This window comes from Pseudomonas sp. GD03944 (assembly GCF_029839275.1).
Lineage (GTDB): Bacteria > Pseudomonadota > Gammaproteobacteria > Pseudomonadales > Pseudomonadaceae > Aquipseudomonas.
Map to the genome: position 1 here is coordinate 1 of NZ_JAOCAH010000019.1, position 56,953 is coordinate 56,953.

Here is a 56,953-nt window from a genome sequence, read left to right on the forward strand (position 1 = left end):
TGGCTTCCTTGGCGAAGTGATCACGGGTGAGTTTGATCACCACCGGGCTGAGCAGCAGCAGCGACAGCAGGTTGGGGATCGCCATCAGGCCGTTGAGGGTGTCGGCCAGCAGCCAGGCGAAGTCCAGCTGGGCGACGGCACCGAACGGCACGGCCAGTACCCAGATGATGCGGAACGGCAGGATCGCCTTGGTACCGACCATGAACTCCCAGCAGCGCTCGCCGAAATAGCTCCAGCCCAGGATGGTGGTGAAGGCGAAGATCACCAGGGCGATACTCAGAATCGCGCCGCCGAAGCCTGGCATGGCCGATTCGAAGGCCGCCGCCGACAGGGCGGCACCGCTGGCGCCGCTGGTCCATACGCCGGAGCAGATGATCGCCAGGCCGGTCATGCTGCAGATGATGATGGTGTCGATGAAGGTCCCGAGCATGCCGATCATGCCCGAGCGCACCGGGCTGTTGGTGGTGCCGGCGGCCTGGGCGATGCCCGCGGTGCCGAGACCCGCTTCGTTGGAGAAGATACCGCGCGCCACACCGAAGCGGATCGCTGCCATCACGGCCGCACCGGCGAAGCCACCGGTGGCGGCGATCGGGGTGAAGGCGTAGGTGAAGATCAGCTCGAAGGCGCCCGGGATCGCCGAGGCGTTGACCACCAGCACGACCACCGAAGCGATGATGTAGGCCACGCACATGAACGGCACCAGGGCCGCCGCGACCTTGCCGATGCGCTTGATGCCGCCCAGGATGACCAGGCCGACGATGATCATGGTCACCAGGCCGGTCACCCAGAGCGGGACGGCGAAGGTGGTTTCCAGGGCGTGGGCCATGCTGTTGACCTGAACCATGTTGCCGATGCCGAAACCGGCGAGGCCGCCGAAGATGGCGAACGCGGTGCCCAGCCACAGCCATTTCTTGCCCAGGCCGTTCTTGATCGCGTACATCGGGCCGCCCACGTGCTCGCCGCGCTCGTCCTTCTCGCGGTAGTGCACGGCCAGTACCACTTCACAGTACTTGGTGGCCATGCCGACCAGCGCCGTGCACCACATCCAGAACAGGGCACCCGGGCCGCCGAGGAAGATCGCCGTTGCGACCCCGGCGATGTTGCCGGTACCCACGGTGGCTGCCAGGCAGGTCATCAGGGCCTGGAAGGGGCTGATCTCGCCACTTTCTTCGTCATCTTTTTTGCGACCCTGCCACATCAGCCTGAAACCGGCACCGATCTTGGCCAGTGGCATGAACTTCAGGCGCAGCATGAGGAAGAAACCGGTGCCGAGGATCAACACCAGCATGGGCGGTCCCCAGACGAGGCTGTTGACCTGATTGACGAGAGAAGAGAGGAATTCCATGTAACGCTCCTTTTTCTTGTTGTTGGACACCGGGGATTACCCGGGCCGAATAAGGACTTTCGTGCGGTTGTGCCGCAAAGCCTGTTGCCAGGTCGCCAAGCATCTTCCGCCGTCATTCGGCAGAAGGAGGGCAGTGGCTACCCGATGCGCTGTGTATTGCCGACACAGGGTCGCACATCGGGCAGCCACAAACACGATGCGATCACCGATTCGGTGATCGTGGAGCGTTCGTGGTGTACCGTCCCGGCCCGGGCAGCGTGACCGCTTCGGTTCCGGGGCGGTGCATCGACGAGGGGCGTCAGACCTCCTGGTAGGCCTCGATGGACGGGCAGGCACAGATCAGGTTGCGGTCGCCGAACACGTTGTCGACGCGACCGACCGGCGGCCAGTACTTGGCTTCCACCAGGGTGGCGGTCGGGTACACCGCCTGCTCGCGGCTGTAGGAGTGCGTCCACTCACCGACCAGTTCCAGGGCGGTGTGCGGGGCGTTCTTCAGCGGGTTGTCGTCCTTGTCCAGGTCGCCGCGCTCCACCGCGCGAATCTCCTCGCGGATGGCGATCATGGCGTCGCAGAAGCGGTCCAGCTCTTCCTTGGACTCGCTTTCGGTCGGTTCGATCATCAGGGTGCCGGCCACCGGGAACGACATGGTCGGGGCGTGGAAGCCGAAGTCGATCAGGCGCTTGGCCACGTCGTCGACGCTGATGCCCGAGCTGTCCTTGAGCGGACGGATGTCGAGGATGCACTCGTGCGCCACCAGGCCGTTGCTGCCGGTGTAGAGCACGGGGTAGTGCTCTTCCAGGCGGCGGGCGATGTAGTTGGCGTTGAGAATCGCCATCTGCGAGGCGCGCTTGAGGCCGTCGCCGCCCATCATGCTGATGTACATCCAGGTGATCGGCAGGATGCTGGCGCTGCCGAACGGCGCGGCACTGACCGCCCCTTCCTTGCGGGCCATGTGGCCGTGGCCGGGGAGAAACGGGATCAGGTGCGACTTGACGCCGATCGGGCCGACGCCCGGGCCGCCACCGCCGTGGGGGATGCAGAAGGTCTTGTGCAGGTTCAGGTGCGAGACGTCGCCACCGAACTGGCCCGGCGCGCAGAGGCCGACCATGGCGTTCATGTTGGCACCGTCGATGTACACCTGGCCGCCGTTGTCATGAATGATCTGGCAGATGTCGCGGATGCCTTCCTCGAACACCCCGTGGGTGGACGGGTAGGTGATCATCAGCGCGGCCAGGCGCTCCTTGTGTTCCTCGGCCTTGGCGCGCAGGTCGTCGATGTCGACGTTGCCGCGGGCGTCGCAGGCGGTCACCACCACGCGCATGCCCGCCATGCTGGCGGTGGCCGGGTTGGTGCCGTGGGCCGATTGCGGGATCAGGCAGATGTCGCGCTGATCGTCGCCACGGCTCTGGTGGTAGGCACGGATCGCCAGCAGGCCGGCGTACTCGCCCTGAGAGCCGGCGTTGGGCTGCAGGGAGATGCCGTCATAACCGGTGGCGGCGCAGAGCATGGCCTCCAGTTCGTCGGTCAGTTGCTGGTAGCCCTGGCTCTGCTCGGCCGGGGCGAAGGGGTGCAGGTTGCCGAACTCCGGCCAGGTGACCGGGATCATCTCGCTGGCGGCGTTGAGCTTCATGGTGCAGGAGCCCAGCGGGATCATGCTGCGGTCCAGGGCCAGGTCCTTGTCGGCCAGCTTGCGCAGGTAGCGCATCAGCTCGGTTTCGCTGTGGTAGCGGTTGAACACGGCGTGCTGGAGGATCGCCGACTGGCGCAGCAGGCCTTGCGGCAGGCGCGTGGCGACCTGGGCAGCCAGCTCGGCGAAGGCCGGTGCGGCCTGGGTGCCGGCGAACAGGGCCAGCAGGTTTTCCACGGCGGCCTGGTCAGTGGTTTCGTCCAGCGACAGGCCCAGGCGGGTGTCGTCGATCACCCGCAGGTTGATGCCGGCAGCGCGCGCCTTGGCATGCAGCGCGGCGGTCTGGGCGCCGGTGGCGATGCTCAGGGTGTCGAAGAAGTGCTGCTGCTCGATGCTGTGGCCCAGCTTGCTCAGGCCCTGGGCGACGATCGCGGTGAGTGCGTGCACGCGCTGGGCGATGGCGGTCAGGCCCTGGGGACCGTGGTACACGGCGTACATGCTGGCGATGTTGGCCAGCAGCACCTGAGCGGTGCAGATGTTGCTGGTGGCCTTCTCGCGGCGGATGTGCTGCTCGCGGGTCTGCATGGCCAGGCGCAGGGCCGGCTTGCCGAAACGGTCCACCGACATGCCGACCAGGCGGCCCGGCATGTCGCGCTTGAACGCGTCGCGGGTGGCGAAGTAGGCGGCGTGCGGGCCACCGAAGCCCAGCGGTACGCCAAAGCGCTGGGCGCTGCCCAGGGCGACGTCGGCACCGAACTCGCCCGGCGGGGTGAGCAGGGTCAGGGCCAGCAGGTCGGCGGCCACGGCGACCAGGGCGTTGGCCGCGTGGAAACGCTCGACCAGGGCGCTGTAGTCGAAGATGTCGCCGTTGCTGGCGGGGTACTGCAGCAGGGCGCCGAAGTAGGCGCTGGCGTCGCCGATGGTGGCCTCGTCACCGATTTCGATCTCGATGCCCAGGGGCTCGGCACGGGTGCGCAGCACGTCGAGGGTCTGCGGGTGGCAGTGCTGCGAGGCGAAGAAGGTGTTGCTGGCCTTGTTCTTCGACAGGCGTTTGCAGAAGGTCATGGCTTCGGCGGCGGCGGTGGCTTCGTCCAGCAGCGAGGCGTTGGCGATCTGCATGCCGGTGAGGTCGCTGACCAGGGTCTGGAAGTTCAGCAGCGACTCCAGGCGGCCCTGGGAGATTTCCGGCTGGTAGGGGGTGTAGGCGGTGTACCAGGCCGGGTTTTCCAGCAGGTTGCGCAGGATCGGGCTCGGGGTGTGGGTGCCGTAGTAACCCTGGCCGATGTAGGTCTTGAACTGCTGGTTCTTGCCGGCGATGGCCTTGATGCGGGCCAGGGCATCGGCTTCGCTGAGGCCCGGCTGGCTGCCGAGCACGCTGCTGCCCTTGATGCTTTCCGGGATGACGCTGGCGGTCAGCGCGTCGAGGCTGTCGTAGCCCAGGGTGTCGAGGATCGCCGCGGTGTCGGCGTCGCGCGGGCCGATGTGGCGGGCGATGAATTCGTTCTGGGTGGTCAGATCGGTCATGTCGGGGTCTCAGGCGTCAGCGTTGGCGTTCAGCAGGCGGTCGTAGGCGGCCTTGTCGAGCAGGGCGGCCACGGCGGAGGCGTCGACGGGGCGGAAGCGGAAGAACCAGCCCTGGCCCAGCGGGTCTTCGTTGACCAGCTCCGGGCTGGCTTCCAGGGCGGTGTTGATTTCCACCACTTCACCGTCGAGGGGCATGGCGATGTTGCTGGCGGCTTTCACCGATTCGAGCACGGCGACTTCGGCGCCCATGGCGTAGTCCTGCACCTCCGGCAATTGCACGAAGACCACGTCACCCAGTGCTTCCTGAGCATAGGCAGTGATACCTACGGTGACCAACCCATCGGCGTCCTGACGCAGCCATTCGTGATCGACGGTATAACGCAACTCGCTCATGTGAACTCCTCAAGTGGTCGGCTCGCCCGTTTCTGGCGCGGGCGATGAAAAAAGCGCCCGTGCGGTGGCGAGCAGATGAAGAGCTGTTAGCAAAGGCAGTGCCATTGCTGTTATTTGTATATAAATCAATTGGTTGGATATTTTTCCGGTTGAACTTGAGATTTGCTGTGTATCGAAATCGATACGGTCTTTTCAGGCAAGGTTGCTGACTGTCGTAACGAATGGGTCATGTCGCCCGCTGGCAGGTATGTGTCGCTTTCATTACGCCGTATTGAAATCGATACGATTGCGGCGCGTTCATCCCGGTGATCTCGGCCGTCGGACCTTCTGCTGCGGCGCGCGACGGGCCTGATCGAGCGAGGCGCCCGCACGCATGGAACAGCTGCATCATTCATTCCGTGAATCGCCGCCCCGAAGCCGGCCGTCCCTGGCCGTTCACTCTTTCGAGCGACAGCGCGAATCCTCCCTTCGGGCGCTTATCCACCCGACAGGCCATGCGTACGGTTCTCCCAGTTTCACCAACCAGGAGAGCCGCATGACAACAACAAAAAGGCCCGGAGCATTCCAGCCAACGATTCTGGCTATCGCCATCGCCATGGGCACTGCCGCCCAGGCCCAGGCCGTCACCTTCAACATCGGGGAAATCGAGGGGCAGCTCGACTCGTCTATGTCCATCGGTGCCAGCTGGTCCACCGCCAAGCCGGACCGGGATCTGGTCGGCAGTGCCAACGGCGGGACCGGTTTCACCCAGACCAACGATGACGGGCGGCTGAACTTCAAACGGGGTGAAACCTTCTCGAAGATCTTCAAGGGCATCCACGACCTGGAGCTGCGCTACGGCGACACCGGTGTGTTCGTGCGGGGCAAGTACTGGTACGACTTCGAACTGAAGGACGAGAGCCGCCTGTTCAAGGACATCAGCGACAACAACCGCAAGGAAGGCGCCCAGTCCGCCGGTGCCGAGCTGCTCGATGCCTTCGTCTACCACAACTACGCCATCGGCGACCTGCCGGGCAGCGTGCGCCTGGGCAAGCAGGTGGTGAGCTGGGGCGAAAGCACCTTCATCGGCAACTCGATCAACAGCATCAACCCGATCGACGTGTCCGCCTTCCGCCGGCCCGGTGCCGAGGTCAAGGAAGGGCTGATCCCGGTCAACATGTTCTACGTGTCGCAGAGCCTCACCGACAACCTGTCCGCCGAAGCCTTCTATCAGCTGGAGTGGGACCAGACCGTGGTGGACAACTGCGGCACCTTCTTCTCCACCACCGACGTGCTGCAGGACGGTTGCACCGACAACTACCGCATCCTCGACGCCACCACCCTGGCCGGCCTGGCGCCGTTCACCGGTGCCCTCGCGGGCCTGGGCGTGGACGTCAACGGCGAGGGCCTGAAGCTGCCCCGTGGCGGCGACCGCGATGCGCGCGATTCCGGCCAGTGGGGCGTGGCGCTGCGCTGGCAGGGCGACGAGACCGAGTACGGCGCGTACTTCATGAACTACCACAGCCGTACGCCGAACCTGACGGTGAAGAACGCCTCGGCTGCCGACATCCTCAATGCCCTGACTGTCGCCGGGGGCGCCCTGGCCCAGCCGATCCTGCTGGGGCGCGGCCAGTATTTCTTCGACTACCCGGAAGACATTCGCCTCTACGGCCTGAGCTTCTCCACCACGCTGCCCACCGGCACCGCCTGGTCGGGTGAGCTGAGCTACCGGCCGAACCTGCCGATCGGCCTCAACACCGCCGACCTGACGCCGCTGATCGCCACCAGCGTCGCGGCCGGTGCTGCCGCTGGCGGCCTGGCGGGTGCACAAGCCATGGCGGGCGTCGAGCACCGCGGCTACAACCGCAAGGAAGTCACCCAGGCGCAGACCACCTTCACCCACTTCTTCGATCAGGTCATGGGCGCGGACCGCCTGACCGTGGTCGGTGAGGTCGGCGTGACCCGCGTCGGCGGCCTGGAGAGCACCCGCGAGGTGCGTTACGGCCGCGATGCGATCTACGGCACGGCCTATGGCACCGGCGCGGCCAACCTGCAATCCGACGCGATGTACGGCCGCCACGGCTACGTCACCGCCACCTCCTGGGGCTACCGCGCCCGGGCGATCTGGGACTACAGCGACGTATTCGCCGGGGTCAACCTCAAGCCCAACCTGTCGTTCTCCCACGACGTGGACGGCTACGGCCCGGTCTTCAACGAGGGCACCAAGGCCGCGAGCATCGGCCTGGATGCCGAGTACCGCAATACCTACACCGCCAGCCTGTCGTACACCAATTTCTTCGGTGGCGATTACCACATCAACACCGATCGCGACTTCGTCGCCCTCAGTTTTGGCGTGAACTTCTAAGGCCGGACTCCGGGAATACAGAGGAAAAGAACCAGCATGAACACCACAAAAAATCTGTTCGGCGCATTGGTCCTGTCGTTGCTCGCCAGCAGCGTGATGGCCGCCGTACCTGCCGCCGAGGTCGAGAAGCTCGGTACCAGCCTGACGCCCCTGGGCGGTGAAAAGGCCGGCAACGCCGCCGGCACCATTCCGGCCTGGACCGGCGGCCTGCCCAAGGACGCCGCACCGGTCAGCGCCAACGGCTTCCTGGGCAACCCGTTCGCCGACGAGAAGCCGCTGTTCGTGATCACCGCGCAGAACGTCGACCAGTACAAGGACAAGCTGTCCGCCGGCCAGCTGGCGATGTTCGCCCGCTACCCGGACAGCTACAAGATGCCGGTCTACACCACCCACCGCACCACCAACGTGCCGGATGAAATCAACGCTGCCGCGCGCATCAGCGCCGAGAAAACCACCCTGATGCCGGGCGGCAACGGCCTGAAGGATTTCACCGACAGCCGTTACTACGCCTTCCCCATTCCGCAGAATGGTCTTGAGGTGATCTGGAACCACATCACCCGCTACCGCGGTGGCAACCTGCGCCGCAACATCGTGCAGGCCACGCCCCAGGCCAATGGCAGCTACACCCTGGTGCATTTCACCGACGAGGTGTCGTTCCCCAGCGGCATGGCGGGCCTGGACCCGGCCAAGGCGGAAAACGCCCTGCTGTTCTTCAAGCAGCAGGTCACCGCGCCGTCGCGCCTGGCGGGGAACGTGCTGCTGGTGCACGACTCCCTCGACCAGGTGGCGGAGCCGCGCATGGCCTGGCTCTACAACTCCGGCCAGCGCCGCGTACGGCGTGCGCCGCAGGTGGCGTACGACGGCCCGGGCACCGCGTCGGACGGCCTGCGCACCTCGGACAACTTCGACATGTTCAACGGGGCGCCGGACCGCTACGACTGGAAGCTGGTCGGCAAGCGCGAGATGTACATCCCCTACAACAACTACAAGATCAACTCGCCTGAAGTGAAGTACAGCGACATCCTCAAGGTCGGCCACACCAACTCCGACCTGGCGCGCTACGAGCTGCACCGCGTGTGGGAAGTGGAAGCGACTCTCAAGAGCGGCGAGCGCAACATCTACGCCAAGCGTCGCTTCTTCGTCGACGAGGATTCCTGGCAGATCGCCGCCTCGGAAATGTACGACGGCCGTGGCCAGCTGTGGCGCGTGGGCGAGGCGATGATCTACCAGCACTACGTGGCGCAGGCGTCGAGCTACGCCTTCGAGGCGCTCTACGACATCATCGGCGGCCGCTACCTGGCGATCGGTATGATGAACGAGGAGAAGCGCTCCATCGAGTTCGGCATCAAGACCTCGGCCAAGGATTACACCCCTGCGGCCCTGCGTAACGCCGGCGTGCGCTGAGCCTTATGACGTGACATTCAGGCGGCCCTTGGGGCCGCCTTTTTCGTTGCGATGGGGGTAGGCTCGAAGGCCCGCCTTGCGGTGCTTCCACAACGATAAAAAAGGGAGCCGATGCCATGTCCGTGAACCCTCAACGCCACGCGACCATCACCCCGCTCAACCCACCGGTGCGCCGTTCGTCGCGCCTGCCCGCGCAGCATGTCGCGCGCCGTCGCCTGAGCGAGCCGTTGCTGACCAGCGAGTGCCGCCTGCGGCTGCTGTGCGCACCCGCCGGGTTCGGCAAGACGGTGCTGCTGCGCGAATGCATGGAACACCTGCCCCACGACACCCGCCTGCTCTGGCTCGACCTGGGCGGCCGCGCGCTGAGCGCCGGGCAGTTGCTGGCGCGCCTGGCCGCCGCCCTGGACCGACCGGTGCCCGAAGGGCCGGTGGTCGATGCCCTGCTGGCACTGCTGGACGTGCCCGGCCAGCGCCTGTGGATCGTGCTCGACGACTACCCGAGAACGCCCTGCGCCGAACTCGACGACTGCCTGGAGCAATTGCTGGAGCAGGGGCCGACGGGCGTCGCCTGGTGGCTCAGCAGTCGCCGCAAGCCCTTGTGCAACCTGCCGCGCCTGCTGCTGCAAGGCGACCTGCTGGCGCTGGATGCCCAGGCCCTGGCGCTGACTGACGAGGAGCTGGAGCAGGTGGCGCAGGGCTACCCCGTGAGCCTGTCGCCGGCGCAGCGGGAGCAGTTGCAGCAGTATTGCTCCGGCTGGCTGGCCGGGGTCTGCCTGACCCTGTTGGAGGCCGATGAGCCGTCGCTGCCGACGCGCCTGCGCACCGGCACCGCCTACCTGCACGAGTACATGCAGCGCGAACTGCTGGCGCCGCTCGATGATGAACTGCGTTACGTGCTGATGACCCTGGCACACCTGCCGCGCTTCACCGCCGAGCTGTGCGAGCACGTGCTGGAAGCACCGCAATCGCCGATCTTCCAATTGCTGCTGGACCACCAGTTGCTGGTGCGGGCACAGGAGTGCGAAGGCGAGTGGTGGTGCCTGTGGACGCCGCTGGCCGCGGCCCTGCGCCGTCAACCGGAGCGCTTCGCCCTGTCGCCCATGCACCTGCGGGCCTGCCGCTGGTTCGCCGAGCGCGGTGAACTGCGCGAGGCGGTGGAGCACGCCTTGCTCGCCCACCAGCCGGAAGTGGCGGCCAACTACCTGCAGCGTTTCGGCCAGGAGCAACTGCTGACCGGGCGCAACGTCTCGCTGTTCCTGCAATGGCGCACCGAGCTGCCCCAGACCCTGTTCGCCAGTACGCCGCGGCTGATCGTGCTGCACGCCTGGGCCTTGCTCACCTGCGCCCGCCTGGACGAAGTGGACGATTGCATGGCGGACCTGGCGCACTTCCTGCCGCAGCCGGATGCCCGGCGCCAGCGGGTGCTGCTGGCGCACTGGCAGGCGCTCAATGGCACGCTGTCACGCCAGCGCGGCGAGCCCGAGGCGGCCCGGCATTGCCTGGAGGCCCTGGAGGTGCTGCCGGAGCAGGCCTGGTCGCAGCGGGTGCTGTGCCACCAGGCCCTGAGCCAGCAGGCGATGGCCGAAGGGCGCATGGATGTGGCCGAGCACTTCAACCTGGAAGGCATCCGCCTGGCGCGCCAGTGCGGCAGCGTGCTGTACGAAAGCCTGCTCACTGTCGACCGCATCCACTGGCTGGAAATGAGCGGTGAAAGCGTGCGTGCGCTGGAATTGGTGGACCACGCCCTGGAGCACCTGCGGGCCACGGTGCGCCATAGCCCGGTGCTCGGCCGGCTGTTGTTGCTGCGTGGGCGCCTGCTCGCCGCCCAGGGGTTGCTCGAAGACGCCTGTGCCACCTACCAGACGGGACTGGCCGAGGCCGAGAGCTGCGAGGATGCCTATACCTTCTACGGCTACCTGGGCCTGGCCGGTCTGGCGTCGCTGAAAGACCGCTTCCCACAGTCGTTCCAGTGCCTGCGCGAAGCCGAACGGCTGATGCAGTGGCGGCATGTGCCGGAGGTGCGTTATCGCGGCGTGCTGGAGCTGAGCAGCGGGCTGTGCTGGCTGCGCCAGAATGAACTGGACAAGGCCCGCGAGGCGTTCACCCGGGTGCTCGAACAGTACGGCGACGGTGACCTGCTGGCGCCGTCCGGCTCGTTCGACCTGCTGCCGCGCATTCGTCGCTACCTGGCGGTCTGCCAGATGCTGGAGGGGCACCATGAGGAGGCGATCGAGGCGTTCCGCGAGCAGATGGCGCAGACACAGATGAGGGGGCAGTTGACCCTGGCCTGCGAGTGCCGCTTCGGCCTGGCCGAGGCGTTGTACCTGGCGGGGCAGATCGACGAGGCCGACGGTCAGTTGAGCGGAGCCCTGGCCGAGGCGGCGCGCCAGGTGCTGGTGCGGCCGCTGCTGGAGCTGCAGCAGCGCCAGCCGGCATGGCTCGACCAGCACCTGCCTGGGCAGCCGGACGAAAGCCTGCATGCGCGCCTGCTGGGGCAGGGCCGCGACCTGGTGGTTGCGCCGGCCCCGACCGAGGCCTCGCCGCTCAGTACCCGTGAGCTGGCAGTGCTGCGCCTGATCGCCCAGGGCTGTTCCAACCAGGAAGTGGCTGAGCAGCTGTTCATCTCGTTGCACACGGTCAAGACCCATGCCCGGCGGATCAACGGCAAGCTCGGGGTGGCCAGGCGTACCCAGGCGGTGGCGCGGGCCAAGACCCTGGGGCTGCTGTAGGGCGTCAGTGCAGGGCGCAGGTGCCGCTCAGCTGGCGCAGGCGCTCGCCCAGCAGCAGGCGCTGCGCCGGGTCGTCACACAGCAGCAGGGCGCGCTCCAGGTCGAAGCGTTCGGCATGCGGGCACTCCAGGCGCTGGTACAACTCGGCCCGGGCCAGATGATCGGCCATGGTCGGCGCACCCAGTTGCAGCACCCGTTCGGCATCCTTCAGGGCAGGCAGGTAGTCATCGTCCAGCAGGTGCAGCTGGCGCAGGTTGCGTGACAGGCGCAGCAGCATGCCGCGGGCATCGCAAGTGGTCAGGTGGGTGGCGTCGAGCACGCTGCCCTTGCCCTGGTAGCGCTGCAGCAACTCGCGGCAGTCGCGGGTGTACAGACGGCGGCCGCCGCAAGGGTCGAGCAGGTGGTCGGCACCGGGGACGCGCAGCAGGAAATGCCCGGGGAAGTTCACCCCCTGCAGCGGAATCTCCAGGCGGCGCGCCAGCTCCAGGGCGATCAGCGACAGGGACAGCGGCTGCCCGCGCCGGCGCCGCAGCACCTTGTGCAGCAGGGCGACATGGGGCCGCAGCGGGCTCTCTTCGTCCTCGTGGAAATCCAGCTCGTTGAGGCGCCGCAGCAGCGGCTGGGCCATTTCCTGCGCAGGCAGGTCCGGCAGGCCGGCCCGCACCTGCACCAGCAGGCTGTTGAGCTCCTGCATGACGTCCGCCGGTTGCACGGTGGGGTCATGTTCGGCGGCAACCCACAGCGCCGCTTCGAAGCAGGCAGGGGGCTCACGATCAAGGCAGGCAAAGCAGTGTTCGCGCGGGCTCATGGTCACCTCCGGTGATAGGTCGTTTTTAACCGTCTCCCCGCGCTACGTCCAGTCTCTGAATCCTTATGCCTCGTTGGGACAGCTGGTTTCGTGACTTAGATCGGTTCGGCCGGTCGCGACGGGAGGCGGCACCTATACTGCTGGTAACCGAAAGCAGGGGAGCCACAGCATGTTCACCATGATGGAAGCCGCCCGACTTGAGGCATTGCACCTCGCGCAGGACCCGGAGTCGGGCCTCAAGGCCATCATCGCCATCCACAACACCCGGCTGGGGCCCGCCTTGGGAGGCTGCCGCTACCTGGCCTACCCGGATGAACAGAGCGCTATCCGCGATGCCATCCGCCTGGCCCAGGGCATGAGCTACAAGGCCGCGCTGGCGGGGCTGGAGCAGGGCGGCGGCAAGGCGGTGATCATCCGGCCAGCCCATGTGGATAACCGCGGCGCCCTGTTCGAAGCCTTCGGGCGCTTCATCGAACGCCTCAATGGCCACTACATCACCGCCATGGACAGCGGCACCTCCAGCGCCGACATGGATTGCATCGCCCAGCACACCCAGCATGTGACCAGCACCACCCGCGAAGGCGATCCGTCGCCCCACACCGCCATGGGTGTGTTCGCCGGCATTCGCGCCACCGCCCAGGCGCGTCTGGGCAGTGACAACCTGGAAGGCCTGCGGGTGGCCATCCAGGGGCTGGGGAACGTGGGTTATGCCCTGGCTGAGCAGTTGCATGCGGTGGGGGCGGACCTGCTGGTCAGCGACCTGGATGCGGGGCGGGTACAACTGGCGGTGGAGCAGTTCGGTGCACGCCCGGTGGCCAGCGATGCGCTGCTCACCACGCCGTGCGACATCCTTGCGCCCTGCGGCCTGGGCGGTGTGCTCAATGCCGAAACGGTGGGGCAACTGCGTTGTTCGGCGGTGGCCGGGGCGGCCAACAACCAGCTGGCCAGCGCGGAGATCGCCGACACCCTGCAGGCGCGGGGCATCCTCTATGCGCCGGACTATGTGATCAACTCGGGCGGCCTGATCTACGTCGCCTTGCAGCACCGGGGTGAAAGCCTGCCGGCGATCACCGCGCACCTGGCGCAGATCAGCCGTCGGCTCACGGAAGTCTATGCCCATGCCCAGGTCGACAAGCGCTCGCCGGCGCGTGTCGCCGACAGCCTGGCCGAACGCCTGCTCTACGGGCGTTGAACCCTGGGGCGGCGCATCGCCGCCCGGTTCGTGCGTGGGTTACTCGGCCGGCTGGGACAGCTCGGCCAGGGCACCCACGTTGTTCTTGAAGGCCGCCGCGAACACCATGCGGTTCTTGGCCATGTAGATGCTGGCGTCTTCCGCCTGCTTTTCCGTCAGACCTTCGACATTCTTCAGCAGGATCTCCGTGAGCGATTCAGCCAGCTCCAGCATTTGATCGTGCGCGTCGGCAAGTTTGCGGTCCACGAAAGTAGTCTCCAGGTCGCGGGTACTGCGATACAGGGTTTCAACAGCCATCTTCGGCCTCGTCATCAGGTGCAGTAGGTGGAGGGGGTAGCCCCACGTCGTCATGCAGTTGGGTTACCGGCCCGTCAGTGGGCGGGCCTATCGTACGACCCCGGTGCTGATCCATGCACACGCTTTGCTGCGATCACCTGCCCGCGCTGTTCGGCCGGCGGGAGATTCGCAAGAATTACTGTGTATCCATACAGGTGTGCGAGCTTAATGAAAGCAGGGTCATTTGGCCAGCACTCATTTGCTCGGGCGAGATCGGGGCGCGTTCAGTATGACGTAGGCTCTGGGGCGAGCCTTGCAGGCGGCCTGAAGCGAAGCGGTGTTAGCAGGGAAGTTCGGAGAAAAACGGAGATTTATTGTCAAATATTCGTATTCACTGTTTTAAGTAAGAATATTTATCAATATCATGTCGCCCTCCGAAAAACCGCCAACAGACTGAGAGCCGCATGCTTGTCTCCTGTGTTTTTGCTCGTCGATCCCTCGCCCGTTCCATCCGCCTCGCCGCCCTGGGTGTTCCCATGGTGGCCGTTTCCATGGCGATCAGCGCGGAAGAAGCCGCCCAGGACACCATCGAGCTGGATGCTCAGAGCGTCATCGCCACCCCCATGGTCGAGCGGGCCAGCGACCCGGTCCAGGGTTACGTGGCCACCCGCAGCGCCAGCGGTACCAAGACCGATGCGCCGATCACCGAAATCCCCCAGTCGATCAGCGTCGTGACCGCTGACCGGATTCGCGACCAGGGCTCGCTGACCGTGCAGGACGCCCTGCGCTACAGCGCCGGCGTGCGTGGCGAGGCCTTCGGCCTCGACAGCCGTGTCGACTCCATCATGGTCCGTGGCACCTCGCCGGCCATGTTCCTCGACGGCCTGCAGCAGGGCGTGGGTTACTACAACAACACCCGGGTCGATCCGTTCACTCTGGAACGCATCGAAGTGCTCAAGGGCCCGTCGTCCATGCTGTACGGCCAGAGCCCGGTGGGCGGCCTGGTGAACATGGTCAGCAAGCGTCCGCAGGCCGAACAGAAGACCCAGATTCAGGCGCAGTACGGCACCTTCGACCGCAAGCAGCTGGCCGTGGACACCACCGGCCCGCTGAACGAAGACGGCACCCTGCTGTACCGCGTGGTGGCGATCAAGCGCGATGCCGGCTCGCAAGTGGACCATGTGCACGACAACCGCTCGCTGTTCATGCCGTCGCTGACCTGGAAGCCCAACGACGACATCGAATGGACCGTGATGGCCAACGTGCAGAAGGACGATTCGGTGTCCTCCTCGCAGTTCCTGCCCCATGAAGGCACGCTGTACCGGGGCCGTGCCGGCCACCTGAGCAGCAGCACCTTCTCCGGCGAGCCAGGCTTTGATGAATACGATACCGAGCAGGTCGCGTTGACCTCGAATTTCTCCTGGCGCCTGAGTGACACCTGGACCGTGCGGCAGAACCTGCGCTGGCAGAAGAGCAAAGCCAGTTACCAGACGGTCTATGGCTGGCCTTGGGTATACGCGGCGGACGGCCGCACGATCGATCGCGTTTCCTCCATCTCCAAGCCGGAAGTAAAAATGTGGACGGCTGACCATCAGGGCGAAGCGCGTTTCGATACGGGCGCGTTGCAACACACCGTACTTGTCGGGGTCGACTATCAGCACTCGGTGGCCAACGAAAAAACTGGTGGCGGCAATCCAGGGGCGCTTGATCTATACAACCCTGTCTATACGGGGTACGACGGTTCGGATATCAGCCTGAGCGATACTCCGGAGCAACGCGTGGCTCAGAAGGGCATCTATATTCAGGACCAGATGCGCTACGAAAACTGGTTGCTGACGCTGGGTCTTCGCAGGGACTGGGCAGACAACAAGACCGAAGGCAGCCGCACGCAGAAGGATGACGCCACCACCGGCCGTGTTGGTCTGACCTACCTGTTCGACAACGGCGTCGCGCCCTACATCAGCTACAGCGAGTCGTTCCAGCCAGTGATCGGGTTGAATAACGGCTTGACGCCTTACAAGCCGCTCGAGGGCGAGCAATGGGAACTGGGCATCAAGTACCAGCCGGTGGGTAGCAACAGCCTGTACACCGCTGCGGTTTTCGATCTGCGTGAAAAAAACCGTCAGATGTCTGACCCTACGGACCCGACCAACACCCTGCAGAGTGGCGAGACCCGCGTGCGCGGCCTGGAGCTGGAAGCCCAGGTTGAAGTCACCTCCAACTGGGACCTGATCGGCACCTACACCAAGCTCGACACCGAGACGATGGAAGGCGAGGCGGTCAACAAGGGCAAGCGCATCGAAAGCGTGCCGGACGACATGGCCTCGCTCTGGAGCATGCACCGCTTCAGCATCGCCGGCATTCCAGGCTTCCGCGCCGGTGCAGGCGTGCGTTACGTGGGCGCGAGCTGGGATGGCCAGGACGACCTGAAAACCCCATCCACCACCCTGTATGACGCCATGGTCGGCTACCAGTACAAGAACTGGGACTTCACCGTGAACGCCACCAACCTGGAAGACGAAACCTACTACACCACCTGCCTGGCGCGTGGCGACTGCTTCACCGGCAACCGTCGCACCGTGACCGGCACCGTCGCCTACAGCTTCTGATCCAAAACCCCTCCCCGACCCGGTGCGTCACGATGGCGCACCGGGTGTCTTTTCCCCGCGCAATACCCTCTCCTTGAGGCTGGTCCCGTTTCTGCATAGTGAAATTGTCACTGTGCGGGTGGAGCATCGCCCTGTCTTTTTCGAGGAGTACCGATGGTGAGTCGTAACTGGGCTGAACGCAGCCGCGAGCGGATGCACAAGCAGGCTAATACGGTGGGCAACCTCTTCGTCGAGGGCTTTCATTACCTGGGGCTGTTCGCCATTGGCGCCGCCACGGCGTGGGCGTCTGTCATGGCGTTCTGGGAAATGGTGCAGGCCCGCCACGCCAGCGTGGATGACATTCTGCTGCTGTTCATCTACCTGGAATTGGGGGCGATGGTCGGCATCTACTTCAAGACCAACCACCTGCCGATCCGCTTCCTGCTCTACATCGCCATCACCGCGTTGACGCGCTACCTGATCGGCGATGTCTCGCACCACAAGGCACCCGATATCGGGTTGCTGTACCTGTGCGGCGGCATCTTCTTCCTGGCGCTGTCGGTGCTGGCGGTGCGCTTCGCCTCGTACCGCTTCCCGTCGAGCAAGGCGATCGACTCGACGGGCGAAGTGATCGGGGATACCTACAACGAGAAGTGAACGCGCGCTGCGGGGGGGTGGAAATGAAGAGCGATTTCCACCCTACGAGGGTGTGCATCGGGGCATGCCGTTCGTAGGGTGGATGTCGCTTTTTACATCCACCGTGCAGGTTCCCTGCCGATGTACGTGCGTCAGTCACTGAGTGGTGCGAACAGCGGCCGACCGCGGGGCGTCAGTTTGTACCAAGTGGTGGAAATAAAGAGCGATTTCCACCCTACGTGGGCCTGGTATCGGAGCATGCCTTTCGTAGGGTGGATGTCGCTTTTTACATCCACCATTCAGGTTCCCTGTCGACGTTCGTGCGTCAGTCACTGAGTGGCGCGAACAGCGCCGCCAGGTCGTCTTCGGTCAGTTGCCACTGGGCCTGGCTGCCGCCCTCCAGCACGCCTTTGGCCAGGTTGGCCTTGGCCTGCTGCAGGTGCTGGATCTTCTCTTCCACGCTGCCGCGGGTGATCAGCTTGTAGACGAACACTGGCTTGTCCTGGCCGATGCGGTAGGCGCGGTCGCTGGCCTGGGCTTCGCTGGCCGGGTTCCACCAGGGGTCGAAGTGAATCACCGTGTCGGCGGCGGTCAGGTTGAGGCCTGCGCCCCCCGCCTTGAGGCTGATCAGGAAGATCGGCAGGTCGCCGGCCTGGAACTGCTGCACCGGCGTGCGGCGGTCCTGGGTGCTGCCGGTGAGCTTGGCGTAGCGGATGTTGCGTGCCTTCAGCTCGTCCTCGATCAGGCCGAGCATCGAGGTGAATTGGGAAAACAGCAGGACCCGGCGGCCTTCGGCGAACAGCTCCTCGAGCATGTCCAGCAGGGCGCTGAGCTTGCCCGAATCCTGGCTGCGCAACGGGCTGTCGTCGCCGTCCAGCAGGCGCAGGTCGCAGCAGGCCTGGCGCAGGCGCAGCAGGGCTTCGAGGATGACGATCTGGCTGCGGGCCAGGCCCTGGCGGGCGATCTCGTCGCGCACTTTCTTGTCCATGGCCAGGCGCAGGGTTTCGTAGCGGTCGCGCTGCAACGCGCTGAGTTCGACCCAGTGGGTGATCTCGGTCTTGGGTGGCAGCTCGCGGGCCACCTGCTCCTTGTTGCGGCGCAGCACGAAGGGCTTGATGCGGCCGTTGAGGTGCGCCAGGCGCTGCTCGTTGCCCTGTTTCTCGATCGGGGTGCGGTAATCCTGGGTGAAGCTTTTGCTGTCGCCGAGCCAGCCGGGCATCAGGAAGTTGAACAGCGACCAGAGTTCGCCCAGGTGATTTTCAAGGGGCGTACCGGTCAGGCACAGGCGATGGCGCGCGTTGATCTGGGACGCTGCCAGGGCGGCCTTGCTGCGCGGGTTCTTGATGTTCTGCGCTTCGTCGAGAATCAGCAGGTGATAAGGCTGGGCGCCCAGCACCTTGAGGTCGCGCGGCAGCAGGGCGTAGGTGCTGAGCACGATGTCGTGCTCGGCGATGTGCTTGAACTGGCCGCGGCGCTTTATCCCGTGCAGGGCCAGGACCTTGAGTTGCGGTGTGAAGCGCGCCGCCTCGTCCTGCCAGTTGGGGATCAGGCTGGTGGGCATGATGATCAGCGCCGGATGTTGCAGGCGCCCGGCGAGCTTTTCCGTGAGGATGTGCGCCAGGGTCTGCAGGGTCTTGCCCAGGCCCATGTCATCGGCCAGCAGGCCGCCGACTTCCAGTTCCGCCAGGGCCTGCATCCAGGCCAGCCCTTGCACCTGATAGGGCCGCAGCTTGGCGCGCAGGCCCTTGGGCGCCTTGATCGTGCTGACATCCTGGGCCTGCAGGCGCTGGGCGAACCCGCGCAGGCGTTCGCCGCCCTGCCAGGCCAGGGCCGGCCCCTGTTCCAGGTTGCCCAGGCGCGCGGCGTCGGCACGGGGCAGGCGCAAGCGGTGCGGGGTGTCGCCCGGTTCGCGGAAGAACAGCTCGCCAAGGGTCACCAGCAGCGGCCGCAGGCGGGCGAAGGGCAGGGCGATGCGGCGGTTGCCCTGGGGCAGACTGACCAGCAGCACCTCTTCGTCCTGGCGCTGGGCCAGGGCGTCGCCGGTGAGCAGCCAGGGCGTGCGACGGATCGCCTGCAGCAGGATCGGCAACAGGCTGATGCGCTGGCCTTCGACCTCGATGCCGATTTCCAGATCGAACCAGTCGCGCTCCGGGGCCTCCTCGACCTCGGCGTACCACTCGTCCACCTGGGCCAGGTTGTACTGGAAGTCCGGCTGGATCAGCACGTCCCAGCCGTCCTCGCGCAGGCGCGGCAGGGCCTGCTGGATGAAGGCCAGCCAGGCGCTTTCGTTGGCCAGCTCGAAATGCTCACCGGGATGCTGGGCCAGGGCTTCGCTCTGGCGCAGCGCCACACGCATGCCGGCATCTTCCAGTTGCTGGCGCAGGCGTGCCTCGCCGGCGGCGTCACGCACGACCCGCAGCGGTGCGGCGTCAGGTTGGCGAATGATCAGGTCGCGGGCGGCTTTGCCATAGGCGATGTGGCCCTGGTAATCGAACGCCAGCGCCGCGCGGTGCTGGGTCTGTTCGTGCATGCGCCCCTTGCGCGCATCGAAATGCACGCGCACGTGGCTGCCCAGGGTCAGCACCGCTGACGGGGCTATGCCGCTGAGCACCTGTTCGGGCAGTTCGGCGGAAAAAGTGGGCGACGCATCCTGGGACATCGGGGCGACAACCTGGCTGAACGTTCATCGGGTGATTTACCCGGCCTGAGCGTGGGTAAAGCAGTCGATTCTGGCACAGCTGGGGGTGGTTGCGGCAGTCAGTCGACGACGCTTTGTCGGTAGTGCCCCGGCGTGGTGCCGAAGGCCTGGCGGAAGCGGTTGCTGAAATGGCTGGCGCTGGCGAAACCGCAGGCCAGGGCGATGTCACCGAGCGGCAGCGTGCCCTGGCGCAGCAGGTGCTGGGCGCAGGCGACGGCTGAGCAGGTAGCGGTGCGGCGGCACGCCGAAGCTCAGGCTGAACATGCGCGCGAAGTGGTACTCGGAGAGGTTGCAGAGGTCTGCCAGTTGGCCCAGGCTCAGCGGCTCGGCCAGGTGATCGTCGATGAAATCGCGTACCAGGCGCCGCTGCGCCGGGGCCAGGCCGCCCTTGAGGCGCAGGCCGTCACGCTTGCCGACCTGGGAGAGCAGGGCGTGATCGAGAATGGAGCGGGCCAGGCTGCTGGTCAGCAACCGCTCGCCGGGTTCCTGCCAATCGAGCTGGCTCAACTGGCGAAAGCGCTGGGCCTGCTGGGGATCGTCGAGAAAGGTGCCTTCGTGCAACTGCAGCTCGCGCGGCTCACGGTCGAGCAGGCGCACGGCGCCCAGGGCGAACTGGCTCTGGTTGACGTAGAGGTGGGCCAGGTGGATCTCGCCATTGATCACCCAGGCGGAGCGGTGCCCGGCGGGCAGGATGCACAGTTTGTCGGGCGCGCCCCGGTTGTCCGGGCGTTCGCGGCGGAAGGTGCCGGTGCCGCCCGCCAGGTAGCAGGACAGCGTATGGTGGGTGGGCGCTTCGTAATCGCGGGTGTCGTGGCGGTTGCTCCACAGCGCGGCCGCCAGTCCGTCGCCGAGTTCGGCGCTGTGGACCAGCATGGCATTGGGGGATTGGCCCATGGCTTGGAAAACCTGGCTTTGCTGCAATTGCGACATGACGCACCTCCGGCCTCGCCATGCTACGCCGCCCGGCAGGAAGCGCCAGCCCTTCGAGAAGAAAAGCGCAAGCGCGTGCAAGTTGTGACGCAAGGCACTTAGCCATCACGGTATAGCGAATGTCTTACACGCTCTAGCGGCATTAAGCGCTATTCCCCCTCGATCCAAATCCCTAATCTGTACCCATCCACTGAGCAGCAGGAAGCGTTCAGGATCATGGATGAACGGCCATTGCCAGGACGGCTACTGACAGGATGTCGGAATGGTCAGGAAAAAACCCGCTTAGGCGGGTTTTTTGTTGCCTGCAGAAAAGTCAGGCGCACCTGCAAGGCTCGTGGCACGGGCCTTCAATCGTCTGGCTGCAGCAGGCAGGCGGGCCACCAGCCGGGTTGGCCATCGCGGTAGGAATGGTCACGCGGCGCCAGTTCCGGCTGGTCCGGGTCGTCGAAGACCCCGACGGCGAGAGCCAGGGTCGGTGCATCGTCGATGGCGCCCAGGGTGCTGCCGCACACGGGGCAGAACGCCCGGCTCGTCGCCGCCGACGAGCGCCAAGTGGCGGGGTGGCCGCCGGGGCCGGTCCAGGTCACCTGGTCTCGGTCGAATTCGACCCAGCTCTGGGTCAGTGCGCCGGAGTGGCGCTGGCACTGGCGGCACGAACAGGTGTGGGGTGCGCGCGCCGGGCCGCTGGCGCGGAAGCGGATGTGTCCGCACAGGCAGCCGCCTTCGTATTGGCTCGTCATGGTCCGTTCCTTCCTGGTTACAGGCGCTGCGCCTGCCAGTCATCGAGCAGCAGCCCGTAGAGGGCTGAATCGGACACCACGCCGTCGATTTCCCAGCGTGCCCGCAGGAAACCCTCTTCGATAAAACCCAGGCGCTCCAGGGCCTTGGCCGAGGCGATGTTGCCGGGGTCGATTTCCGCCTCCAGGCGCCGCAGTCCGATCCGCGTGAACGCGTGTTCGATCAGCGCCTGGCCGGCTTCCTGGATGTAGCCCTTGCCCCAGAACGGCGCGCCGATGCCGAAACCGAGTTCGGCCCGGCGCGAGCTCTTCGAATAGCTGAACAGCATGCACTTGCCGATCAACTGGTAAGGGGCCTGGGTAAAGATGCCGAGCGTCAGGCCTTCGCCTTCCTGCATGCTGACCCGGTTGGCGGCGACGAAGTCGAGGGCATCGTCGATGGACGCCCAGGGCGGGGTGTTCCAGTACTTCATGACCTCAGGGTCGGAGAAGATGGCCAGCAGTTCGGTTGCGTCCTCCGCTTCCAGGGGGCGCAGGATGAGTCGCTGGGTTTCGATATGGGTGCCACTGAACGAAAGCAAGACGAAATCTCCTGTGAGGGGCGCACCTTCAACGTGCAAGCCCGGCCAGGTCATCATGACGAACCCGGCGCCCCAACTGGAAACAGAACTGTTGCGGCGCTTTACCTCCGCCGGCTGACGTCAGGCGCGGCGCAGCAGCGTGCGGATCCAGCCATGGCCGCTGACCAGCACGATACCGACCAGGGCCATGCCGGCACCGACCACGAAGCCCGGTTCGATGCGTTCGTCCAGCAGCCAGGCCCCGAGGACGACGCCGAACAACGGGGTGAGGAACGACAGCACGCCCAGGCGCGATGCCAGGTAACGGCGCAGCAGGGCGAACCAGATCAGGAAGCTGGCGAACGACACGATCACCGCCTGGAACGCCAGGCTGGCCCAGACCAACGGGGTCGGGTTGAAGGTGGTGTGGCCGATCAGCACGGCCATCGGCAGCAACAGCACGAAGCCCATCACCAGTTGGTAGAGCAGGGTTTGGGTCGCCGGCAGGCTGGACAGGGGCGTGACCCGGATGATGACCGTGGTGGCGGCCCAGGCGATCCCGCCGAGCAGCGCCAGGAAGTCGCCCCAGAGCATCCGCGGCAGGTCGCTGTCGCCGGTCTGCGCGCCTTGCAGGAAGGCCACCGCCACGCCGCCCAGGGCCAGGGCGATGCCCAGCCATTGCAGCAGGGCCAGGCGCTCGTTGGGCAGTTTCCAGTGCAGCCCCAGGGCGGCGAACACCGGGGCGGTGTAGAGAAACACCACCACATGCCCGGCCGTGGTGTGGTGCAGGGCCTCGCTGACCAGCAGGAACTCCAGAGCGAAGCAACTGCCCGCCAGGACCCCGGGCTGCCAGACGCCCGACGACAGGTTCATCCGCTCACGGCGCGCCACCATCAACAGGCCCACCAGCACGGCCCCGATGCCGGAGCGCAAGGCCAGTTGCAGCGTCGGCGAAAAATCGACGGCGGTGGCCTTGAGGGTGATCTGCTGCAGGCCCCAGATCAGGCACAGCACCAGCATCACGCCGATGGCCAGGCTGTCGAGCGGTTTGCGTGGGTCCATGGCGACGGTCCGGAAGGGGCGAGGGCACATTGTCAGGCCGGCAGGGATGCGATACATAACGCAAATACGACAACTCATCACGGCAGACCGACAACATGGCCAGCGGCGCGCGCGTCCAGCACCTGCACTTGCCTCCCTTCACCCACAGCCTGCCGGCGCCGCTGTATTTTCGTACGGCGCGCATGCCGGCCGAGGCCACCTACCCGACGCACCGGCATGTCTGGGGCGAGTTCGTCTATGCCTTCAGCGGGGTGATGGAAGTGGCGCTGCAGCACCAGCACTTTCTGGTGCCACGGCACTACGGTGTGTGGTTGCCGCCCGGCGTCGAGCACCGGGGCATGAACCGCGGCGAAGCCTGTCACTGTTCGTTGTACGTGTCCGCCGAGCTGACCGGCAAGCTGCCGGCGACCCCCTGCGCCCTGACGGTCACGCCGCTGTTGCGTGCCGTGCTCAATCACCTGCGCCAGCACCCGGATCGGGGAGCGGGCGATGATGCTCACCAGCGCCTGCTGCAGGTCGCGGTGGATCAGCTCGGCAGCGCTGAGTGCGCCGGCAGTTACCTGCCGGCGAGCCGCGATCCGGTACTGGAGCCGGTGCTGCAGGCCCTGCAGGACAACCCCGGCGATACCCGCACCATCGCCGAGCTGGCCCGGGCGGTGCACAGCACGGAGCGAACCCTGATGCGCCGCAGCCAGCGCGAGTTGGGCATGACCCTCAGTGAATGGCGGCAGCGCCTGTGCGTACTCGCTGCTATGCAGCAGCTGGAGGTCGGGCTGTCGGTGGAAAGCATCGCCCACGACCTCGGCTACAGCTCGGTGTCGGCATTCATCGCCATGTTCCGGCGGCTGATGGGCGTGACGCCGGATGAGTACCGCAAGGAGCGGGCCGGCGTCACGCCGGGGTAGAGGCGTTGCCCTGGCCAAGCTGCGCTCCCGTGGCGGGAGCGCAGCCAGGCGGGCTCAGTCGATCAGCGTCAGGGTGACGTCGATGTTGCCGCGGGTGGCGTTGGAGTACGGGCAGACGATGTGCGCCCGGTCGATCAGGATTTGCGCCCGCTCACGATCGAGACCCGGCAGGCTGATGCGCAACTCGACCTCGATGGCAAAACCGGTGGGCACCGCGCCGATCCCCACCACGCCCTCGATCGACGGGTTGGTGGCGATGGCCAGCTTGTCGCGGGCGGCGACGAATTTCATGGCGCCCAGGAAGCACGCGGAGTAGCCGGCAGCGAACAGCTGCTCCGGGTTGGTGCCTTCACCGCCGGTGCCGCCGAGCTCCTTCGGCGTGGTCAGGGCCACGTCGAGTACCCCGTCGGAGGAAATGGCACGACCGTCACGGCCGCCGGTGGCTTCTGCATAGGCACGGTAAGCGATGGTTTCAATCGACATGCGGGCAATCCTCTGGAAGGGCGTCGGGGGGAGGTTCTGAGGGTCGCGCCAGGCAGGCCCGAGATGCCGGTGAGCCGGCAGCCGGGGGCGACTCCGCCATGCAGTCTAGTGCAGCCCGGGAAATGTTCCCGGCAGTGATCGGCACCCCCGGTTGCCCCTGACGCTGCGTGACCTCGTGACCTCGTGACCTCGTGACCTCGTGACCTACTGGCCTATCCCGCGCCTCAGCCCGAGCCGGATGAACGCTTGGTGACGGTGCTCGAGCAGGTCGGCCTTGGTCGTCTGCGCGACCAGTTGGGGCGCCAGGCGGAGTGGAGCCGGGAGCTGTCCGGTGGCGAGCAACAGCGCATCGGCCTGGCCCGGGCGCTGCTGTATCGGCCGCAAACGCTGTACCTGGACGAAGCCACCAACCAGCTCGACGACCAGGCCGCGAGCGAGCTGCTGCGGCTGTTGCGCCGCGAGCTGCCGCGCTGCACGGTGATCGGCGTCAGCCATCAGGTGGCGGTGCAGGGCCTGTTCCAGCGTGCCCTGAACCTGCTGCCCACGCCGTCACCGCAGGCCGAGGCGGTGGTGTAGCCGCCGCCGGCGGACGACGAACGCCCTGGTCCGAAAGGGCCAGGATGCGTGTACTATCCGAGCTGGGTGTCTCCGCAATCGGGCGGACGGCAGGTTGAATTCAGTGCAGGTCGGGCCGCTTGCACGGAGTGACCGTTTTCGTGAGCCCTGACCAATCCCCCCGGCCAGCGTCGGCTGCCGCCACCCCCAATACCACCTTCCTCAAGCGTCTGTTCGCCGGAGAGTCTTCCGGGGGCATCGTGCTCATGCTGGCAGCCCTGTGCGCCCTGATCGTCGCCAACTCGCCAGTGGCCGGCACGTATTTCTCGACCCTGCACGTGAAAGCCCTCGGGCTGTCGATCGAGCACTGGATCAATGACGGCCTGATGGCCATCTTCTTTCTGCTGGTCGGGCTCGAGATCAAGCGTGAAATGCAGGTCGGCCAGCTTGCCACATGGGGCGCCCGAGCCCTGCCCGGGTTCGCGGCGCTGGGCGGCATGCTGGTGCCCGCGCTGGTCTATGTGGCCTTCAACTGGGGACACGGCGACACCATCGGCGGCTGGGCCATTCCGGCGGCCACCGACATCGCCTTCGCCCTGGGCGTGCTGTCGCTGCTGGGCAAGCGCGTGCCGGTGTCGCTGAAGGTGTTCCTCTCTGCCCTGGCCATCCTCGATGACCTGGGCGCGGTGCTGATCATCGCGCTGTTCTACGCCGGGGGCCTGTCGATGCCGATGCTGCTGGCCAGCCTGGGGGCGCTCGCCGTGCTGGTGGCGATGAACCGCCTGGGCGTACGTCGCCTGTCGCCGTACCTGGTGGTGGGCGCGGTGCTGTGGTTCTGCATGCTGCACTCGGGTATCCACGCGACCCTGGCCGGTGTGGTGTTGGCGCTGTGCATCCCCCTGGGCGATCCCACGGCGCACGAGCGTTCGCCGCTGCTGCGCCTGGAGGGCATGCTGTATCCGTGGGTGGCGTTTGCCGTGGTGCCGGTGTTCGGTTTTGCCAACGCCGGTGTGTCCCTGACCGGTATCACCCTGGACAACCTGCTCGACCCGGTGCCCCTGGGCATCACCCTGGGGTTGCTGCTGGGCAAGCAGCTGGGGGTCTTCACCCTGGCTGCGCTGACCATTCGCTCAGGGCTGGCGCGGATGCCCGAGGGCGCCACCTGGCCGCAGCTGTATGGCGTGGCGGTGCTGTGCGGTATCGGTTTCACCATGAGCCTGTTCATCGGCAACCTGGCGTTTCCAGGCAACCTGTTGCTGATCAGCGAGGTGAAGATCGGGGTGCTGGCCGGCTCCGTGCTATCGGCGCTGCTCGGTGCGATGATCCTCTGCTGCGTCGGGCACCTGCGGCAACGGGCCCGTTGAACGGCAGCCGCCCGCCTAGTGGGCGGGCGGCTCGATTACCCCAGAAAAGGACCGACCATGGCATTCGACTGGCACCGTGACCCGATCACCGAGACGACCCCGGTGGGTGAGGGTTACCGCAACACGCAGAACGTCCGCCGCTTCATGCTCGACCGCTGCGGCGCGGCCTTTCGTTTCGACCGCGAGTTCATGCACTGGATACGCAGCACCCCGTCGCTGACCATGGGCGACGTGGTGTGCGAATGGCGGCGCCGGCACGGTCTGGCCTGACGCTCGCCTAGGCACCCGTCAGCCGCGGGTGCCAATCTCTACGTCCTGGGCGGTCCAGCCCGCTACCCGTTCGCTCAGCGACAGCCCCAGGCCCGGGCGGGTCGGCACCAGCATGCGGCCGTCGCGGGTTTCCAGGCGTTCGTTGAACAGCGGTTCCAGCCACTCGAAATGCTCGACCCAGGGTTCGGTGGGGTAGGTGGCGGCCAGGTGCACGTGCAACTCCATGGCGAAGTGCGGGGCGATCATCAGGCCGGCCTGTTCGGCCATGGACGCCACCTTCAGGTAGGGCGTGATACCGCCGACCCGCGGCGCATCCGGCATCAGGTAGTCGGCACCACGGGCTTTGATGAACTCGGCATGTTCGGCGACGCTGGTGAGCATTTCACCGGTGGCGATCGGCGTGTCGAACGCCGCGGCCAGGGCGGCGTGGCCTTCGGCGTCGTAGCAGTCCAATGGTTCCTCGATCCACACCAGGTTGAAGTCTTCGAACTTGCGGCACATGCGCTGGGCGGTGGGGCGGTCCCATTGCTGATTGGCGTCCACCATCAGCGGGAAGCTGTCGCCCAGGTGCTGGCGCACGGTGCTGACGCGCTTCAGGTCGGTGGCCCAGTCCGGCTGGCCGACCTTGAGCTTGATCCCGCCGATGCCTTTTTCCCGCGACAGGTCGGTGTTCTTCATCAGTTGATCGAGCGGCGTGTGCAGGAAACCGCCGGAGGTGTTGTAGCAGCGCACGGAATCACGCTGGGCGCCGAGCAGGCGAGCCAGGGACAGGTTGGCGCGCTTGGCCTTGAGGTCCCACAGCGCCACGTCGAAGGCGCCGATGGCCTGGGTCGACAGGCCGCTGCGGCCCACCGAGGCGCCGGCCCAGCACAGCTTGGTCCAGAGCTTCTGGATGTCGCTGGGGTTTTCGCCGATCAGCGCCGGGGCGATTTCCCGGGCGTGGGCGAACTGGCCGGGGCCGCCGGCCCGTTTGGAGTAGCTGAAGCCGAGGCCGCGATGACCGTCCTTGCTTTCGATCTCCACGAACAGCATGGCGATCTCGGTCATGGGTTTCTGGCGGCCGGTGAGCACCTTGGCGTCGCTGATCGGGTTGGCCAGCGGCAGGAACACGGAGGCGACCCGGACCCAGGCGATCTGGTCGTGGTCGGCGCTGGCGGCGAAGGCAGTGGACTCGGTCATGCGGTGATACCTCTCTGACGGGTGGAAAAACCGGGCGAGGCGACGCGACGAGCCGCACGGCCGGCGCAGGGGCAGTGCAGGGAGAGCAGGGCAGTGGCTGGGGTGCGCATCGTCGTTGTCCGTCCTCGGCGAGGGCCGGCGCCTGCGGTTGAAGCAGGGCCGGCACAGCGGTGTTCAGTCGGACGTTAAGCTGATTACGCAATCATTCAAGGGCGGGAACGGGGCGATTTCGGCGGCTCAGGTGCTCTGCCGTTCGATGAGGCGAAAGCCGGTGTCGACCCGCACCCGGGCGCTGTCTTCATCGGGGCGTTCCAGGCGTTGCAACAGCGCCTGGGCGGCGCGGGTGCCAATCTCGCTGCCGTTGATGGCGACGCTGGAGAGTGCCGGGTGCAGGTGCGCGGCGGTGCTCAGGTCGCCGAAACCCATCACCGCCAGGTGGCCGGGCACGCTGAGGCCGCGCTCGGTAGCCTCTTCCATCACGCCATGGGCCAGGGTGTCGGAGCTGCACACCACCACATCGAAACGCTCGCCGCGGTCGAGCAACTGACCAAGCCCGGCGCACCCCAGTTGCACGGTGGCCGGTGGCGGCAGCACCACCGTGGGGATGTTTTCGATGCCGTGCTTGTGCAGGGTGGCGGCGAGGCTGGCGTAGCGTCGATGGCCTCGGGGATCATCCAGGGTCACGGCGGCGAAGCGCCGGTAGCCCTTGCCCAGCAGGTAGTCGGCCACCGCCTGGCCCACCGCCTCGTGGGAGAAGCCCACCAGCATGTCGAGGGGCTTCTTCGCCAGGTCCCAGCATTCCACGATGGGAATGCCGGAGCGCGACAGGCGCACGCGGCTGGCCTCGGTGTGCAGGGTGCCGGTCAGCACGATGCCGTCGGGACGGCGCCGCAGAATGGCATCGAGCAACTGTTCTTCGCGTTCGGCGGAGTAATTGGTCAGGCCGATCAACGCCTGGTAGTTGGCTTCGGTCAGGGTGTCGATGAGCGCCTGCACCGTGTCGGAAAAGATCGAGTTGGCCACCGTGGGCACGAGGATCGACACCAGCCGGTTGCGTTCCTCGTGGATACCGGCGGTCATCATGGCGGGCACGTAGCCGACCTTGCGCACCGCGCGGAACACCTTCTCGCGCAGGGCCGGGCGCACGATTTCCGGCTGGTTGAGGGTGCGCGATACGGTGATCGGCGATACCCCGGCGACCCGGGCGACATCCACCAGGGTCGGGGGCTTGTCCGGGGTGGCGGTGCGGCGCCGGGGCGCGGGCGGCTGGTCGTGGCTCATCAGGGGTCCGTTGTCGGGTGACGCGAAGGCCGCCCAATCCTGACGCGATCCGCCGCCCGGTTCAATCCGCGCCGTGTCGCCTCAACGAACGGATCAGGCCTTGGCCGGCAGGTGGCTGGCCAGGGGCACGGCCTTGAAAATCGGTTCGCGGCTCAGCACCCGGAGGCCTTCCGGGCTGCTTTCCAGCAGTTGCCGTTCGCTGTCGGCGACCAGCAGTGCCAGGTCATAGCCGGCGTCGGTCAGGGTCGTGGCCAGCTCGCGAACCGCGTCGGCGGCCCAGGGCGCGTCGGATTCGAAATGGCCGAGCAGTTTGTCCTGGCGGTGAATGGTCAGACGGAAGGTGTGCATGGGGGCCTCCTGAAACGGGCTGCCGGAGCAGGGCGGAAACAGCGGTCGAGGGTGTCAGCAATGAATACGGCCTGGGCCGAGGCCCAGGCCGTTCGTGCGGTGGCGCATGGAACGGGGCTTATTTCAGGTCGTCGATGGACGCGCCGAAGTTCAGGTGCAGGACCTGGCCGTCGACCACCAGGGCGGGGACGGATTTGACGCCGGCCTGTTCGGCCTCGCTCACGCGCTGGGATTGGTCACCGAGGTGAACGATTTCGACCTGGACCTTCGGGTCGAGCAGGTTCAGCAGGGTCTGTTCGGCGGAAATGCAGACCGGGCAACCGGCGTGGTAGAAGCGTGCTTGAGTCATGGTGAATCTCCTGTTTGGTTGGTATCGATTCGATACTGTGCGCAGCGTACTCCGATACGCTGCGCTGTCAATATGGTTTTTACTCGATACCAAGTATCGCCAGGCGTGATGCGAGCGCCCACGACCGAGCGCGCCCGTGCAGGCGACGTTCGGTTGTGGGATGAAGGGGAAGGGGCGCCGTCAGGCGAGGGGCTTGAGCAGTTGCCGTGCGGCTTCGAAGTCGACGGAACCGAAGCCTTCGGAGAAGGTGTCCATCAGCACGGTGAGTTCGCGTTGGGCCTGCTCGGGCTTGCCCTGGCGGACCCACAGCCGTGCCAGGCTGGTGGTGATGCGCAGCTCCCAGGCTTTCATGCCTTGCTCGCGGGCCATGTTCAGCGCGGTGTGCAGGCATTGTTCGCCCACGTACTGGCCAGTGCCGTCGGGCTCGTCGAGCAGCAGGTCGCCCTGGCAGCGCATCAGCTCGGGCAATGACGCCCGGTCGTCGTTGGCGGTGGCCTGGGTGATGGCGGTGTCGATCAGGCGCAGGGCTTCTTCCCGGCGGCCGTGGCGCGCCAGTTCGGTGCTCAGGGCCGACATGTAGGGGGACAGGTAGGAGGCGTAACGCACCTGGCCCAACTGCTCCAGGGCCGGGACGATGATCGACTCGTAGGCACTGCTTTCGCCCTGCCAGAAGCGGTACAGACCGCGCCAGAACTCGCCGCCCCAGAACTGCCCGGCACCGATGGCGTGGGCGCCGGGATGGTGCCAGTTGCGGGCATCGAGCAGGCGCTGGCTGGGAATCGCCAGCGCCGGAATGCCGCCGGTCAGCAGGGCGATGGGGCAGGTGCTCATGGTCAGTACGTGCCACTGGCTGGCCAGGTGGCCGATGGCTTCGGCGCGCTGCTCGGCGTTCTGCATGATGCGCACGGCCTGGTCGGAGTAGCCCTGCAGCCAGCGGGTGTAGGCCAGCGCGCAGAGCGCGGCGACCTTCTGGTCGTAGGCGTAGCGCAGGATGTGCCGGCGGCGCAGTTCATCCGGGTACTGCTTGAGCAGGTCGAGCAGGATGCTGTGGGCATCGTCCAGCTCGCCGAGGCACAGGCTCGACAGCGCCAGCATGCGCTTGGCGACGTAAACGTCCTTGCCGTCGGCGCTGTGCTGCGCCAGTTGCATGAAGTCCTGGGCGATCTGCAGGTTCTGCGGGTACGGGCCGTTCAGGTAACCGTGGGCCCACAGGCCCCAGGTGGCCAGAGCCTGGTACTCCGGCTCGTCGAGGCGCCGGGCGATCTCGAAGGCATGGTGGAAGGCCTGGCGGGTCGCCACGGTGGCGCCGGTGTAGAGCAGCGCCTTGCCGCGGGCGGCTTCGAGCTTCATCACCTTGTCTTCGGACTGCTCCGGGTTTTCCAGCTTCGCCAGGGCGCGGGTGGCGTTGCCCAGGCATTCGACCACCAGCGAGTGGTGCAGCCAGAACGGCAGGGCGGCGATGGTCAGGTCGATGCCCAGGGCGTTGTCGCCATGGGAGGAGAGCGACCAGCGCAGGGCTTCGCGCAAATCTTCCAGCAGCTCGTTGCAGTGCTGGCAGCGTGGGGAGTCCTCGACTTCCCAGACCAGGGCGACGCTGGCGAAGGTTTCCAGCAGGTACTGCGCATGGGCACGGCGCATGGCAGGCAGTTCGCCGCTGTCTTCGAGCTTCTCACAGGCGTAGGCCCGGGTGGTTTCCAGCAGGCGATAACGCGCTTCCGGGCGGCTGGCGGCCACCGACAGAAGGGACTTGGTGACCAGGCTGGAAATGCTGTCGATGGCCTCGTCGCGGCTGAATTCGTCACCCGCGACCACCGCCAGGGCGGCCTCCATGTCGAACGCCCCGGCGAACACCGCCAGGCGACGGAACACGATCTTGTCGGTGGGGCTGAGCAGGTCGAAGCTCCAGTCCAGAGTGGCGCGCAGGGTCTGGTGACGGGGCAGGGCGGAGCGATTGCCACCCTTGAGCAGCGCCATGCGGTCATCCAGGCGTGCCGCCACGGCGGCCAGGCCCAGGGTCGCGACCCGGGCGGCAGCCAGCTCTATGGCCAGGGGGATGCCGTCCAGTTCGCGGCAGATGCGTGCCTTGAGGTCGGACATCAGCGGCTCTTCCAGCACTTCGCTCCAGCCGTGCACCAGGCGTGCTTCCAGCAGCCGCACGGCGCTCGCTGCGCGGATCGCTTCCGGGGTGTCACCGGGCTGCGGCACGTCCAGCGGGGCGACCCGGTAGACGTACTCGTCTTCGATGCGCAGCGGCTCCTGGCTGGTGGCCAATACGTGCAGGCCCGAGCAGCGGTGCAGCAGGCTCTGGGTGACCTGGGCGACGGCGTCGATCAGGTGCTCGCAGTTGTCGAGGATGAACAGGATCTTGCGCGAGCCGACATAGGCCGCGATCTGCTCCAGGGTCGCCTCGTTGCCGGCGGGCGCCAGGCCGAGCGCCTTGGCGATGGTCGCCAGGAGGAACTCGGCAGTAAACAGTGGCGCCAGGTCGGCAATATGCACCTGGTCGCGAAAATGCGAGCTGAGTTCCCGGGCGCACTCGACGGCCAGGCGGGTCTTGCCGATGCCGCCCGGCCCGACCAGGGTGAGCAGGCGGTGCTCGCGCAGGTGGGCGAGCAGTTCGACGAGGGCCGACTCACGCCCGACCAGGGCGGAAATGCCCGACGGCAGGCCGCCGTGGTTGAGGCGTTGTTCCACCACCGGGATTTCGACCAGGTGGCCGGCCAGCTGATAGCCACGGCCGGACACGGTCTTGAGCAGGTGGCGCTCGGAGCCCAGGGCTTTGCGCAGTAGGGAAATCTGCGCTTCCAGGGTGTTCTCTTCAACGATCCGGCCCGCCCAGACGTTGCGCATCAATTCATCTTTGCTGACCACCTGGCCGTTGGCTTCGACCAGTGCGACCAGAACATCGAATGCACGGCCGCGCAGTTCCACCAGGGAACCGTTTACCTTGAGCTGGCGTTGTCTTGGCGCGAGTTCGCAGTTACCAAAACAGATTACCGACGCGGCGTCAGCACTCATGTGTCGTCTCCGTCAACACTCGAACCCCATCGTTCTATGGTTCATGGCTGACCCTTGAAAGCGTGAGTCAGCGCGGGTGGCGCAGGGTACACGGATGTCGCTTCCGAACTTTCCAGCGAAGCGGAAGAATCAGTTTTTTTCAGGAATAACCAGAGAAAGGTGGCCATATTTCACGAACCTCGCCTACGCTCACTGAGCATCTCCGACCCTGCCTGTCGACCTTGGGATACACCGGGCGCCAACAGGGGTGAGCGAGTCGTCCTGCCGGCGATGTCCCTGCGTGCCCTGCCTGCAAAAGGCGTGGCCAGGCGTTCGATGTCCATCGTGCGCCAGCAGGTCGTTGCAACTACTTGATGTCCTTCGGCCCTCGTCAGCCGCATGCCCTGAACCGTCAGGTTCCAGGAGGGATGACGGGTTCCCTGCCTACGCCGTTTCGCTTGTCCAGAAAACCTACTGGAGATGCAACGATGGGAACCGACTTACCTATTCCGATAGATCCCCAGCGACGAACGCTGCTCCTCGGGTCCGCCGCCCTGGCGGTCTCACTGCTACTCCCACTGGGTGGTTGCGCGCGGGGCGTCTCGGCGACGTCCGGCAGCCCATCCGCCGCCGATCGCCATGCCGCGAACAGCCACGCTGCCAACCGAGAGGAACGAGCCATGGGCACCATCACCACCCGCGACGGTACACAGATCTACTACAAGGACTGGGGCAGCGGCCCGGTTGTCGTCCTGAGCCACGGTTGGCCCCTGAATGCCGACAGCTGGGAATCGCAGATGTTCTTCCTGGCTGCCAGCGGCTACCGGGTCATCGCCCACGACCGGCGTGGCCATGGCCGCTCCAGTCAACCCTGGAACGGCAACGAAATGGACACCTATGCCGATGACCTGGCTCAGCTCCTCGATCATTTGGACGTCCGTGATGCCGCGTTGTTCGGTTTTTCCACCGGGGGCGGCGAAGTGGCCCGCTATATCGGCCGGCACGGCACCGGGCGGGTGGCCAAGGCAGGGCTGATTTCTGCGGTGCCGCCGCTGATGGTCAAGACCACGGCCAACCCCGGCGGGTTGCCGATCTCGGTGTTCGACGGCATCCGTGCCGGCTCCGTCGCCGACCGCTCGCAGCTGTACAAGGACATCGCCAGTGGCCCGTTCTTCGGCTACAACCGCCCCGGCGCCAAGCCATCCCAGGGCGTGATCGATGCCTTCTGGATGCAGGGCATGCTGGCCGGTCACAAGAATGCCTACGATTGCATCAAGGCGTTCTCGGAAACCGACTTCACCGAAGACCTGAAGACGTTCGACGTGCCCACCCTGATCCTGCACGGCGACGACGACCAGATCGTGCCGGTGGACGCCGCGGCGCGGGCCTCGGCCAAGCTGGTGCCCAACGCCAAGCTGGTGATCTACAAGGGCGCGCCCCACGGCATCACCGACACCCACAAGGAACAGCTCGGCAACGACATGCTGGCGTTCCTGCGCAGCTGATTTACCGCGAACCTTCTGCATCAACTCTTTTGGAGCATCTGAACATGAGCAGCAAAACAGCCTTGATCGTGGTGGACATCCAGAACGACTACTTCCCCGGCGGCCTGTGGACCTTGAGCAAGGTCGAAGCGGCGGCCTCCAAGGCGGCCGAGGTAATCGCCGCGTTCCGCAAAAGCGGCGACCTGGTGGTGCACATCCGTCATGAATTCACCAGCAACGACGCACCGTTCTTCCGCCCCGGCAGCGAAGGGGCGAAGCTCCACCCGAGCGTGATCAACAAGCCCGAGGAGCCGGTGGTGCTCAAGCACTACATCAACTCGTTCCGGGAAACCGAGCTGAAAGACGTGCTCGACCAGCACGGCATCGACAGCGTGGTGGTGGTCGGCAACATGAGCCACATGTGCGTGGACGGCATCACCCGCGCCGCGGTGGATTTCGGCTACGACACCACGGTACTGCACGACGCTTGCGCCACCCTCGACCTGGAGTTCAACGGGGTCAAAGTGCCGGCCGAACACGTCCACGCGGCGTTCATGGCGGCCCTCAGCTTCGGGTACGCGCCGGTGATTTCCACCGCCGAGTACCTGGCGAAACACGGCGCGCGCTGAGCGAGGACACGACCCTGAAAGCCCCCTGTGATCCTCACCCTTTCGGTGTGTGTTCTCGGTCAGGCCTGGGCCCACGGCCACGGCGGTATCCGCAGTGACAAGGGCGGCCAGGTCGTGGCGTCCGGCGATCTATCCCTGCCGGCGACCTGGCGCCAGGGCTGACCTGGCGGGTGTCGCCTTCGGTGCGCCTGCCCTGGCGGCGCGCCGGGGGCGTTTCGCTCCAGCGGGTTGCCAGGCTCGCGCGGGTGTTTGCCTTACGACTGGCGGCGCTGCACCACCAGGCCATTGGGCGGCAGGGGCAGGGCGGTCTTGTAGCGCACCTGCTTGAGCGCGAAGCTGGAACGGATGTTGGCCACTCCCGGCACCTTGGTCAGGTGGTCGACGACGAAGCGCTCCAGCGCCTGGATATCCGGCACCAGCACCCGCAGCAGGTAGTCCGCGTCGCCACTCATCAGGTAGCACTCCATCACCTCCGGGCGTTCGGCAATGGCCGCCTCGAAGCGCTGCAGGGCATCTTCCACCTGCTTCTCCAGGCTGACGTGAATGAACACGTTGACGTGCAGGCCGAGCATCTCCGGCACCAGTAGCGTGACCTGCTGGCGGATCAGCCCCAGTTCCTCCATGGCCTTGACCCGGTTGAAGCAGGGCGTGGGCGAGAGGTTCACCGAACGGGCCAGCTCGGCGTTGGTGATGCGGGCATCCTCCTGCAGGCGGTTGAGAATGCCGATGTCGGTACGGTCCAGGGAACGCATGAGAATATTTATCTCCAAATTGGTTTTTTTGAAGAATATAAGCCTGTAGATCGCCGTTGTGGCAGCCAACAACGGAGAAATTCTCCGGCCGCCACGCCCTAGCATGTTCTCGCCACCTGCCCTGCGAGGACACCGCCATGAATCACGCCACCTGCACTGCCGATCTGCCTGCCGCCCGCGCGCCGTCGCGGGGGCTGTCGACGGGCACCAAGGGTGGTCTGCTGCTGGTGCTGGCGATCCTGGTGTGGGGCGCCAACTGGCCGGTGATGAAGAGCGGCCTGGAGCACATCGGCCCGCTGTGGTTCGCCGCCAGCCGCTTCGCCCTGGGCGGCCTGTGCCTGTTCGTGGTGCAGCTGGGCACCGGCACCCTGCGCGTGCCGACCCGGCGCGACCTGCCCCTGGTGATCAGCGTCGGCCTGTTGCAGATGCTCACCTTCACCGTGCTGGGCACCTACGCCATGTTGCAGGTGGATGCCGGGCGCTCGGCGGTGCTGGCCTACACCACGCCACTGTGGGTGGTGCCGGCGGCGCTGCTGTTCTTCGGCGAGCGGGTGTCGCGCCGACAGGTGGTGGGCGTGCTGCTCGGCCTGTGCGGCGTGGTCGCCCTGCTCAACCCGTTCAGCCTGGACTGGGGCGATACCGCGCTGCTCAAGGCCAACCTGATGCTGCTGCTCGCGTCCCTGGCCTGGGCCCTGTGCATCCTGCACCTGCGCCACAGCAAGGGCGACTCCACTGCTTACCAATTGGCGCCCTGGCAGATGCTCCTGGCCACCGTGCCGTTGCTGGTGCTGGCCTGGGTCTTCGAGGGACCGTTCAACGGCGACGGTTCGCGCAGCCTGTGGCTGATCGCCCTGTTCGTCGGCCCGCTGGCCACGGCGTTCTGCTTCTGTGCGGTGAATGCCGCGAGCATGTGGCTGTCGAGCACCAGCATGTCCACCGCCATGCTCGGCGTGCCGGTGGTGGGGTTGCTGATGTCGTCCGCCTTCCTCGGCGAGACCCTGACGGCGGACCTGATCATCGGCGTGCTGGCGATCGTCGGTGGCATTGCGCTGATCAGTTGGTCGGGCCGCAAGCGCGCCACGAACGCGGACCAGCCGGCGTCCTGACCTGCATTTTCTGCCCGTCGCCAGCCCCTGGCCTGAGCTGAAATGACCTGCCTGGGCGGGCGCCCGCCGGGCGCCGAGAGGCGCCTGGCCGGCCAGGGCCGTCGGCTGCCTTAAACCAGGCTTAAAACCGGCGCGGCGCGGGCAATTGCCCTGAGCCCAAACGACCCCGGCGCGTAACCGAACTGTCATTCGCCTTTGTTTCCTTGTCGGCCATCTCGCCCTTTGGCCCAACGAGGAACACCCATGTCCCGCACCTGCCTTGCCGCCGCCATCGCCGTCACCTGCCTGCTCGGGCAGGCCGTGCAGGCGCAACCCCCCGCGCCGATCCACTCGCCGGGCGCGCCCTATGCCGCGTCCACCCTGGCCGACCGCATCGTGCTGACCCCCGGCGCCAACCCGGCCCGGCAGATGGCCGTGGCGTTTCGCACCGACCTGGCGCAGCAGACCGCGCACCTGGAGATCGGCCCGGCGCTGTCCGGCCCGACCCTGGAGGCCCGGGCCCGTGCCCTGACCGGCACCACCCAGCGCCTGGACACCGACAACGGCGCCGCCCTGTATCACCAGGTGCGCCTGAACGACCTGCAGCCCGACACCGCCTACGTCTACCGGGTCAAGGGTTCGGCCGGCTGGAGCGAATGGCTGCAGTTCCGCACCGCCAGCGAGGCCGCGCGGCCGTTCACCTTCATCTACCTGGGCGACACCCAGAACGACATCCTGGCCATCGCCTCGCGCACCATTCGCCAGGCCCTGCGTGCCGTGGCCAACCCGGCGCTGGTGGTGCATGCCGGCGACCTGGTGGCCCAGCGCGAGACCCTCAGCCATGACGACGAGTGGGGCGAGTGGAACCAGGCCGGCGGCTACGCCTATGGCGGCATGCCGCAACTGCCCGCGGCGGGCAACCACGAGTATGTCGATGACCTGACCCCGAGCGGCGAGGAAACCCGGCGCCTCGGCCCGCACTTCCCGCTGCAGTTCCCGCTGCCCGACAACGGCGCTGCCGGCACGCAAAGCACCAGCTACTTCGTCGACTACCAGGGCGTGCGCTTCGTCGTGCTGGACGGCACCTCGGCCCTCGACCTGGGCACCCTCGACAGCCAGACCGCCTGGCTGGAGCGCACCCTGGCGGCGAGCAAGGCGCGCTGGAACGTGGTGGTGATGCACCAGCCGGTGTTCACCTGCGCCCGTCCCGAGGACACCGAGCCGCTCAAGAGCGCCTGGAAGCCGATCTTCGAACGCCACCGGGTGGACCTGGTGCTGCAGGGCCACGACCACTGCTACAGCCGCCTGACCGACGAAGCCGGGCGTGATGCCAGCGCCAAGGCCCGTACTGCCAAGGCGCCGGTGGGGCCGGTGTACATGGTCTCGGTGGTGGGCTCGAAGATGTACGGGCTCAACGACCGGGCGCACCGCCAGCCGGACCGCATCGCCGAGGACACCCAGCTCTACCAGACCGTCGCCGTGAGCGCCGACCGCCTCGAAGTGCGGGCCTTCACCGCCAGCGGCGAGCCGTACGACGCCTTCGACGTCCGCCGCGACGCCAAGGGCCGCAACCACCTGGACCAAATCCCCGGTACCCGCCTGGCCGAGCGTTTCTGCCAGGGCGAGCAGGGGCCGGACGGCCTGCCGTGCACGGCACGGGACAAGTGATCCGATGATGACGGCCGTGGCGTCCCCGCGCAGTCATCGGGGTTCCAGGCGCGGCGGGACGCCGAGCATCGGGCTCGAGCGCGCCCCCTGGCCGTGGCGCGTCAGATCGACGAGGACGCGGATGAGCTGGCGAAGAAGTCCGGCACGCAGGCGGGATATGGCGTATCGTTGCGCCGCGTTGGGCTCGGCCGGTCACGGACCGCCGGGCCTGGTTTCAGGTTTTCGTGACGCGGCACCGCCGCCGTCACCTGTGTGGACTACCGATGGAATTCATCACCCTCATCATCGATTTCATTCTCCATGTCGACGTTCACCTCGCGGCGCTCACCGCCGAGCACGGGGCCTGGATCTACGGCATCCTGTTCCTGATCATCTTCTGCGAAACCGGCCTGGTAGTGACCCCGTTCCTGCCGGGGGATTCGCTGCTATTCGTGGCCGGCGCCATCGCCACCCACGGCGCGATGGACGTGCACCTGCTGGTGGGCCTGCTGATCGTCGCGGCGATCCTCGGTGATGCGGTCAATTACGCCATTGGCCGTACCTTCGGCCACCGGGCGTTCCGCAACCCGGACTCGAAGGTTTTCCGCCAGAGCCACCTGGACATGACCCAGGCCTTCTACGCCCGGCATGGCGGCAAGACCATCATCTTCGCCCGCTTCGTGCCCATCGTGCGTACCTTCGCCCCGTTCGTCGCCGGCATGGGCCGCATGCGCTACTCGCGCTTCGCCACCTACAACGTGGTGGGCGCCATCGTCTGGGTGACCTCGTTCACCTACGCCGGCTATTTCTTCGGCAACCTGCCGGTGGTCAAGGACAACCTGCACTACCTGATCATGGCGATCATCGTCCTGTCGATCCTGCCGGGCGTGCTCGAAGTGGTGCGCCGCCGCCTCATGGCCTCCCGCGCCAGCAAGGCCTAACCCCCCCCTATCATCCCGGCCACCGCGGTGGCCGGGGCGGTTGTCGCCGGGCCCTTGCTGGTCTAGTTTTCATCGCCTCGACACCACGCTTGCGAGGGCGCGATGAAACCCCGAATTTCCCTGATCACCCTGGCGGTCGATGACCTCGACCGGGCCGTGCGCTTTTACCGCGACGGCCTGGGCCTGCCCACCGACGGCATCGTCGGCACCGAGTTCGAGAACGGAGCGGTCGCCTTCTTCGACCTCCAGGCCGGCCTGCGCCTGGGCCTGTGGCCGCGCACCAGCCTGGCCGCCGACAGCGGCCTGCCGCCGTCCAAGGCAGGCGCGCCGGGCATGAGCCTGGCGCACAACGTGGCGTCCCGGGACGAGGTGGACGCAGTGATGACGCAGGCCGCAGCGGCTGGCGGGACGCTGGTCAAGCCGGCCCAGGAGACCTTCTGGGGTGGCTATGCCGGTTACTTCCAGGACCCGGACCAGCACCTGTGGGAAGTGGCCTGGAACCCCGAGGACCTGCCGCCGGCGTGACTCAGGCGTAGCGCAGCCCGGGCCAGCGGGCCGGCCAGTTCTTGTCGCGCTGGCGGGCCTGGTAGATCGCCTGCTTGTCGCTGCGAAAGCGCGCCGTGGGGCGCACCACCAGGCCGAACAGGTCGTCCAGGCCCAGCGGCGCCGCCACCTCGATCGTTCCTTCACGCGCCAACCGGACAGCCACCGCCGTGGCGGTCTCCGGCCAGCAGGTCATCGCCTGGGCGGCGCTGGTGTAGGGCGCATCGTCATTGCGTTGGTGCATGCGCGCCTGGTTCTTCACCGACCAGTTCAGGCTTGGGTCGCACTCGCGCAGCCTCCCTTCGAGGTGCGCGTCCCGCTCGGCAGACGCGTCGGCCGGGTCGAACCAGATAACGTCGATGTCGTCCGGCAGCGGGGAAGGGGAGCGCTGGTGCAGGTGATCCCACACCGCACTGCGCACCACGCCTGCCGCCACCCAGCAGTCCGGCAGGCCGAGGTCCCGCACCTGCTGCAGGATGCGCAGGCGCAGCGGGTCGGCGGCGAGCAGGGCCTGGAGCTGGACGTGGTGGTCCATGGGCTCAGTGCAGCGCCGGGGTCACGAGGTAGTTCAGCAGGTGCGGGTCGTCGTCCTGCCCCAGGGTCTGCACCGGGCGCGGCAGGTCTTCCAGTACCGCCTCCCAGAAGGCCTGGGCCGCCTGGTCCTGGTCATAGAAGCGCACCAACCAGACCGTGCTCCCTTCCTTCAGCACCTGGAGGGCGAGGGTCTTGCCGATCCCCCGGCGGCGGTACTTCTTGAGCAGGAACAGGTCCGCCAGCTCCAGGGCGTCGACGCCCGGCAGTTCGCTCTGTTCGATCAGCAGGAACCCGGCGATGAAACCGTCCACCAGCACCAGGTTGGCGCTCCACAGCGGTTCCTGCCAGTAGCGCTCGAAGTGCGGCTCGTGGATGTAGAAGCGGCCGTCGGCCTCCACGTCCTCCTGTTCCCAGTCGGAGGATTCATAGGCGTAGAACTGGTACAGGTTGCGAATCAGCTCGGCCTGCTCGGGGCCGGTCTGTATCAGTTCGATGGTCATTTCACGCATGCAGGGGACTCGTCGGTAGGGCAACGATGAACCGTCGCCGAGGGCGGGTATTTTTGACAAAACCGGTCAGTAACGCCATGGGCTATGCGGCCGCACCCGACCCGCCTGTCGCAAGGTTTTGACCGCGGCTGCGCCCGGTTGGGTCAGGGAAAATCGCGCGTGTGACCCAGGCGGTCGCGGCCAGGCTGGCGGCAACGCTAGAATGCCGGCGCCTCGATGAGGTCCGGCACACAGAAAAGGGAGAGGGCATGCAGGCCTGGCAATGGATAGGGGTGGCGCTGGCAGCGCTGGTCACGGGATACGGCATCTGGTGCTACAACCGCCTGGTGCTCAATCGCCACCGCGTGGCCGAAGCCTGGAGCGGCATCGACGTGCAGCTCAAGCGGCGTTCGAGCCTGATCCCCAACCTGGTGGCGGCACTGCGCGAATACATGGCGCACGAGCGCGGCACCCTCGAGGCGCTGACCGAACAGCGCAGCGCCGCACAGCGCCACGAAGGCGATACGGTGGGCGAGCGCGGCGTGGCCGAAACGCAATTGGGCACGGCGCTGATGCGCGTGCTGATCCTCGCCGAGGCCTACCCGCAACTGAAGGCGGACGGCAATTTCCTGGCCCTGCAACGCACCCTGAGCGAGGTCGAGGACCAGATCCAGATGTCCCGCCGCTACTACAACGGCGCGGTGCGCGAACTCAATATCCTCGTCGAGTCGGTGCCGAGCAACCTGGTGGCGCGTCTGCTGCGCTTCACCACCGCCGAATACTTCACCCTCGCCGATGCCCGCGAGGGGCACGCCCCGGCCCTGGAGTTCTGACATGCCTGGATGGCTCACACGCTTTTTGTGCCTTGCCCTGCTGGGGCTGGCCACGGCCGCACTGGCCAGCGAAGACGAACGCATAACCGACTACAGCGTGGACCTGCAGGTCCACACCGACGGCAGCCTGCTGGTGGCCGAGCAGATCACCGTCGAGGCCCGGGGCGATGCGATCAGCCGCGGCATCTTCCGCGACTTTCCGGTGCGCATGATCAGCCTGGAAGGCCTGCAGCGCAGCGTCACTTTCGACGTGCTGGAGGTGCAGCGCAATAGTCAGCCGGAGCCTTACCAACTGGAGTCGATGGGCGCCGTCGAGCGTGTGCGCATCGGCTCGGCCAGCCAGCTGCTGCAGCCGGGCCGCCACACCTACCGCATCCTCTACCGCACCGACCGGCAACTGATCGCCCGTGACGGCGAGGACGAGCTGTACTGGAACGTCACCGGCAACGACTGGCTGTTCGCCATCGACCGGGCGCGGATCAGCGTGCAACTGCCGGACGGTGCCAACGTGCTGCGGTTCGACGCCTACACCGGCCCGCGAGGCGCCCAGGGCAAGGCCTTCCGCCTGGTGGCGCAGGACGGGGCGCGTATCGAGCTGGAAACCACCGCACCGCTGGCGGCCTCCGAAGGATTCACCGTCGCCGTGGCCTGGCCCGCGGGGCTGATTCAGCAGCCTGCCCTGGGCAAGCGCCTGCTCTGGGCGCTGCAGGACAACCCCGGCGTGGCCTTGGGCAGCCTGGTGCTGCTGGCGCTGCTGGGGTACTTCCTGTGGCAGTGGCGGCGTGTCGGCCGCGACCCGCAGCGCGGCCTGGTCATTCCCCTGTTCCAGGCGCCGGAAGGGCTGTCGCCCGCGGCGGCCGGGTTCGTCTGGCACCGCGGTTTCGGCATGGCCTACAGCCCGGCCAAGGCACTGACCGTGGCCCTCACCTCGATGGCCACGAAGCGCGCCCTGAACCTGTCCGACAGCGGCAAGGGCTACACCGTCAAGGCGGCCGGCAAACCCGTGCCACCACTGCACCCTGGCGAGCGCAAGGTATACAGCGCGCTGTTCGACAGCGCCTCCGCCCTGACCCTGGGGGACAGTTACCAGCCACGCCTGAAAAAGGCACTCGACGCGCTGCACGCCAGCATCACCGAGAACTACCATGCGGCCTGCTTCCGGCTCAACCGCCAGCAATGGTGGCGCGGCGCGGTGCTGGCACTGCTCGGCGTACCGCTGACCGTGCTGCCTGGCCTGGCGCCCGGTGACCTGATGGCGGTGTGCATGCTCTCGCTGTTCGTCCTGGCGTTCGGCTCCTTCGGGGTGATGGCCCTGTTCCGCTGCCTGCGCAACTGGCGCGCCGGCCAGCGCCTGAGCATCCTGCCGGGCCTGCTGTTCGGTTTGATGTTCACCAACATCGGCCTGCTGGCGCTGGTGATGATGGTGAACGGCACACCGAGTCTCTCGACCTGGAGCCTGGCCCTGGTGCTGGCCTTCGCGGTGCTCTGCGTGCTGTTTCGCTGGCTGCTGGAGGCGCCGACCCTGCACGGTCGCGAAGTACTCGACAAGCTTGAGGGCTACCGCGACTACCTGATGCTGGCGGAAAGCGAGCTGCTGGAAAAGGTCGCCAACGCCCCGGCCATGACCATCGCCCTGTACGAGCAGCACTTGCCCTACGCCATGGCGCTGGGCGTCGAGCAGCAATGGAGCGCGCGTTTTTCCAAGGCACTGGAGAGCGGCCTGATCAGTGCCCCGAAAGACAGCTATCAGCCGCAGTGGTATTCGGGCCGCCGCCTGCCCGACCCGCAGGCGCTCAGCTCGAGCCTGTCCTCGAACCTCGGCCGGGCCGCCGCGGTGGCCTCCACCGCACCCACGCAGTCGTCCTCGTCGTCGTTCGGCAGCTCCTCGGGCGGATCGAGCGGTGGCGGTTCTTCGGGAGGCGGCGGTGGTGGTGGCGGCGGGGGCGGCTGGTAGGCCCGGACAGGGCGAAAGGGAAGGAGACGGCGGCGCCCGGCGGCCTATTCCAAAACGGCATGCCCCGCATCGCACAGTTCTATTAGTTCTCGTGAAAACGCTTGGATAGCATCGGCCCAGGAGTCCTGACAGGACCACTCGCAACTGGGACAACAATAATGAATCCAAGCGTAGCCTCATCCTCGACCCTGCCCGGCAACCGCCTTCGTCGCCTGCTGCCGGGCGCTGCCTTTTCCCTGCTTTGCGCGCTGCAGCCGGCGCTGGCGGCGAGTCCCGCCACGCCGGGTGTCATGGAGGGGTTTCCGCCTGCCGTGGAGATGCGTGTGAACAAGCTCAATGCCTTCCAGCCCCCCTACCTGCGCTGGTCGTTGCGCCATGCACGGGAAGTGTCAGCGACGCGCAACATCCCCCGTTCCGAACAGCCGCTGGTGCTGGCGCCCGGTTCGTCGCGGCCCCTTGGCGCGCTGACCTTCGCCGCAGGCGAGCAGACGCTCGCACTGGATGACTACCTGCAGCAAACCGTGACCGACGGGCTGATCGTGCTGCACCGTGGGGCCATCGTGTTCGAGCGTTACGACGACGGCTTCGAGGCGCGCCAGCCGCACATCTGGGCGTCCATGACCAAGTCGGTGACCGGGCTGCTGGCGGCGCAATTCATCGCCGAAGGCACGCTCGACCCCAACGCCAGGCTCGCCCAGTACGTGCCTGAGCTCAGCGGCACGCCATTCGGGGAAAGCACGGTGCGGCAGAACCTGGACATGCAGGTGGCCGTGACCTATCCCGAGCACGTGCCGCCGGACCTGGGGCTGTTCGCCGCCACCGGCCTGATTCCGCGGGGGCCCGACATGCCCGCCGATATCTATGCGTTCCTCCAGGTCTCCAAGGCGGTGGAAGGCGCCGCCGAAAAGCCGGTGTTCTTCTACCAGAACGGCTCGCCCGAGGCCCTGGCCTGGGCATTGCGGCGCATCTCCGGGCAGAACTGGGGCGAGCTGGTGAGTCAGCGCATCTGGTCCCGTTTCGCCCAGGAGGACGCCTACGTCCAGATCGACGCGCTGGGCACCGAGATGGCCAGTGGCGGCATCAGCAGCAACCTGCGCGACGCGGCGCGTTTCGCCGAATGGGTCCGGCGCGAACTGGGACGCAACGTGGCGGGGGACAGTTTCAACCAGGCCGTGCGCAGCCTCCTGGAAACCGGCGACGTCGAGGTGTTCGCCAAAGGCAACCTGGGGCCCGCACGCCCGGGCTACGCCTACCGCAACTACTGGCTGCAGAAGAACGACGCGGATGGCTCCCTGGAAGCCAGCGGGCGTTTTGGCCAGAAAATCTACATCAACCCGCAACGCGAGGTGGTGATCGTCAAGCTCTCGGCCACACCTGACCAGGCCCGCCGCGCGACCAGCGCCGACGGTCCCGCCAAGGTCGCTGCCAGGGCGATCGATTCCCCGGCCACCTTCAACAACATGGTCGACGCGATCCTGGCCGACCTGCCGCACTGATCCTTCCTGGCTGAACGGCGCAGGCCACTGCGCTTGGGCCAGCTATTGCCTGCAGAAACCTGCAACCACGACCCGACAACAACAACGAGAGGGTTTGTATGAGCCATTCAATCGGCAACTCGACACATCGCACCGGCTTCACCCGCACCGCGCTGGCGCTGGGCATCGCGCTGGCGGCGCAGCCCACGCTGTCCTCGGCGGCCACCTGGCAGCTGGACGATGACTGGAGCCTGTCCAGCAACACCACCCTGTCACTGGGTACCAGCTGGTCCCTGCAGAGCGCCGACAAGGGCCTGCTGAACAAGGCGGATGCCGCCAGCATCGGCAAGGTCGGTGTCGGCACCAACTACAACGGTGACGACGGCAAGCTCAACTTCGATAAGGGCGACACCATCTCGACCCTGTTCAAGGGGCTGACCGACTTCGACCTGAACGACGGCTCCCAGGGCGCGTTCATCCGCTTCAAGTACTGGTACGACCATGCCATGGCCACCGGCAATGGCGACTTCCGACGTTTCGACGACGCCGGCTGGCAGCGCCTGGCCCGGTTCAAGGGCTTCGAAGTGCTCGACGCTTACCTGTGGAAAGACTTCGAGGTGGCCGAGCGGCCGCTCAGTATCAAGCTCGGCAAGCACGTGCTGAGTTGGGGCGAGGCGCTGTTCCTGCAGAATGGGGTCAATGCCATCAACCCGCTGGACGTCTCGGCGTTCAACCGTCCCGGCACCGAACTCAAGGAAGGCCTGCTGCCGGTGGAGATGGTGTCCTTCAACTACGACCTGGCCGACAGCCTCAGTGTCGAGGGTTTCTGGCAGTTCAATTTCCGCCCGTCGGTGCTCGAGGGCTGTGGCACCTTCTTCAGCACCAACGACGCGCTTCAGGAAGGGTGCCAGTACGACAAGCTGATCGCTGGCGGCCTCTCCACCACCGACATCTCCAGCATCGACAACGTCCTCAACGCACCGCCCGGCATGGCGCCAGCCACCGAGCGCTACCTGCGCCGCACGGCCACCGACTGGGCCAGCGACACCGGCCAGTACGGCCTGGCCATGCATTACCTGATCGAGTCGCTCAACGACGCCGACCTCGGCCTCTATTACCTCAACTACCACAGCCGTACGCCACTGCTGTCCGGGGTGATCGCTCGCCAGGCGCCCAACTCGGGTGGCAATCCCGGCGCCAACCTCAATACCGGCGATTACTTCACGGTCTACCCGGAGAACATCCGTCTGTTCGGCGCCAGCATCAGCGGCGTGGTGGGCAGCACCGCGGTGTTCGGGGAGCTGACGTACCGCCCGAACATGCCGCTGGGCTACAACTCCGCCGACCTGATCAACCTGCTCGCCGGCCAGGCCAACAGCGCGATCATGCCCATGACCCCGGCCGAGCTCGCCGCCGCCCGCGGCAGCCGGGTGGACGGCTATACCCGCGCGGAGGTCTGGCAGCTCAGCCTGGGCGCCGCCGACAGCTTTTCCAACGTGCTCGGCGCCCAGCGCCTGGCCTGGGCGGCGGAAGTGGGGGGCAACTGGATCGGCGGCCTGGACCCGCAGGACCTGCGCCTGGGCCGTGCCGGTGCCTTCGGTCGCACGCCGACCTCCGACGGTACCCCCTGCTCGACGCCTGCCGCACAGAACCCCGCCGGGCTGACCGCCGCCGAGCTGGCGGCTGCCACCAACTGCAACACCCACGGCGTGATGACCGCCTACTCCTGGGGGTATCGCCTGCGCATGGGGCTGAGCTACGAGGACCTGATCCCCGCCACCGTCGTGACCCCGTCCGTCAACTGGCGCCACGACGTCGAAGGCTACGGCCCCAACTTCCAGGAGGGCCAGCAGGCGCTGGGCCTGGCCCTGACCTTCGACTACCGCAACGAGTACTCGCTCGAGCTGGCCTACAACAGCTTCTTCGGCTCCAACGAGTTTTCCCTCATCGATGACCGCGACTACGCCTCGGTCACTGTCAAAGCGAGCTTCTGACCATGACTGCCTTCAAGATCCTTCCCCTCGTCCTTGGCCTGCTGACCGCCTGCACCCTGGTACAGGCCAAGGAAAACGACCCGGCGCGCCTGGACGGCCCGCTCACCCCCGTGGGCGCCGAACGCGCGGGCAACGCCGACGGCAGCATTCCGGCCTGGGACGGCGGCATGAAGCCGGGCGTGGCGGCGGTCAGTGCCAATGGTGACTACACCGATCCGTTCGCCGGCGAGCAGCCGCTGTTCGTGATCACCAACGCCAACCTGGCCCAGTACAAGGACCAGCTGAGCCCCGGCCAGCAGGCCCTGTTCGCCCGTTACGCGGACTACCGCATGGCGGTGTATCCGACCCACCGCAGTGCCACGCTGCCCCAGGCCTACCTCGATGAAAGCCGCAAGAACCTGGAGCAGGTGACGCTCACCGACGAGGGCAACGGCCTGGACGGCTACCACTTCGGCGTGCCTTTTCCACAGCCCACCGAAGGCCTGGAGGTGATGTGGAACCACCTCACGCGCTACCGCGGTGGCTCGATCCGGCGCCAGTTCTCCTCGGCGACGGTGCAGGAGCGGGGCGACTACACGGTGGTCAGTTCCCACGGCCTGACGGTGTTCCGGGAGAACATCAGCGACCTGGACCCGAGCGAGAACCTGCTGCTGCTCAACCGCGTGCGCACCACGGCGCCCTCGCGCTATGCCGGGGAAGTGACCCTGGTGCACGAGCCGCTCAACCTGGTGGCCGGCGTGCGCTCGGCCTGGCAGTACAACCCGGGCCAGCGGCGTGTGCGCCGGGCACCGACCGTGGCCTACGACAGCAGCGCCCGCTACAGCTTCGGCCAGGTGGTCGCCGACAGCGTCGACGGCTACAACGGGGCGCCCGACCGTTACCAGTGGGCGCTGCAGGGCAAGCGCGAAATGCTGATTCCTTACAACGCCTACCGCATGGCCAGCAAGCAGACCCCCTACAGCGAACTGCTGAAGCCGGGTTACCTCAACCCTGAGCACGCGCGCTACGAGAAGCACCGCGTGTGGGTCGTCGAAGCCACCCTCAAGCCGGGGGCGCGCCATGTGTACGCCAAGCGCCGCTTCTACCTCGACGAGGACACCTGGCAGATCGTGGCCGCGGACATCTATGACAGCCGCGGCGAGCTGTGGCGCAGCTACGAATCGCACATCGCCATGCTGCATGACATCCAGCTGCCGCTCACCGTGGCCGAAGCGACCTACGACGTGATCTCCGGGCGCTATGCGGTCAACTACCTGACCAACGAAGTCACCGCCAAGGCGCAGTACGGCGAGACCCTGTCGAAGACCGAGTTCACGCCGGCGCAGCTCAAGCGCCTGGGCAAGTAGCGGCCAGCCGCCTGGCCGACCGGTTTGGCGACCACGCATCGCCAAAGTCGGCGCCCTTCGGGGCGCCGGCATTTTGCATTTTTCTCAGCAATGGATATGACCATGCCTCTCTTTCGCCTCAGTGCCCTGACCCTGGCCCTCATCGCCTTCGGGGCCCATGCCGAGCAGCCGGTCGCGGCCAAGCCTGCCACCGCTATCACCCAGCAGCGCAACCAGGCCTGGCTGCAACGCCTGCCGTTCGAAGACCGGGCCGATTTCGACAGCGCCCGGCGCGGCCTGATCGAACCCTTCGACGGGGTGATCCGCAACGCCGATGGCAAACCGGTGTGGAACCGCATGGCGTACAACTTCCTCGACGGCAACGATGCCCCGGCCAGCGTCAACCCCAGCCTCTGGCGCATCGCCCAGCTCAACAACATCGCCGGCCTGTTCGAGGTGCGCGAGCGCGTCTACCAGATCCGCGGCATGGACCTGTCGAACATGACCCTGATCGAGGGCGACAGCGGGCTGATCATCATCGATCCGCTGATCAGCACCGAGACCGCCCGCGCCGGCCTCGAGCTGTACTACAAGCACCGTCCGCGCAAGCCGGTGGTCGCGGTGATCTACAGCCATTCCCATGTCGATCACTTCGGTGGCGTGCGCGGGGTGATCGACGAGGCCGACGTGAAGGCCGGCAAGGTCAAGGTGATCGCCCCGGAAGGCTTCTACGAGCACGCCGTCAGCGAGAACGTGCTGGCCGGGCCGGCGATGATGCGCCGCGCCCAGTACATGTACGGCGCCGTGCTGCCGCGTGGCGAGCGCGGCCAGGTCGATGCCGGCCTGGGCAAGGGCACGCCGGTCAATGCGACGGTCACGCTGATCGCCCCGACCGACCTGATCGTCGAGCCGCTGGAAACCCACGAGGTCGATGGCGTGACCATCGAATTCCAGCTCACGCCGGGGACCGAGGCACCGGCGGAAATGAACATGTATTTCCCCCAGTTCAAGACCCTGTGCATGGCCGAGAACGCCACCCACACCCAGCACAACGTGCTGACCCTGCGCGGTGCCCTGGTGCGCGACGCCAAGGTCTGGGCCCATTACCTGGACGAGGCCCTGGTGCGTTACGGCGAAGAGGCCGAAGTGCTGTTCGCCCAGCACCACTGGCCGACCTGGGGCGGCGACAAGATCCGCGACTACCTGGCCGATCAGCGCGACATGTATGCCTTCCTCGACAGCCAGACGTTGCGCCTGATCAACCAGGGCCTGACGCCCACCGAGATATCCACCGAGCTGGCCTCGCTGCCGCCGCGCCTGGCCAGCAAGTGGTACAGCCGCGACTACTACGGCTCGCTCAGCCACAACGTGCGCGCGGTGTACCAGCGCTACATGGGCTTCTACGACGGCAACCCGGCCAACCTCGACCCGCTGCCGCCGGAAGACGCCGGCCGCCGCTACGTGGCGGTGATGGGCGGCGCCGAGGCCGTGCTGACCGCGGCGCGCCAGGCCTTCGAAAAAGGCGACTACCGCTGGGCGGCGCAACTGCTCAACCACCTGGTGTTCGCCGAGCCGGACAACGCCCAGGCGCGCGCGCTGCAGGCCGACACCCTGGAGCAGCTGGGTTACCAGAGCGAGAACGCCACCTGGCGCAACGTCTACCTGAGCGGCGCCCACGAGCTGCGCCAGGGCGTGGCCGAAGGCCGGGCACGCAACGGTGCCCCGGACATGGTGCGGGCCCTGACGCCGAGCATGTTCTTCGATTACCTGGCCGTGCGCATCGACGCCATGAAGGAAGCCGACCGCGACCTGCTGATCAACTGGCGCTTCACCGACCTGGGCGAGGCGTACGCGCTGACCCTGCGCAATGGCGTGCTGACCCACCGCAAGGATTCGCGCCACGCCCGGGCCGACATCGACGTGAGCATGAGCAAGGCGCTGCTCGACCGCATCGCCCTCAAGGAAACCGGTTTCCTCAAGGAAGCGACCATCGGTGGCATCGAGATCGAGGGCGGGCGCGTGCAACTGCTCAAACTGCTCGGCGGCCTGGACGAGGCGAACCCGCAGTTCAACCTGGTCACGCCATGAGGCATTGAACCAGGACGGTTGCGGTCTCCCTGTAGGAGCGGACTTGTCCGCGAGCTTTTTCTTGGGCCGGCAGATCAATGTCAGCCCCAAGACCGCCGAGCTCGCGGCTGAAGCCGCGCCTACAGGGGGCGCCGTCTGAACCATTGCCCGTTCAGGGTAGGGTCTCGATGACGGGCGGCAGCCAGCGTTGTTCCAGCACCTCGGGCAGCGGCCAGTACAGGCGCAGGAACAGGTTGAACGGCCCCTGCGGTGCCGGCAGCCAGTTGCGACGCTGTGTCTCCTCGGTCGGCGGTTCGTGCTGGATATGGATGTCCAGCGAGCCGTCGGCGTTGTAGTGCAGGTCATCGCGGTCGCCCAGGGCGTAGCGGTTCAGCGGGTTGGCCGACAGCAGCTGGCGTTCGTCATACAGCGTCAGCGACCAGAAGGCCCGCGCCGGCGGCAGCTGGTCGGCGGCGAAGTGCAGCACGTAACGCTGCTGGCCCGACAGTGGCTGGCCCTGCGCATCGACATGCAGGTTGGGGTAGATGGCGTCGTCAGGTGCGTTGGCCCCCAGCCCGATCTTCGCGACCACCGCCCGTTGCTGGTAGCGGGTGCCGTATTCGCCCAGGGTGTAGCCGATTCGCCACCCGTTGTAGGTCTTGCCCTGTTCCATCAGACGCTGGGCATCGTCGAGCAGGGCGACCACCCTGGCGTAACCGATCCGGCTGCCCAGGCGCTGCAGCGGGGATTGTGCCAGGTGGCAGTCATCCTCCAGCAAACCGGCTGCGCGTAGGCGCGCGAGCATGGGCGCGTCTTCGGGGCGGGCCGGGTTCACCTGCAGCAACTGGCAGAAGGTGGTGAAGAAGGTTTCGCGGTTCCAGCCGGCCAGTTGCCGGTCCGGCCCCCTGTCGCGCTGCAGGGGCGGCAGCGGTGCCATCTCGGGCGCAAGTGCGGTGCGCGGCTGGCCCTGCCAGGCACTGAGCGGCATGAGGCGAAAGCGGTCCTGCAGTGCGTGGATCTCGGCGTAGTCGTCGGGGCCGCGGCTCTGGATACGGCCGATCATCCACGCCAGCTGGGTCGGGATGCGGATCAACTGCATGCCCGGCGGCACGTCGCCCTGCCAGGAGGGGCCGGCGACCAGGAAAGTCTGGGCGCCGCTGCCGGTGGTGCGGGTGCCGGGGCTGCTGACCACGTTGGTCCAGGCGTCCATGATCGGCATCATGTAGTAGTGCCCGGTGGTGTCGGGGATGTCCATGACCACCGGTTCCTGTCGCAGGTCGAAGTGCACGATGCTGTACAGGGTGTCGACGTTTGGCGACACCACACTGTTGAAGCGGGCATCCGGGAAGCGTCGGCTGTGGCGGAAGGCGTTGACGGCCGTGGTGCCGAGTAATTGCTGGTGCTGCTTGGTCAGCTCCATCAGCACCAGCGGGTAGGCGAACAGGTAGGCCTGCGCCGTCTCCCTGGCCTGCTGCACCACCGAGTAGGCCGTCAGGCTGCCGGCGAGCGTGGCGGCAGCGGTGAACCCGAGGGCCCAGCGGGTCTTTCTGCCAAGATTCATGGGCACATCCTCCTGAGCTGCAGGTGGACGTGTGGGGCCGCGAGGGGCCGTTCCGAAGGGTTGTTCATTGTTGTTATCTCCGGTGGTGAAACCCCTGCCGGCAAGCCGACAGAGGGGGCGAGCGACGCACGGGGCGTCAGGGAAGGGGAATCGTCAGCGCCCGGAACATCGCCAGCGTGGCCATCGCCACCAGCAGCAGGCCGGTGGCGAATACCAGGTAGGGGCGCGCCCGGCCGCATTCATCGCGCAGCATCGCCAGGCTGTGCCGGTAACTGCGCTGCTGGTGCAACCAGAGCCCGCCTGCGGTGGCCAGGGCGATCAGCGTCACCGCGATGTCCAGGCCGCGCAGGGCCAGGCAGGCGATCACCAGCAACGACAGTTGCGTGCGACGCCACGCCAGCTCTGTGCGCTCGGCTTGCAGGCCGGGATCGACCGAGGCGTCAGCCATGCCAGCGGGGCCAGAACAGGCCGACCATGACCAGGGCGGTCAGGCAGCAGCCCAGCGCCAGAAGCGGCACCAGTACGGGCAGTGGCAGGGCGTGGCGATGCCGCAGGGCGCGCTCGACGGCCAGCCAGCGCAGGCAGGCGCCGGCGCCGACCAGGATGCTCAGCGACAACAGGCTCAGCGTCAGGGTCAGCCGCAGCAGCGGTTCGAATGCATTGCCGGCGAAGGTTTCCACGGCGATGCCGCCGCCGAGCAGGGCCAGGGCCGTGCGTATCCAGGCCAGGAAAGTACGCTCGTTGGCCAGGGTGAAGCGCGGGTCGGGTTCGTCGCCACCGAGCAGACGTTCGCTCAGTGGCTTGCAGGGTGTGGGCGTGTGCATGTCAGTCCGAAAAAAGACGCCGCCGGCCCGGGGAGACCGACGACGTAAAGAGCGTAGGTACGGCGCGACGATGGGGGTGAAACCAGGCCGTGGCAGGTTCATGTCCGGGCGTTCCTCATCCACCGGGGGAGGCGACATTCGAGTGCAAAAGAACGGCCGGCGGGTGCCGCCTGAACCGGCGCCTCGTCGCGCCTCGGGCTGTAATGTTGCGTTGCGAAAACTCCCTTCGCGTCCGCGTTTCGGGGATACTAGGGACGCACGAAAAACCCCACAAATAGGGTCTTCGGATAGACCCCATAACGCTTCGGCATGGCCCTGGTGAGAACCGCATGACCCTCAAGCAGCTCCGTTATCTGATTGCCATCGCCGAGGCGGGCAGCTTCTCCGCCGCGGCCAGACGGGCCTACATCGCCCAGCCGGCCCTGAGCCGGCAGATCAGCCTGCTGGAGAGCGAATTGCAGATGCAGTTGCTGGAGCGCCAGCATGACGGTGTAGCGCTGACCGATGCCGGCCGGCAGCTGTACGAGGTGGCGCGCTCGGTGGTGCAGAAACTCGACTCGGTGAAGGACGAGCTGACCTCGACCCGGGGCAATCCCAGGGGGCATGTGTCCATTTCGATTCCGGCCACGGCCTCGGCGCTGCTGTTGCCGGAGATCATCGCCCGGGCCACGGAGAAATTCCCCAGCATCAACCTGACCGTTTGCGACGGGCTCACCCGCGAGGGTGGCCAGGCCATCGAACTGGGCAAGGTGGACTTCGGTGTGGTGCCCAACGCCGAGGAGCTGGAGCACGTGACGGCCGAGCCGATCTTCACCGAAGACCTGTACTGGGTGGGGGATTCGACCGGCAGCCAGGACACCTCGCCCATCACCCTGGCCGAGGCGGGGGCGACCCGCCTGGTCATGGCGCCGCGGGTGCTGCACCTGCGCCGGCGCATCGAGCAGGCCGCCATGGAAGCGGGGGTGGTACTCAACGTGGCGTACGAGCAGCAGTCCGCTCCGGGGATCGCCAGCCTGGTGCGCAGTGGGCTGGCGGCGACCATCTGCAACTGGCCGCCCCTGGAAGAACTCTACCAGCCGACGGCTGCGCGACTGATCGTCGAGCCGCGCATCACCCGTACCGTGTCCATCGCCTATTCGGTGCACAAGCCGCTGTCGTTCGCGGCCTCGTGCATGCGTGACCTGGTGCGCGGCATCCTGCTGGATGCGGTGCGCACCGGTCGCTGGCGGGGCAGCCTGATCGAGCGCAGCGAGGGTGACGACACTCAGGCGCGCGAGCCGAGCGCCGGCGCGTCTTCCTGAGCCAGGCGCTCACGCGAGCGCTGCGGGTTCATGCTGATCAGGCCGATCAGGCCCGCCACGACCATCACTGCGCCACACACCAGGAAGCCCTGGGCGTAGCCCTCCGGGTGGTCGGCCCCGGCGCCGTGGACCAGCAGGCCGGTGATCACCGGTGCCGAGAGGCCGGCCAGCGAGGCCACCGCATTGCCGATGGCGAGGATGCCGCCGCGCTGGCTGCTGGGGGTGAACTCGGCGAGCATCGCCGGCCCCACCGAATACATCACCAGGGCCAGGCCACCACTGAGGGTCAGGGTGATGATGCGCGTGGTGACGGACAGGTCGGTGAGGATCAGCGACGCCGAGAACAGCCCACCGGCGATCAGACACAGCGAGACGAAGGCCCCACGCGCCAGGCGCGAGGGAATGCCGCGGCGCATCAGGCGCTGTGACAGCCAGGCCATGAACAGGCTGAGCGGGGTGGTCACCAGCACGAACATCACGAACATGTGGCCGGTCTTCAGCGGGTCGATGCCCAGGCCGATCTCCAGGTAGCTGGGCACCCAGGTCAGGGTCAGGGCCAGCGACCAGTTGGCGGCGAAGTGGCAGGCGTAGTTGCCCAGCACGCTGCCATCGGTGAGCAGACGGCGATAGGGCACGCGGTGGGTGTCCGGGGCCGCCTGGCCGCTGCGCAGGTTATCGAGCGTGCCTTCGCGACCCAGCATCAGCCACAGCGCGCACCAGACGAGGCCGATGGCGGCGAGCACCGCGAAGTTGGTGCGCCAGCCGTAGTTCAGGCTGATCCACGGGATCATCGCACCGGCCACCAGCAGGCCCATGGCGCTGCCAGAGTGGAGCAGGGCGACCGGCAGGCTGCGGCGGTCATCGGGGAACCACTTGTACAGGGCGTGGGTGGCCACCGGCGAGGCAGGCCCTTCGCCGATACCCAGCAGCACGCGGCAGGCGACGATCATCCACAGCGAGCTGACGAACAGCATCGGCAGCTGGATCACCGCCCAGAACAGCCCCATGCCGAACAGCAGGGTGCGGGTCGGCCGGCGGTTGGCGAGGAAGCCACCGATCACCGCGGAGACGGCGAACAGCCAGTGCAGGGCCCCGCCGATCAGGCCGAATTCGGTGGGCGTCAGGCCCAGTTCCTTGGTCATGGGGACGCCAACCAGGCCGATCACCACCTTGTCGAGGAAGTTGACCAGCATCATGAAGGCCAGCAGAAAGGCGATCGTCCAGGCCTTGCGCGGTTGGAAGCCCGTTTCTTCTCGGGTCATGGGAGTTCTCTCTTGTTGTTGTGAGTACCCCGCCCAGCCGAGCGGGCGGGGTGAGGCCGCCTGCTCAGCTGGGCATCAGGATGCCCTTGGCGATGGTGTTGCGCTGGATTTCGCTGGTGCCGGTCAGCACGCGCATCATGCGGCTGGCGCGGAACAGCCATTCTACGGGATGGCCCTTGATCAGCCCGCTGCCGCCATGCACCTGCACCGCCTTGTCGATGATTCGGAAGGCAGTTTCCGAGGCGAACAGCTTGCACATGGGGGACTGGACCTTGATGTCGCCGCCGGCGTCGTTCAGCGCCGCGGTGGCGTACATCATGCTGCGCGCGGCATACAGCTCGGTGGCCATGTCGGCGAGCATGTGGTTGATGGCCTGGAACATCGCGATCGGCTGGCCGAACTGCTTGCGCGTGCGGGCATGGTCGAGCGACAGGTTCAGGGCCAGGCCGGCCATGCCGAGCATGGTCGGGCAGTGCAGCAGGCGGTTGAGGGTGATACGCCCCATGGCCAGCTTGAAGCCGGCGCCTTCGTCACCGATGCGGTTTTGCACCGGAACGCGAACGTCCTCCAGGGTGATGTTGCCGTGGGCGCCGCCACCGGACATCACCGAGTAGTCGCTCTGCACGCTCACACCGGGGGCGTGCAGGTCGACGAAGAACGCCGAAATGCCCTGCGGGCCACGGCCCGGGCCGGTCACCGCGAGCAGCACGGCGAGATCGGCGTAGGGCGCGCCGGAGATGTAGCGCTTGGCACCGCGCAACACGTAGTGGTCGCCGTCGCGGTACGCCTCGGTGCTGATCGCCGTGGCGTCGGAGCCGGCTTCCGCTTCGGTCAGGGCGAAGCACACGGCTTTCTCGGCCCGGCAGATCGGCTGCAGGAAGGCCTCGATCTGGTGCTCGCTGGCGACCTTGAACAGATGGCCGACGCGGGGCGGGCCGGACAGCTCGCCGAGGATGTGCGGCGCCAGTGGCGAGCCGGTCAGCACCGCGGCTTCCTTCAGTGCGCAGAGGTCGACGACGCCGAGCCCGGCGCCGCCCAGCGTCTCGGGCAGCATGGCGTTGTAGAAACCCAGCTCGCACGAGCGGCGCCAGATGTCGTTGAGCAGCGGCCGGGGGACGGCTTCGCCCCAGACGATGTGCTCGCGCTGTGCCAGGGGGGCGAGTTCGTCACGCACGAAGGCGTTGATGCCGTCGATGAGGCGAGCGGCCTTTTCACTTGGTTTGATCATGTCTCTGCCCTCAGATCCGTCGTTCGCTGTTTTGCCAGTACGCTTCGCGGATCAGGCGGCGCACGACCTTGCCATTGGGGTTCTTCGGCAGCTCCTTGACGAAGTCCACCGCACGCGGCTTCTTGAAGCCGGCCAGCGTGGCGCCGCAGTGCTCGATGATGGCTTCGGCGCTGATCGTCTCGCCCGGCTTGAGCACCACCACCGCCCGCACCGCTTCGCCCCATTGCTCGTCGGGCACGCCGACCACCGCCGCTTCGAAGACCTGCGGGATGGCGTAGAGCACCTGTTCCACTTCGGTGGGGTAGATGTTGAAGCCGCCGGAAATGATCATTTCCTTCTTGCGGTCGACGATGAACACGTAGCCGTGCTCGTCCACCGTGGCCAGGTCGCCGGTGAGGTAGTAACCGTCGCGCATGACTTCGGCGGTCAGCTCCGGCGCCTG

48 protein-coding genes and 1 pseudogene (1 of these 49 cut by a window edge) are annotated in these 56,953 nt (G+C 66.7%); 24 read left to right on the forward strand and 25 right to left on the reverse strand.

What is annotated here, in order from left to right:
- The 3 genes from N5C28_RS21960 to gcvH form a co-directional block, all read right to left on the reverse strand.
- On the reverse strand, positions 1–1,345 hold a 1,345-nt coding region (locus N5C28_RS21960; protein WP_279825482.1), incomplete at its 3' end, for a sodium:alanine symporter family protein.
- Between the two features lie 298 nt (positions 1,346–1,643).
- The gene (gcvP, locus tag N5C28_RS21965; RefSeq protein ID WP_279825483.1) at positions 1,644–4,496 is read right to left on the reverse strand and encodes an aminomethyl-transferring glycine dehydrogenase; all 2,853 of its coding nucleotides are present in this window, start codon (positions 4,494–4,496) and stop codon (positions 1,644–1,646) included.
- Between the two features lie 9 nt (positions 4,497–4,505).
- Positions 4,506–4,889 carry a glycine cleavage system protein GcvH gene (gene gcvH, locus N5C28_RS21970; RefSeq protein ID WP_279825484.1) on the reverse strand — a complete coding sequence of 128 codons (384 nt, stop codon included), beginning with the start codon at positions 4,887–4,889 and terminating at the stop codon, positions 4,506–4,508.
- A 535-nt stretch (positions 4,890–5,424) separates the two neighbouring features.
- Between gcvH and N5C28_RS21975 the strand changes: the two genes are divergently transcribed.
- From N5C28_RS21975 to N5C28_RS21985, 3 genes are all read left to right on the forward strand, one after another.
- A complete protein-coding gene (locus tag N5C28_RS21975) occupies positions 5,425–7,233 on the forward strand; it encodes a DUF1302 domain-containing protein (protein WP_279825485.1) in 1,809 nt (602 codons plus the stop codon).
- A 36-nt stretch (positions 7,234–7,269) separates the two neighbouring features.
- Positions 7,270–8,637: a DUF1329 domain-containing protein gene (locus N5C28_RS21980; RefSeq protein ID WP_279825486.1), complete on the forward strand. Its 1,368-nt coding sequence runs from the start codon at positions 7,270–7,272 to the stop codon at positions 8,635–8,637.
- 116 nt (positions 8,638–8,753) lie between these two features.
- Positions 8,754–11,366 (forward strand): LuxR C-terminal-related transcriptional regulator, encoded by a 2,613-nt coding sequence (locus N5C28_RS21985; RefSeq protein WP_279825487.1) that lies wholly within the window; start codon positions 8,754–8,756, stop codon positions 11,364–11,366.
- Positions 11,367–11,370: 4 nt separating this feature from the next.
- On the opposite strand, the gene N5C28_RS21990 is transcribed toward N5C28_RS21985, so the two are convergent.
- The gene (locus N5C28_RS21990; protein ID WP_279825488.1) at positions 11,371–12,174 is read right to left on the reverse strand and encodes a tetratricopeptide repeat protein; all 804 of its coding nucleotides are present in this window, start codon (positions 12,172–12,174) and stop codon (positions 11,371–11,373) included.
- A gap of 169 nt (positions 12,175–12,343) precedes the next feature.
- On the opposite strand from N5C28_RS21990, the gene N5C28_RS21995 reads away from it, so the two are divergent.
- Positions 12,344–13,366, forward strand: a complete 1,023-nt coding sequence (locus N5C28_RS21995) for a Glu/Leu/Phe/Val dehydrogenase dimerization domain-containing protein (RefSeq protein ID WP_279825489.1) — start codon at positions 12,344–12,346, stop codon at positions 13,364–13,366.
- A 39-nt stretch (positions 13,367–13,405) separates the two neighbouring features.
- On the opposite strand, the gene N5C28_RS22000 is transcribed toward N5C28_RS21995, so the two are convergent.
- A complete protein-coding gene (locus N5C28_RS22000; RefSeq protein ID WP_279825490.1) occupies positions 13,406–13,663 on the reverse strand; it encodes a YebG family protein in 258 nt (85 codons plus the stop codon).
- A gap of 515 nt (positions 13,664–14,178) precedes the next feature.
- Between N5C28_RS22000 and N5C28_RS22005 the strand changes: the two genes are divergently transcribed.
- Positions 14,179–16,251 (forward strand): TonB-dependent siderophore receptor, encoded by a 2,073-nt coding sequence (locus tag N5C28_RS22005; protein ID WP_279825491.1) that lies wholly within the window; start codon positions 14,179–14,181, stop codon positions 16,249–16,251.
- Positions 16,252–16,404: 153 nt separating this feature from the next.
- Positions 16,405–16,887 (forward strand): phosphate-starvation-inducible PsiE family protein, encoded by a 483-nt coding sequence (locus N5C28_RS22010; RefSeq protein ID WP_279825492.1) that lies wholly within the window; start codon positions 16,405–16,407, stop codon positions 16,885–16,887.
- A 304-nt stretch (positions 16,888–17,191) separates the two neighbouring features.
- On the opposite strand, the gene N5C28_RS22015 is transcribed toward N5C28_RS22010, so the two are convergent.
- The 5 genes and pseudogenes from N5C28_RS22015 to N5C28_RS22035 all read right to left on the reverse strand — a co-directional run bounded on the left by N5C28_RS22015 (position 17,192) and on the right by N5C28_RS22035 (position 22,853).
- Positions 17,192–19,525, reverse strand: a complete 2,334-nt coding sequence (locus N5C28_RS22015; RefSeq protein ID WP_279825493.1) for a DEAD/DEAH box helicase — start codon at positions 19,523–19,525, stop codon at positions 17,192–17,194.
- 98 nt (positions 19,526–19,623) lie between these two features.
- A pseudogene (locus tag N5C28_RS22020) lies at positions 19,624–20,494 on the reverse strand (AraC family transcriptional regulator).
- A 347-nt stretch (positions 20,495–20,841) separates the two neighbouring features.
- Positions 20,842–21,234: a GFA family protein gene (locus N5C28_RS22025; RefSeq protein WP_279825494.1), complete on the reverse strand. Its 393-nt coding sequence runs from the start codon at positions 21,232–21,234 to the stop codon at positions 20,842–20,844.
- Between the two features lie 17 nt (positions 21,235–21,251).
- The gene (locus N5C28_RS22030) at positions 21,252–21,812 is read right to left on the reverse strand and encodes a GNAT family N-acetyltransferase (protein WP_279825495.1); all 561 of its coding nucleotides are present in this window, start codon (positions 21,810–21,812) and stop codon (positions 21,252–21,254) included.
- A gap of 120 nt (positions 21,813–21,932) precedes the next feature.
- Positions 21,933–22,853, reverse strand: a complete 921-nt coding sequence (locus tag N5C28_RS22035) for a DMT family transporter (protein ID WP_279825496.1) — start codon at positions 22,851–22,853, stop codon at positions 21,933–21,935.
- 95 nt (positions 22,854–22,948) lie between these two features.
- Between N5C28_RS22035 and N5C28_RS22040 the strand changes: the two genes are divergently transcribed.
- Positions 22,949–23,758, forward strand: coding sequence for a helix-turn-helix transcriptional regulator (locus N5C28_RS22040; RefSeq protein WP_279825497.1), 810 nt, complete (start codon positions 22,949–22,951; stop codon positions 23,756–23,758).
- A gap of 54 nt (positions 23,759–23,812) precedes the next feature.
- On the opposite strand, the gene N5C28_RS22045 is transcribed toward N5C28_RS22040, so the two are convergent.
- Positions 23,813–24,241 (reverse strand): organic hydroperoxide resistance protein, encoded by a 429-nt coding sequence (locus N5C28_RS22045; RefSeq protein WP_279825498.1) that lies wholly within the window; start codon positions 24,239–24,241, stop codon positions 23,813–23,815.
- A 246-nt stretch (positions 24,242–24,487) separates the two neighbouring features.
- On the opposite strand from N5C28_RS22045, the gene N5C28_RS22050 reads away from it, so the two are divergent.
- The 3 genes from N5C28_RS22050 to N5C28_RS22060 all read left to right on the forward strand — a co-directional run bounded on the left by N5C28_RS22050 (position 24,488) and on the right by N5C28_RS22060 (position 26,430).
- Entirely contained in the window at positions 24,488–24,817 is a 330-nt protein-coding gene (locus tag N5C28_RS22050; protein WP_347881276.1) for an ATP-binding cassette domain-containing protein, read from the forward strand.
- Between the two features lie 140 nt (positions 24,818–24,957).
- A complete protein-coding gene (nhaA, locus tag N5C28_RS22055) occupies positions 24,958–26,160 on the forward strand; it encodes a Na+/H+ antiporter NhaA (RefSeq protein WP_279825500.1) in 1,203 nt (400 codons plus the stop codon).
- 57 nt (positions 26,161–26,217) lie between these two features.
- Positions 26,218–26,430 (forward strand): DUF6434 domain-containing protein, encoded by a 213-nt coding sequence (locus N5C28_RS22060; RefSeq protein ID WP_279825501.1) that lies wholly within the window; start codon positions 26,218–26,220, stop codon positions 26,428–26,430.
- Positions 26,431–26,448: 18 nt separating this feature from the next.
- Here N5C28_RS22060 and N5C28_RS22065 read toward each other — a convergent pair whose 3' ends face one another.
- The 5 genes from N5C28_RS22065 to N5C28_RS22085 form a co-directional block, all read right to left on the reverse strand.
- A complete protein-coding gene (locus N5C28_RS22065) occupies positions 26,449–27,609 on the reverse strand; it encodes a mandelate racemase/muconate lactonizing enzyme family protein (RefSeq protein WP_279825502.1) in 1,161 nt (386 codons plus the stop codon).
- Between the two features lie 237 nt (positions 27,610–27,846).
- Positions 27,847–28,890, reverse strand: coding sequence for a LacI family DNA-binding transcriptional regulator (locus N5C28_RS22070; protein ID WP_279825503.1), 1,044 nt, complete (start codon positions 28,888–28,890; stop codon positions 27,847–27,849).
- A gap of 93 nt (positions 28,891–28,983) precedes the next feature.
- On the reverse strand, positions 28,984–29,238 hold the full coding sequence (locus N5C28_RS22075) for a cytoplasmic protein (RefSeq protein ID WP_279825504.1): 255 nt from the start codon (positions 29,236–29,238) through the stop codon (positions 28,984–28,986).
- Between the two features lie 118 nt (positions 29,239–29,356).
- Positions 29,357–29,587, reverse strand: coding sequence for a glutaredoxin domain-containing protein (locus N5C28_RS22080; RefSeq protein WP_279825505.1), 231 nt, complete (start codon positions 29,585–29,587; stop codon positions 29,357–29,359).
- A gap of 180 nt (positions 29,588–29,767) precedes the next feature.
- Complete coding sequence (locus N5C28_RS22085; RefSeq protein ID WP_279825506.1) at positions 29,768–32,605, reverse strand: winged helix-turn-helix domain-containing protein; 2,838 nt, start codon at positions 32,603–32,605, stop codon at positions 29,768–29,770.
- A gap of 659 nt (positions 32,606–33,264) precedes the next feature.
- On the opposite strand from N5C28_RS22085, the gene N5C28_RS22090 reads away from it, so the two are divergent.
- The 3 genes from N5C28_RS22090 to N5C28_RS22100 are packed head-to-tail and all read left to right on the forward strand — an operon-like array spanning position 33,265 to position 34,859.
- Complete coding sequence (locus N5C28_RS22090) at positions 33,265–34,089, forward strand: alpha/beta hydrolase (RefSeq protein ID WP_279825507.1); 825 nt, start codon at positions 33,265–33,267, stop codon at positions 34,087–34,089.
- Between the two features lie 44 nt (positions 34,090–34,133).
- Positions 34,134–34,697: a cysteine hydrolase family protein gene (locus tag N5C28_RS22095; RefSeq protein ID WP_279825508.1), complete on the forward strand. Its 564-nt coding sequence runs from the start codon at positions 34,134–34,136 to the stop codon at positions 34,695–34,697.
- Positions 34,698–34,724: 27 nt separating this feature from the next.
- On the forward strand, positions 34,725–34,859 hold the full coding sequence (locus N5C28_RS22100; RefSeq protein WP_279825509.1) for a hypothetical protein: 135 nt from the start codon (positions 34,725–34,727) through the stop codon (positions 34,857–34,859).
- Positions 34,860–34,951: 92 nt separating this feature from the next.
- Here N5C28_RS22100 and bkdR read toward each other — a convergent pair whose 3' ends face one another.
- Entirely contained in the window at positions 34,952–35,449 is a 498-nt protein-coding gene (gene bkdR / locus N5C28_RS22105; RefSeq protein WP_279825510.1) for a Bkd operon transcriptional regulator BkdR, read from the reverse strand.
- Positions 35,450–35,586: 137 nt separating this feature from the next.
- Here bkdR and N5C28_RS22110 point away from each other — a divergent pair, with 137 nt between their 5' ends.
- From N5C28_RS22110 to N5C28_RS22125, 4 genes are all read left to right on the forward strand, one after another.
- On the forward strand, positions 35,587–36,555 hold the full coding sequence (locus N5C28_RS22110) for a DMT family transporter (RefSeq protein WP_279825511.1): 969 nt from the start codon (positions 35,587–35,589) through the stop codon (positions 36,553–36,555).
- A gap of 243 nt (positions 36,556–36,798) precedes the next feature.
- On the forward strand, positions 36,799–38,202 hold the full coding sequence (locus N5C28_RS22115) for a metallophosphoesterase family protein (protein WP_279825512.1): 1,404 nt from the start codon (positions 36,799–36,801) through the stop codon (positions 38,200–38,202).
- Positions 38,203–38,465: 263 nt separating this feature from the next.
- A complete protein-coding gene (locus N5C28_RS22120) occupies positions 38,466–39,122 on the forward strand; it encodes a DedA family protein (RefSeq protein WP_279825513.1) in 657 nt (218 codons plus the stop codon).
- Between the two features lie 102 nt (positions 39,123–39,224).
- Positions 39,225–39,647, forward strand: coding sequence for a VOC family protein (locus N5C28_RS22125; RefSeq protein ID WP_279825514.1), 423 nt, complete (start codon positions 39,225–39,227; stop codon positions 39,645–39,647).
- 1 nt (position 39,648) lies between these two features.
- Here N5C28_RS22125 and N5C28_RS22130 read toward each other — a convergent pair whose 3' ends face one another.
- On the reverse strand, positions 39,649–40,200 hold the full coding sequence (locus N5C28_RS22130) for a nucleotidyltransferase family protein (protein WP_279825515.1): 552 nt from the start codon (positions 40,198–40,200) through the stop codon (positions 39,649–39,651).
- A 4-nt stretch (positions 40,201–40,204) separates the two neighbouring features.
- Entirely contained in the window at positions 40,205–40,708 is a 504-nt protein-coding gene (locus N5C28_RS22135) for a GNAT family N-acetyltransferase (RefSeq protein WP_279825516.1), read from the reverse strand.
- A gap of 248 nt (positions 40,709–40,956) precedes the next feature.
- On the opposite strand from N5C28_RS22135, the gene N5C28_RS22140 reads away from it, so the two are divergent.
- The 6 genes from N5C28_RS22140 (at position 40,957) to N5C28_RS22165 (ending at position 50,356) form a co-directional block, all read left to right on the forward strand.
- On the forward strand, positions 40,957–41,520 hold the full coding sequence (locus tag N5C28_RS22140; RefSeq protein WP_279825517.1) for a LemA family protein: 564 nt from the start codon (positions 40,957–40,959) through the stop codon (positions 41,518–41,520).
- 1 nt (position 41,521) lies between these two features.
- Entirely contained in the window at positions 41,522–43,474 is a 1,953-nt protein-coding gene (locus N5C28_RS22145; RefSeq protein ID WP_279825518.1) for a DUF2207 domain-containing protein, read from the forward strand.
- Positions 43,475–43,632: 158 nt separating this feature from the next.
- Complete coding sequence (locus N5C28_RS22150; protein WP_279825519.1) at positions 43,633–44,970, forward strand: serine hydrolase; 1,338 nt, start codon at positions 43,633–43,635, stop codon at positions 44,968–44,970.
- Positions 44,971–45,068: 98 nt separating this feature from the next.
- The gene (locus N5C28_RS22155; protein ID WP_279825520.1) at positions 45,069–46,943 is read left to right on the forward strand and encodes a DUF1302 domain-containing protein; all 1,875 of its coding nucleotides are present in this window, start codon (positions 45,069–45,071) and stop codon (positions 46,941–46,943) included.
- Positions 46,944–46,945: 2 nt separating this feature from the next.
- Positions 46,946–48,289, forward strand: coding sequence for a DUF1329 domain-containing protein (locus tag N5C28_RS22160; RefSeq protein WP_279825521.1), 1,344 nt, complete (start codon positions 46,946–46,948; stop codon positions 48,287–48,289).
- 102 nt (positions 48,290–48,391) lie between these two features.
- Positions 48,392–50,356 (forward strand): alkyl sulfatase dimerization domain-containing protein, encoded by a 1,965-nt coding sequence (locus N5C28_RS22165; RefSeq protein WP_279825522.1) that lies wholly within the window; start codon positions 48,392–48,394, stop codon positions 50,354–50,356.
- Positions 50,357–50,507: 151 nt separating this feature from the next.
- Here the strand turns inward: N5C28_RS22165 and N5C28_RS22170 are convergent, their stop codons facing one another.
- The 3 genes from N5C28_RS22170 to N5C28_RS22180 form a co-directional block, all read right to left on the reverse strand.
- Positions 50,508–51,896, reverse strand: a complete 1,389-nt coding sequence (locus N5C28_RS22170) for a DUF1254 domain-containing protein (protein ID WP_279825523.1) — start codon at positions 51,894–51,896, stop codon at positions 50,508–50,510.
- 136 nt (positions 51,897–52,032) lie between these two features.
- Positions 52,033–52,344, reverse strand: coding sequence for a DUF202 domain-containing protein (locus tag N5C28_RS22175; RefSeq protein ID WP_279825524.1), 312 nt, complete (start codon positions 52,342–52,344; stop codon positions 52,033–52,035).
- A complete protein-coding gene (locus N5C28_RS22180; RefSeq protein WP_279825525.1) occupies positions 52,337–52,720 on the reverse strand; it encodes a DUF202 domain-containing protein in 384 nt (127 codons plus the stop codon). The genes N5C28_RS22175 and N5C28_RS22180 overlap by 8 nt, the downstream gene beginning before the upstream one ends.
- Before the next feature lie 329 nt (positions 52,721–53,049).
- On the opposite strand from N5C28_RS22180, the gene N5C28_RS22185 reads away from it, so the two are divergent.
- Positions 53,050–54,021 (forward strand): LysR family transcriptional regulator, encoded by a 972-nt coding sequence (locus N5C28_RS22185; protein WP_279825526.1) that lies wholly within the window; start codon positions 53,050–53,052, stop codon positions 54,019–54,021.
- On the opposite strand, the gene N5C28_RS22190 is transcribed toward N5C28_RS22185, so the two are convergent.
- The 3 genes from N5C28_RS22190 to N5C28_RS22200 all read right to left on the reverse strand — a co-directional run.
- Entirely contained in the window at positions 53,985–55,283 is a 1,299-nt protein-coding gene (locus tag N5C28_RS22190; RefSeq protein ID WP_279825527.1) for an MFS transporter, read from the reverse strand. The genes N5C28_RS22185 and N5C28_RS22190 overlap by 37 nt on opposite strands.
- Positions 55,284–55,347: 64 nt before the next feature.
- On the reverse strand, positions 55,348–56,511 hold the full coding sequence (locus N5C28_RS22195; RefSeq protein WP_279825528.1) for an acyl-CoA/acyl-ACP dehydrogenase: 1,164 nt from the start codon (positions 56,509–56,511) through the stop codon (positions 55,348–55,350).
- Positions 56,512–56,521: 10 nt separating this feature from the next.
- A protein-coding gene (locus N5C28_RS22200; protein WP_279825529.1) for an AMP-binding protein crosses the window boundary here: on the reverse strand, positions 56,522–56,953 show its 3' end. It continues 1,116 nt past the right edge of the window; 432 of the gene's 1,548 nt are visible here — the last part of the coding sequence; its start codon lies beyond the right edge, outside the window; the stop codon is at positions 56,522–56,524.

Coding starts and splice junctions, on each gene's coding strand:
- N5C28_RS22160 (WP_279825521.1), top strand. CDS start 46,946: ATGACTGCCTTCAAGATCCTTCCCCTCGTCCTTGGCCTGCTGACCGCC.
- N5C28_RS22085 (WP_279825506.1), bottom strand. CDS start 32,605: ATGAGTGCTGACGCCGCGTCGGTAATCTGTTTTGGTAACTGCGAACTC.
- N5C28_RS22010 (WP_279825492.1), top strand. CDS start 16,405: ATGGTGAGTCGTAACTGGGCTGAACGCAGCCGCGAGCGGATGCACAAG.
- N5C28_RS22190 (WP_279825527.1), bottom strand. CDS start 55,283: ATGACCCGAGAAGAAACGGGCTTCCAACCGCGCAAGGCCTGGACGATC.
- N5C28_RS22140 (WP_279825517.1), top strand. CDS start 40,957: ATGCAGGCCTGGCAATGGATAGGGGTGGCGCTGGCAGCGCTGGTCACG.
- N5C28_RS22195 (WP_279825528.1), bottom strand. CDS start 56,511: ATGATCAAACCAAGTGAAAAGGCCGCTCGCCTCATCGACGGCATCAAC.
- bkdR (WP_279825510.1), bottom strand. CDS start 35,449: ATGCGTTCCCTGGACCGTACCGACATCGGCATTCTCAACCGCCTGCAG.
- N5C28_RS22150 (WP_279825519.1), top strand. CDS start 43,633: ATGAATCCAAGCGTAGCCTCATCCTCGACCCTGCCCGGCAACCGCCTT.
- N5C28_RS22145 (WP_279825518.1), top strand. CDS start 41,522: ATGCCTGGATGGCTCACACGCTTTTTGTGCCTTGCCCTGCTGGGGCTG.
- N5C28_RS22070 (WP_279825503.1), bottom strand. CDS start 28,890: ATGAGCCACGACCAGCCGCCCGCGCCCCGGCGCCGCACCGCCACCCCG.
- N5C28_RS22110 (WP_279825511.1), top strand. CDS start 35,587: ATGAATCACGCCACCTGCACTGCCGATCTGCCTGCCGCCCGCGCGCCG.
- N5C28_RS21975 (WP_279825485.1), top strand. CDS start 5,425: ATGACAACAACAAAAAGGCCCGGAGCATTCCAGCCAACGATTCTGGCT.
- N5C28_RS22065 (WP_279825502.1), bottom strand. CDS start 27,609: ATGACCGAGTCCACTGCCTTCGCCGCCAGCGCCGACCACGACCAGATC.
- N5C28_RS22095 (WP_279825508.1), top strand. CDS start 34,134: ATGAGCAGCAAAACAGCCTTGATCGTGGTGGACATCCAGAACGACTAC.
- N5C28_RS22005 (WP_279825491.1), top strand. CDS start 14,179: ATGGTGGCCGTTTCCATGGCGATCAGCGCGGAAGAAGCCGCCCAGGAC.
- N5C28_RS22170 (WP_279825523.1), bottom strand. CDS start 51,896: ATGAATCTTGGCAGAAAGACCCGCTGGGCCCTCGGGTTCACCGCTGCC.
- N5C28_RS22155 (WP_279825520.1), top strand. CDS start 45,069: ATGAGCCATTCAATCGGCAACTCGACACATCGCACCGGCTTCACCCGC.
- N5C28_RS22135 (WP_279825516.1), bottom strand. CDS start 40,708: ATGCGTGAAATGACCATCGAACTGATACAGACCGGCCCCGAGCAGGCC.
- N5C28_RS22130 (WP_279825515.1), bottom strand. CDS start 40,200: ATGGACCACCACGTCCAGCTCCAGGCCCTGCTCGCCGCCGACCCGCTG.
- N5C28_RS21990 (WP_279825488.1), bottom strand. CDS start 12,174: ATGAGCCCGCGCGAACACTGCTTTGCCTGCCTTGATCGTGAGCCCCCT.
- N5C28_RS22120 (WP_279825513.1), top strand. CDS start 38,466: ATGGAATTCATCACCCTCATCATCGATTTCATTCTCCATGTCGACGTT.
- N5C28_RS21985 (WP_279825487.1), top strand. CDS start 8,754: ATGTCCGTGAACCCTCAACGCCACGCGACCATCACCCCGCTCAACCCA.
- N5C28_RS22090 (WP_279825507.1), top strand. CDS start 33,265: ATGGGCACCATCACCACCCGCGACGGTACACAGATCTACTACAAGGAC.
- N5C28_RS22025 (WP_279825494.1), bottom strand. CDS start 21,234: ATGACGAGCCAATACGAAGGCGGCTGCCTGTGCGGACACATCCGCTTC.
- N5C28_RS22075 (WP_279825504.1), bottom strand. CDS start 29,238: ATGCACACCTTCCGTCTGACCATTCACCGCCAGGACAAACTGCTCGGC.
- N5C28_RS22185 (WP_279825526.1), top strand. CDS start 53,050: ATGACCCTCAAGCAGCTCCGTTATCTGATTGCCATCGCCGAGGCGGGC.
- N5C28_RS22175 (WP_279825524.1), bottom strand. CDS start 52,344: ATGGCTGACGCCTCGGTCGATCCCGGCCTGCAAGCCGAGCGCACAGAG.
- N5C28_RS22125 (WP_279825514.1), top strand. CDS start 39,225: ATGAAACCCCGAATTTCCCTGATCACCCTGGCGGTCGATGACCTCGAC.
- N5C28_RS22080 (WP_279825505.1), bottom strand. CDS start 29,587: ATGACTCAAGCACGCTTCTACCACGCCGGTTGCCCGGTCTGCATTTCC.
- gcvH (WP_279825484.1), bottom strand. CDS start 4,889: ATGAGCGAGTTGCGTTATACCGTCGATCACGAATGGCTGCGTCAGGAC.
- N5C28_RS22035 (WP_279825496.1), bottom strand. CDS start 22,853: ATGGACCCACGCAAACCGCTCGACAGCCTGGCCATCGGCGTGATGCTG.
- N5C28_RS22040 (WP_279825497.1), top strand. CDS start 22,949: ATGGCCAGCGGCGCGCGCGTCCAGCACCTGCACTTGCCTCCCTTCACC.
- gcvP (WP_279825483.1), bottom strand. CDS start 4,496: ATGACCGATCTGACCACCCAGAACGAATTCATCGCCCGCCACATCGGC.
- N5C28_RS22015 (WP_279825493.1), bottom strand. CDS start 19,525: ATGTCCCAGGATGCGTCGCCCACTTTTTCCGCCGAACTGCCCGAACAG.
- N5C28_RS22045 (WP_279825498.1), bottom strand. CDS start 24,241: ATGTCGATTGAAACCATCGCTTACCGTGCCTATGCAGAAGCCACCGGC.
- N5C28_RS22000 (WP_279825490.1), bottom strand. CDS start 13,663: ATGGCTGTTGAAACCCTGTATCGCAGTACCCGCGACCTGGAGACTACT.
- N5C28_RS22060 (WP_279825501.1), top strand. CDS start 26,218: ATGGCATTCGACTGGCACCGTGACCCGATCACCGAGACGACCCCGGTG.
- N5C28_RS22165 (WP_279825522.1), top strand. CDS start 48,392: ATGCCTCTCTTTCGCCTCAGTGCCCTGACCCTGGCCCTCATCGCCTTC.
- N5C28_RS22180 (WP_279825525.1), bottom strand. CDS start 52,720: ATGCACACGCCCACACCCTGCAAGCCACTGAGCGAACGTCTGCTCGGT.
- N5C28_RS22115 (WP_279825512.1), top strand. CDS start 36,799: ATGTCCCGCACCTGCCTTGCCGCCGCCATCGCCGTCACCTGCCTGCTC.
- N5C28_RS21980 (WP_279825486.1), top strand. CDS start 7,270: ATGAACACCACAAAAAATCTGTTCGGCGCATTGGTCCTGTCGTTGCTC.
- N5C28_RS21995 (WP_279825489.1), top strand. CDS start 12,344: ATGTTCACCATGATGGAAGCCGCCCGACTTGAGGCATTGCACCTCGCG.